General features: G+C 42.2%; 71 protein-coding genes and 1 riboswitch (2 of these 72 cut by a window edge). Of the genes, 20 read left to right on the top strand and 51 right to left on the bottom strand.

Annotated elements, in window-relative coordinates:
* Positions 1–285, top strand: the 3' portion of a protein-coding gene (locus AC0L13_RS06105; RefSeq protein ID WP_473645003.1) for a protein-tyrosine phosphatase family protein. Its footprint begins 141 nt before the window's first position; 285 of the gene's 426 nt are visible here — the last part of the coding sequence; its start codon lies beyond the left edge, outside the window; the stop codon is at positions 283–285.
* A gap of 37 nt (positions 286–322) precedes the next feature.
* Here AC0L13_RS06105 and AC0L13_RS06100 read toward each other — a convergent pair whose 3' ends face one another.
* From AC0L13_RS06100 to AC0L13_RS06085, 4 genes are all read right to left on the bottom strand, one after another.
* Positions 323–1,894, bottom strand: a complete 1,572-nt coding sequence (locus tag AC0L13_RS06100) for a BCCT family transporter (RefSeq protein WP_473645001.1) — start codon at positions 1,892–1,894, stop codon at positions 323–325.
* A 96-nt stretch (positions 1,895–1,990) separates the two neighbouring features.
* Entirely contained in the window at positions 1,991–3,154 is a 1,164-nt protein-coding gene (locus tag AC0L13_RS06095) for an MFS transporter (protein ID WP_473644998.1), read from the bottom strand.
* A 19-nt stretch (positions 3,155–3,173) separates the two neighbouring features.
* Positions 3,174–3,566 (bottom strand): MarR family winged helix-turn-helix transcriptional regulator, encoded by a 393-nt coding sequence (locus tag AC0L13_RS06090; protein WP_473644996.1) that lies wholly within the window; start codon positions 3,564–3,566, stop codon positions 3,174–3,176.
* A 152-nt stretch (positions 3,567–3,718) separates the two neighbouring features.
* Positions 3,719–4,888 (bottom strand): MFS transporter, encoded by a 1,170-nt coding sequence (locus AC0L13_RS06085; protein WP_473646867.1) that lies wholly within the window; start codon positions 4,886–4,888, stop codon positions 3,719–3,721.
* Between the two features lie 224 nt (positions 4,889–5,112).
* Between AC0L13_RS06085 and AC0L13_RS06080 the strand changes: the two genes are divergently transcribed.
* Positions 5,113–5,496 carry a hypothetical protein gene (locus tag AC0L13_RS06080; protein WP_473644994.1) on the top strand — a complete coding sequence of 128 codons (384 nt, stop codon included), beginning with the start codon at positions 5,113–5,115 and terminating at the stop codon, positions 5,494–5,496.
* 119 nt (positions 5,497–5,615) lie between these two features.
* Complete coding sequence (locus AC0L13_RS06075) at positions 5,616–5,849, top strand: YkuS family protein (protein ID WP_473644992.1); 234 nt, start codon at positions 5,616–5,618, stop codon at positions 5,847–5,849.
* Between the two features lie 40 nt (positions 5,850–5,889).
* On the opposite strand, the gene AC0L13_RS06070 is transcribed toward AC0L13_RS06075, so the two are convergent.
* From AC0L13_RS06070 to AC0L13_RS06045, 6 genes are all read right to left on the bottom strand, one after another.
* On the bottom strand, positions 5,890–7,095 hold the full coding sequence (locus tag AC0L13_RS06070; protein ID WP_473646865.1) for a dicarboxylate/amino acid:cation symporter: 1,206 nt from the start codon (positions 7,093–7,095) through the stop codon (positions 5,890–5,892).
* Positions 7,096–7,229: 134 nt separating this feature from the next.
* Complete coding sequence (locus AC0L13_RS06065; RefSeq protein WP_473644990.1) at positions 7,230–7,535, bottom strand: magnetosome magnetite crystal formation protein family; 306 nt, start codon at positions 7,533–7,535, stop codon at positions 7,230–7,232.
* A 65-nt stretch (positions 7,536–7,600) separates the two neighbouring features.
* Positions 7,601–8,809 carry a beta-N-acetylhexosaminidase gene (nagZ, locus tag AC0L13_RS06060; protein WP_473644988.1) on the bottom strand — a complete coding sequence of 403 codons (1,209 nt, stop codon included), beginning with the start codon at positions 8,807–8,809 and terminating at the stop codon, positions 7,601–7,603.
* 32 nt (positions 8,810–8,841) lie between these two features.
* Complete coding sequence (locus AC0L13_RS06055; RefSeq protein WP_473644986.1) at positions 8,842–9,228, bottom strand: DnaJ family domain-containing protein; 387 nt, start codon at positions 9,226–9,228, stop codon at positions 8,842–8,844.
* A gap of 2 nt (positions 9,229–9,230) precedes the next feature.
* Positions 9,231–9,479 (bottom strand): hypothetical protein, encoded by a 249-nt coding sequence (locus AC0L13_RS06050; RefSeq protein WP_473644984.1) that lies wholly within the window; start codon positions 9,477–9,479, stop codon positions 9,231–9,233.
* 78 nt (positions 9,480–9,557) lie between these two features.
* Positions 9,558–10,037: a PaaI family thioesterase gene (locus AC0L13_RS06045; protein WP_473644982.1), complete on the bottom strand. Its 480-nt coding sequence runs from the start codon at positions 10,035–10,037 to the stop codon at positions 9,558–9,560.
* A gap of 194 nt (positions 10,038–10,231) precedes the next feature.
* On the opposite strand from AC0L13_RS06045, the gene AC0L13_RS06040 reads away from it, so the two are divergent.
* Complete coding sequence (locus AC0L13_RS06040; protein WP_473644980.1) at positions 10,232–10,675, top strand: hypothetical protein; 444 nt, start codon at positions 10,232–10,234, stop codon at positions 10,673–10,675.
* Positions 10,676–10,857: 182 nt separating this feature from the next.
* Here the strand turns inward: AC0L13_RS06040 and AC0L13_RS06035 are convergent, their stop codons facing one another.
* The 3 genes from AC0L13_RS06035 to AC0L13_RS06025 are packed head-to-tail and all read right to left on the bottom strand — an operon-like array spanning position 10,858 to position 12,551.
* Positions 10,858–11,310 carry an NUDIX hydrolase gene (locus AC0L13_RS06035; RefSeq protein ID WP_473644977.1) on the bottom strand — a complete coding sequence of 151 codons (453 nt, stop codon included), beginning with the start codon at positions 11,308–11,310 and terminating at the stop codon, positions 10,858–10,860.
* A 27-nt stretch (positions 11,311–11,337) separates the two neighbouring features.
* Positions 11,338–12,135, bottom strand: coding sequence for a class I SAM-dependent methyltransferase (locus AC0L13_RS06030; protein WP_473644975.1), 798 nt, complete (start codon positions 12,133–12,135; stop codon positions 11,338–11,340).
* The gene (locus AC0L13_RS06025) at positions 12,135–12,551 is read right to left on the bottom strand and encodes an NUDIX hydrolase (protein ID WP_473644973.1); all 417 of its coding nucleotides are present in this window, start codon (positions 12,549–12,551) and stop codon (positions 12,135–12,137) included. Before AC0L13_RS06025 ends, AC0L13_RS06030 begins: the two co-directional genes overlap by 1 nt.
* A 62-nt stretch (positions 12,552–12,613) precedes the next feature.
* Here AC0L13_RS06025 and AC0L13_RS06020 point away from each other — a divergent pair, with 62 nt between their 5' ends.
* From AC0L13_RS06020 to AC0L13_RS06005, 4 genes are all read left to right on the top strand, one after another.
* Positions 12,614–12,913, top strand: a complete 300-nt coding sequence (locus AC0L13_RS06020) for a hypothetical protein (RefSeq protein ID WP_473644970.1) — start codon at positions 12,614–12,616, stop codon at positions 12,911–12,913.
* A 111-nt stretch (positions 12,914–13,024) separates the two neighbouring features.
* Positions 13,025–14,845 (top strand): oligoendopeptidase F, encoded by a 1,821-nt coding sequence (gene pepF, locus AC0L13_RS06015; RefSeq protein ID WP_473644968.1) that lies wholly within the window; start codon positions 13,025–13,027, stop codon positions 14,843–14,845.
* Positions 14,846–14,977: 132 nt separating this feature from the next.
* Complete coding sequence (locus AC0L13_RS06010; protein WP_473644966.1) at positions 14,978–15,712, top strand: hypothetical protein; 735 nt, start codon at positions 14,978–14,980, stop codon at positions 15,710–15,712.
* Between the two features lie 150 nt (positions 15,713–15,862).
* On the top strand, positions 15,863–17,041 hold the full coding sequence (locus AC0L13_RS06005) for an aminotransferase class I/II-fold pyridoxal phosphate-dependent enzyme (RefSeq protein ID WP_473644964.1): 1,179 nt from the start codon (positions 15,863–15,865) through the stop codon (positions 17,039–17,041).
* A gap of 96 nt (positions 17,042–17,137) precedes the next feature.
* On the opposite strand, the gene AC0L13_RS06000 is transcribed toward AC0L13_RS06005, so the two are convergent.
* The gene (locus AC0L13_RS06000; protein ID WP_473644962.1) at positions 17,138–17,617 is read right to left on the bottom strand and encodes a DUF5412 family protein; all 480 of its coding nucleotides are present in this window, start codon (positions 17,615–17,617) and stop codon (positions 17,138–17,140) included.
* Positions 17,618–17,837: 220 nt separating this feature from the next.
* Between AC0L13_RS06000 and AC0L13_RS05995 the strand changes: the two genes are divergently transcribed.
* Entirely contained in the window at positions 17,838–18,038 is a 201-nt protein-coding gene (locus tag AC0L13_RS05995) for a hypothetical protein (protein ID WP_473644960.1), read from the top strand.
* Positions 18,039–18,066: 28 nt separating this feature from the next.
* On the opposite strand, the gene AC0L13_RS05990 is transcribed toward AC0L13_RS05995, so the two are convergent.
* The 4 genes from AC0L13_RS05990 to AC0L13_RS05975 all read right to left on the bottom strand — a co-directional run bounded on the left by AC0L13_RS05990 (position 18,067) and on the right by AC0L13_RS05975 (position 20,721).
* Complete coding sequence (locus AC0L13_RS05990) at positions 18,067–18,915, bottom strand: GNAT family N-acetyltransferase (RefSeq protein WP_473644958.1); 849 nt, start codon at positions 18,913–18,915, stop codon at positions 18,067–18,069.
* A gap of 132 nt (positions 18,916–19,047) precedes the next feature.
* On the bottom strand, positions 19,048–19,488 hold the full coding sequence (locus AC0L13_RS05985; protein WP_473644956.1) for a hypothetical protein: 441 nt from the start codon (positions 19,486–19,488) through the stop codon (positions 19,048–19,050).
* Positions 19,489–19,494: 6 nt separating this feature from the next.
* The gene (locus tag AC0L13_RS05980) at positions 19,495–19,827 is read right to left on the bottom strand and encodes an ASCH domain-containing protein (protein ID WP_473644954.1); all 333 of its coding nucleotides are present in this window, start codon (positions 19,825–19,827) and stop codon (positions 19,495–19,497) included.
* 144 nt (positions 19,828–19,971) lie between these two features.
* Positions 19,972–20,721 (bottom strand): FixH family protein, encoded by a 750-nt coding sequence (locus AC0L13_RS05975; RefSeq protein WP_473644952.1) that lies wholly within the window; start codon positions 20,719–20,721, stop codon positions 19,972–19,974.
* Positions 20,722–20,882: 161 nt separating this feature from the next.
* Between AC0L13_RS05975 and AC0L13_RS05970 the strand changes: the two genes are divergently transcribed.
* From AC0L13_RS05970 to AC0L13_RS05940, 7 genes are all read left to right on the top strand, one after another.
* The gene (locus AC0L13_RS05970; RefSeq protein ID WP_473644950.1) at positions 20,883–21,560 is read left to right on the top strand and encodes a response regulator transcription factor; all 678 of its coding nucleotides are present in this window, start codon (positions 20,883–20,885) and stop codon (positions 21,558–21,560) included.
* Positions 21,560–22,972 carry a sensor histidine kinase gene (locus AC0L13_RS05965; RefSeq protein WP_473644948.1) on the top strand — a complete coding sequence of 471 codons (1,413 nt, stop codon included), beginning with the start codon at positions 21,560–21,562 and terminating at the stop codon, positions 22,970–22,972. The genes AC0L13_RS05970 and AC0L13_RS05965 overlap by 1 nt, the downstream gene beginning before the upstream one ends.
* Entirely contained in the window at positions 22,969–23,538 is a 570-nt protein-coding gene (locus AC0L13_RS05960; RefSeq protein WP_473644946.1) for an SCO family protein, read from the top strand. Before AC0L13_RS05965 ends, AC0L13_RS05960 begins: the two co-directional genes overlap by 4 nt.
* A 71-nt stretch (positions 23,539–23,609) precedes the next feature.
* A complete protein-coding gene (locus AC0L13_RS05955) occupies positions 23,610–23,909 on the top strand; it encodes a hypothetical protein (protein ID WP_473644944.1) in 300 nt (99 codons plus the stop codon).
* Between the two features lie 83 nt (positions 23,910–23,992).
* Positions 23,993–24,313, top strand: a complete 321-nt coding sequence (locus tag AC0L13_RS05950) for a YflT domain-containing protein (protein ID WP_473644942.1) — start codon at positions 23,993–23,995, stop codon at positions 24,311–24,313.
* Between the two features lie 138 nt (positions 24,314–24,451).
* A complete protein-coding gene (locus AC0L13_RS05945; protein ID WP_440499676.1) occupies positions 24,452–24,823 on the top strand; it encodes a hypothetical protein in 372 nt (123 codons plus the stop codon).
* Positions 24,824–24,955: 132 nt separating this feature from the next.
* On the top strand, positions 24,956–26,377 hold the full coding sequence (locus AC0L13_RS05940) for a tyrosine phenol-lyase (protein ID WP_473644940.1): 1,422 nt from the start codon (positions 24,956–24,958) through the stop codon (positions 26,375–26,377).
* A gap of 59 nt (positions 26,378–26,436) precedes the next feature.
* Here the strand turns inward: AC0L13_RS05940 and rlmN are convergent, their stop codons facing one another.
* From rlmN to AC0L13_RS05890, 10 genes are all read right to left on the bottom strand, one after another.
* Entirely contained in the window at positions 26,437–27,504 is a 1,068-nt protein-coding gene (rlmN, locus tag AC0L13_RS05935; protein WP_473644938.1) for a dual-specificity RNA methyltransferase RlmN, read from the bottom strand.
* A gap of 96 nt (positions 27,505–27,600) precedes the next feature.
* Positions 27,601–27,783 carry a hypothetical protein gene (locus AC0L13_RS05930; RefSeq protein WP_473644936.1) on the bottom strand — a complete coding sequence of 61 codons (183 nt, stop codon included), beginning with the start codon at positions 27,781–27,783 and terminating at the stop codon, positions 27,601–27,603.
* Positions 27,784–27,863: 80 nt separating this feature from the next.
* Entirely contained in the window at positions 27,864–28,928 is a 1,065-nt protein-coding gene (gene hisC, locus AC0L13_RS05925; RefSeq protein ID WP_473644934.1) for a histidinol-phosphate transaminase, read from the bottom strand.
* Positions 28,921–29,562 carry a bifunctional phosphoribosyl-AMP cyclohydrolase/phosphoribosyl-ATP diphosphatase HisIE gene (gene hisIE, locus AC0L13_RS05920; RefSeq protein WP_473644932.1) on the bottom strand — a complete coding sequence of 214 codons (642 nt, stop codon included), beginning with the start codon at positions 29,560–29,562 and terminating at the stop codon, positions 28,921–28,923. Before hisIE ends, hisC begins: the two co-directional genes overlap by 8 nt.
* Positions 29,559–30,320, bottom strand: coding sequence for an imidazole glycerol phosphate synthase subunit HisF (gene hisF / locus AC0L13_RS05915; protein ID WP_473644931.1), 762 nt, complete (start codon positions 30,318–30,320; stop codon positions 29,559–29,561). The genes hisIE and hisF overlap by 4 nt, the downstream gene beginning before the upstream one ends.
* Positions 30,317–31,033, bottom strand: coding sequence for a 1-(5-phosphoribosyl)-5-[(5-phosphoribosylamino)methylideneamino]imidazole-4-carboxamide isomerase (gene hisA, locus AC0L13_RS05910; RefSeq protein ID WP_473644929.1), 717 nt, complete (start codon positions 31,031–31,033; stop codon positions 30,317–30,319). Before hisA ends, hisF begins: the two co-directional genes overlap by 4 nt.
* A 13-nt stretch (positions 31,034–31,046) precedes the next feature.
* A complete protein-coding gene (gene hisB, locus AC0L13_RS05905; RefSeq protein WP_473644927.1) occupies positions 31,047–31,631 on the bottom strand; it encodes an imidazoleglycerol-phosphate dehydratase HisB in 585 nt (194 codons plus the stop codon).
* On the bottom strand, positions 31,628–32,908 hold the full coding sequence (gene hisD / locus AC0L13_RS05900) for a histidinol dehydrogenase (protein WP_473644924.1): 1,281 nt from the start codon (positions 32,906–32,908) through the stop codon (positions 31,628–31,630). The genes hisB and hisD overlap by 4 nt, the downstream gene beginning before the upstream one ends.
* On the bottom strand, positions 32,905–33,540 hold the full coding sequence (gene hisG / locus AC0L13_RS05895) for an ATP phosphoribosyltransferase (RefSeq protein WP_473644922.1): 636 nt from the start codon (positions 33,538–33,540) through the stop codon (positions 32,905–32,907). The genes hisD and hisG overlap by 4 nt, the downstream gene beginning before the upstream one ends.
* A gap of 14 nt (positions 33,541–33,554) precedes the next feature.
* The gene (locus AC0L13_RS05890; protein WP_473644920.1) at positions 33,555–34,517 is read right to left on the bottom strand and encodes an ATP phosphoribosyltransferase regulatory subunit; all 963 of its coding nucleotides are present in this window, start codon (positions 34,515–34,517) and stop codon (positions 33,555–33,557) included.
* A 106-nt stretch (positions 34,518–34,623) separates the two neighbouring features.
* Between AC0L13_RS05890 and AC0L13_RS05885 the strand changes: the two genes are divergently transcribed.
* Positions 34,624–35,418: a histidinol-phosphatase HisJ family protein gene (locus AC0L13_RS05885; protein ID WP_473644917.1), complete on the top strand. Its 795-nt coding sequence runs from the start codon at positions 34,624–34,626 to the stop codon at positions 35,416–35,418.
* 126 nt (positions 35,419–35,544) lie between these two features.
* Here the strand turns inward: AC0L13_RS05885 and AC0L13_RS05880 are convergent, their stop codons facing one another.
* From AC0L13_RS05880 to gdhA, 7 genes are all read right to left on the bottom strand, one after another.
* Positions 35,545–36,126, bottom strand: a complete 582-nt coding sequence (locus tag AC0L13_RS05880; protein ID WP_473644915.1) for a YdcF family protein — start codon at positions 36,124–36,126, stop codon at positions 35,545–35,547.
* A gap of 63 nt (positions 36,127–36,189) precedes the next feature.
* On the bottom strand, positions 36,190–36,855 hold the full coding sequence (locus tag AC0L13_RS05875) for an ABC transporter ATP-binding protein (protein ID WP_473646863.1): 666 nt from the start codon (positions 36,853–36,855) through the stop codon (positions 36,190–36,192).
* Between the two features lies 1 nt (position 36,856).
* Positions 36,857–37,987 (bottom strand): ABC transporter permease, encoded by a 1,131-nt coding sequence (locus AC0L13_RS05870; RefSeq protein WP_473644913.1) that lies wholly within the window; start codon positions 37,985–37,987, stop codon positions 36,857–36,859.
* Entirely contained in the window at positions 37,984–39,207 is a 1,224-nt protein-coding gene (locus AC0L13_RS05865) for an ABC transporter permease (RefSeq protein ID WP_473644911.1), read from the bottom strand. Before AC0L13_RS05865 ends, AC0L13_RS05870 begins: the two co-directional genes overlap by 4 nt.
* An 18-nt stretch (positions 39,208–39,225) precedes the next feature.
* Positions 39,226–40,815 carry a hypothetical protein gene (locus AC0L13_RS05860; RefSeq protein ID WP_473644909.1) on the bottom strand — a complete coding sequence of 530 codons (1,590 nt, stop codon included), beginning with the start codon at positions 40,813–40,815 and terminating at the stop codon, positions 39,226–39,228.
* Positions 40,816–41,007: 192 nt separating this feature from the next.
* Positions 41,008–42,213: an argininosuccinate synthase gene (locus AC0L13_RS05855; RefSeq protein WP_473644907.1), complete on the bottom strand. Its 1,206-nt coding sequence runs from the start codon at positions 42,211–42,213 to the stop codon at positions 41,008–41,010.
* A 326-nt stretch (positions 42,214–42,539) separates the two neighbouring features.
* Positions 42,540–43,919: an NADP-specific glutamate dehydrogenase gene (gene gdhA / locus AC0L13_RS05850; protein ID WP_473644905.1), complete on the bottom strand. Its 1,380-nt coding sequence runs from the start codon at positions 43,917–43,919 to the stop codon at positions 42,540–42,542.
* Between the two features lie 305 nt (positions 43,920–44,224).
* On the opposite strand from gdhA, the gene AC0L13_RS05845 reads away from it, so the two are divergent.
* Positions 44,225–44,368 (top strand): hypothetical protein, encoded by a 144-nt coding sequence (locus tag AC0L13_RS05845; protein WP_440499695.1) that lies wholly within the window; start codon positions 44,225–44,227, stop codon positions 44,366–44,368.
* A 51-nt stretch (positions 44,369–44,419) separates the two neighbouring features.
* Here AC0L13_RS05845 and AC0L13_RS05840 read toward each other — a convergent pair whose 3' ends face one another.
* Positions 44,420–45,703: a glycoside hydrolase family 18 protein gene (locus tag AC0L13_RS05840; protein WP_473646860.1), complete on the bottom strand. Its 1,284-nt coding sequence runs from the start codon at positions 45,701–45,703 to the stop codon at positions 44,420–44,422.
* A 159-nt stretch (positions 45,704–45,862) separates the two neighbouring features.
* Between AC0L13_RS05840 and AC0L13_RS05835 the strand changes: the two genes are divergently transcribed.
* Entirely contained in the window at positions 45,863–46,504 is a 642-nt protein-coding gene (locus AC0L13_RS05835; protein WP_473644902.1) for a spore coat protein, read from the top strand.
* 39 nt (positions 46,505–46,543) lie between these two features.
* Here the strand turns inward: AC0L13_RS05835 and AC0L13_RS05830 are convergent, their stop codons facing one another.
* A complete protein-coding gene (locus tag AC0L13_RS05830) occupies positions 46,544–47,443 on the bottom strand; it encodes an RluA family pseudouridine synthase (RefSeq protein WP_473644899.1) in 900 nt (299 codons plus the stop codon).
* Positions 47,444–47,551: 108 nt separating this feature from the next.
* Between AC0L13_RS05830 and AC0L13_RS05825 the strand changes: the two genes are divergently transcribed.
* On the top strand, positions 47,552–48,214 hold the full coding sequence (locus tag AC0L13_RS05825) for an HAD family hydrolase (protein WP_473644897.1): 663 nt from the start codon (positions 47,552–47,554) through the stop codon (positions 48,212–48,214).
* A 48-nt stretch (positions 48,215–48,262) separates the two neighbouring features.
* On the opposite strand, the gene AC0L13_RS05820 is transcribed toward AC0L13_RS05825, so the two are convergent.
* The 14 genes from AC0L13_RS05820 to AC0L13_RS05755 form a co-directional block, all read right to left on the bottom strand.
* Positions 48,263–48,712: a hypothetical protein gene (locus AC0L13_RS05820; RefSeq protein ID WP_473644895.1), complete on the bottom strand. Its 450-nt coding sequence runs from the start codon at positions 48,710–48,712 to the stop codon at positions 48,263–48,265.
* 39 nt (positions 48,713–48,751) lie between these two features.
* The gene (locus AC0L13_RS05815) at positions 48,752–49,051 is read right to left on the bottom strand and encodes a hypothetical protein (protein ID WP_473644893.1); all 300 of its coding nucleotides are present in this window, start codon (positions 49,049–49,051) and stop codon (positions 48,752–48,754) included.
* A 136-nt stretch (positions 49,052–49,187) separates the two neighbouring features.
* Positions 49,188–49,670, bottom strand: a complete 483-nt coding sequence (locus tag AC0L13_RS05810) for a hypothetical protein (RefSeq protein ID WP_473644891.1) — start codon at positions 49,668–49,670, stop codon at positions 49,188–49,190.
* Positions 49,639–49,884 carry a hypothetical protein gene (locus AC0L13_RS05805; RefSeq protein WP_473644889.1) on the bottom strand — a complete coding sequence of 82 codons (246 nt, stop codon included), beginning with the start codon at positions 49,882–49,884 and terminating at the stop codon, positions 49,639–49,641. The genes AC0L13_RS05810 and AC0L13_RS05805 overlap by 32 nt, the downstream gene beginning before the upstream one ends.
* 443 nt (positions 49,885–50,327) lie before the next feature.
* A complete protein-coding gene (locus AC0L13_RS05800) occupies positions 50,328–50,564 on the bottom strand; it encodes a DUF3977 family protein (protein WP_473644887.1) in 237 nt (78 codons plus the stop codon).
* A gap of 257 nt (positions 50,565–50,821) precedes the next feature.
* Complete coding sequence (locus tag AC0L13_RS05795; RefSeq protein WP_473644885.1) at positions 50,822–51,460, bottom strand: hypothetical protein; 639 nt, start codon at positions 51,458–51,460, stop codon at positions 50,822–50,824.
* Positions 51,461–51,528: 68 nt separating this feature from the next.
* On the bottom strand, positions 51,529–51,906 hold the full coding sequence (locus tag AC0L13_RS05790; protein ID WP_473644883.1) for a hypothetical protein: 378 nt from the start codon (positions 51,904–51,906) through the stop codon (positions 51,529–51,531).
* Positions 51,907–51,966: 60 nt separating this feature from the next.
* A complete protein-coding gene (locus tag AC0L13_RS05785; protein WP_473644881.1) occupies positions 51,967–52,410 on the bottom strand; it encodes an NUDIX hydrolase in 444 nt (147 codons plus the stop codon).
* 176 nt (positions 52,411–52,586) lie between these two features.
* Positions 52,587–52,901 (bottom strand): DMT family transporter, encoded by a 315-nt coding sequence (locus tag AC0L13_RS05780; protein ID WP_473644878.1) that lies wholly within the window; start codon positions 52,899–52,901, stop codon positions 52,587–52,589.
* Complete coding sequence (locus tag AC0L13_RS05775; protein ID WP_473644875.1) at positions 52,901–53,242, bottom strand: DMT family transporter; 342 nt, start codon at positions 53,240–53,242, stop codon at positions 52,901–52,903. Before AC0L13_RS05775 ends, AC0L13_RS05780 begins: the two co-directional genes overlap by 1 nt.
* Before the next feature lie 89 nt (positions 53,243–53,331).
* Positions 53,332–53,904, bottom strand: coding sequence for a TetR/AcrR family transcriptional regulator (locus AC0L13_RS05770; RefSeq protein WP_473644873.1), 573 nt, complete (start codon positions 53,902–53,904; stop codon positions 53,332–53,334).
* 120 nt (positions 53,905–54,024) lie between these two features.
* The gene (locus AC0L13_RS05765; RefSeq protein WP_473644871.1) at positions 54,025–54,738 is read right to left on the bottom strand and encodes a YetF domain-containing protein; all 714 of its coding nucleotides are present in this window, start codon (positions 54,736–54,738) and stop codon (positions 54,025–54,027) included.
* Between the two features lie 105 nt (positions 54,739–54,843).
* Entirely contained in the window at positions 54,844–55,752 is a 909-nt protein-coding gene (metA, locus tag AC0L13_RS05760) for a homoserine O-acetyltransferase MetA (protein ID WP_473644869.1), read from the bottom strand.
* Positions 55,753–55,947: 195 nt separating this feature from the next.
* Positions 55,948–56,055, bottom strand: a riboswitch (SAM riboswitch).
* Positions 56,056–56,110: 55 nt separating this feature from the next.
* Positions 56,111–56,593, bottom strand: partial view of a YitT family protein gene (locus tag AC0L13_RS05755; RefSeq protein WP_473644866.1) — the 3' portion only. The gene runs 375 nt beyond the window's last position; 483 of the gene's 858 nt are visible here — the last part of the coding sequence; its start codon lies off the right edge, out of view; its stop codon occupies positions 56,111–56,113.

Raw genomic sequence — 56,593 nt, 5'->3', positions numbered from 1 at the left:
GACATAAGCATCCATCAACCATTGTTGGATGATGCTGCTGAACAGGACAACTCCATCCGAGAAGCTGTGAACAAAGTGATGGAAGCTTACAAAGAAGGGAAAAATGTATATTTCCATTGCAATACTGGAAGAGGGCGTGGAGGCACACTGGCGGCAGCCACACTGCTTGAATTAGGCAAAGCAGAGAATGTTGAGGAAGCAGAGCTAATGACAGAAGCGATCCGTCCTGAAACAAACATCAAACCGGCCTTTAAAGAAGCACTGAATCGACTATACGGAAAATGAAAAAGCGGAGGCAGGGATTCCCCCACCTCCACTTTTTTCATTTCCGCTCCTTGCGCTTCGCCTTCTTTTTCACTTCCCTCTCAATCTTCTCAAAGCGTCTAATATCAGTCGGCCTCACCGTAATCGGCTCCTTCCTCAACAACTTACCTAAAGAAAAAATGAGTAAAATGAGAAATAGAGTAAACGGCAGTGCAGAAACAAGAGATGCTGATTGCAAAGCCTCCAGCCCGCCCGCGTAAAGTAATACTGCCGCAATCGCAGACATGAGAAAGCCCCAAATCATCTTGACGATAAGAGGAGGAAACAAGCTCCCTTTCGTCGTCATACTTGCCAATATATAAGTCGCAGAATCTGCAGATGTTATTAAGAATGTAAAAATGAGTACAATGGATAAAAATGAAACAACACCAGTAAACGGCAAATGGTTGAGTGTTTCAAATATAGCGGAAGTGACGTCCGCATCTACCGCCTCGGCGATCTGCGTCCCATTATTCAAATCGCTATATAATGCTGTCCCGCCCAATGTCGCAATCCACATACAAGCGAAAACAGGAGGAATAATCATCACTCCGGCAATAAACTCCCGGATCGTACGGCCTCTCGATACTCTCGCAACAAATGCTCCAACGAATGGCGACCATGCTATCGTCCATGCCCAGTAGAAGATCGTCCATTCCCTAACCCAGGTTCCGCCTTGATAAGGTTGCAGCCGCAAACTGTATCGAATGAAGTTATTTATGTAATCCCCTATTGCCAATGTGAAGCCTTCCAAAATAAAAACTTTCGGGCCGACGAAAAAGAAAAAGATAAGTAATGCGATGGCCATCGCTAAATTGAAGTTTCCTAAATACGCAATTCCTTTATTCAAACCGCTTGAGGCTGAAAGCATATAGGCGACAAATACGATTAAAATAATGATCAACTGGATCCAAAACGTATTCTTTGTATGAATATGAAATACGTACTCCAGACCGCCACTCATCTGCAACACACCCATGCCAAGCGATGTTGCAATTCCCATAACCGTAGCAATGACGGCGAATGAATCGATGCCTGTCTTTAAATGCCGATTCGTACCGACCAATGGTTCCAGCGCTGTAGAAATTAAACCATCCTTCCTTTTTCGAAATTGAAGGAACCCGATAACAAGCCCTACAATACCAAAAATGCTCCATTGCGAAATTCCCCAATGGAAGAACGAATAGCCCATTGCAATGCGTGCTGCCTCCTCAGATTGTGGCTCGACACCTGTAAGAGGAGAAGTGAAATAATGGCTCATCGGTTCCGCGACTCCCCAGAAAACGAGTCCGACTCCAAATCCAGCTGAGAATAGCATGCCAATCCAAGTGAAAAATGGATAGTCGGGCCTTTCCTCGTCCCCTCCTAAACGTATCGCACCGAATTTACTAATTGCTAATCCAATTAAAAATACAACGATAATGAAAACTGTTAATAAATAAAACCAACCGAACTTCGCAGTCGTAAAACCGTATAATTGCCCTGCAACCTCCCCAAACGGAACTGGAACGACAGCTCCTAGGATGACAAGCACTAATATAGCGACTGCCGATATCGAAAACACCGGATTCTTCCAAAACTTTCTGTCCAAAACAAAATCGACTCCCATAAACATAGTTACAGAGTCTATACCCTAAATTGTATTATCGTAACGTACAATTCAAAAAATGAAAAACGGCGATGTTTTTCAACTTCGCCGTTTTCGGATAATCAAACCATATAAAGCTAAAACTGCAAGCACAAGAAGGGCAGATATCAAATATACATTCCTGTATCCCATTTGAACTGCGATAAATCCTAACACATACGATCCGACAGCGAGCCCTGAGTCGAATAAAGTAAAGAATGTCGCAGTCGCATACCCGCTTCTTTGATGGGACGTCGACTGGATTGCGAGCGTCTGCATACTCGGTACAAGCGCTCCATAGCCGAGCCCGACAAACGCTCCAGCAATTAAAAATAATACCGCGGAATCCATGAAAGATAAGATGAACAAACCGAAGAAGAAGCATAGGAATCCAGGTATCAAAATATATGCCGGTCCTTTTTCATCAAAAATTCTACCAGTGAATGGTCGAGTAATGAGCATAACTGCTGCAAAGACGACAAAAAAGAAACTCGCGAGCGGCAATAAGCCTTTCTCTTGCGCATAGATCGACAAATAGGAAAGGACACTGGCATAGGAAAATGCAATTACACTCGCCAAAAATGCAATCGGCAACGCTTTTTTCTCGAACAAGTCGTTCCATGTAAAACCTTTTGTCTTCGTTTCAACTGGCGCTTTATCCATTTTCGGAATAAGAAGAGCCACGACCGCCCCGATAATCATAAGGATACTCATTAAGATGAACAATGCATCGTAGGAATATGTTTGGATAACGAAAAGGGCAATGAATGGTCCAATAACGACCGCCAAATTCGTCGACATAACAAAGTAGCCAAGCCCTGCCCCTCTCCTCGTTGGCGGGACGATATCCGCGGCGAGTGAACCTGCCGCCGTTGTTACAATGCTGAACCAAACACCTTGGAAGAAACGTAAGGCAAGCAAGCCTCCGAATGGTGTAATGAAATAATAGAGGATCGTGCAAATGAGGTAGAAGAATAAGCTGACTAACAGCATTTTTCGTTTCCCGACTATATCGAGCAGTTTTCCAGTAAACGGACGCACGATAATAGCGGAAATTAAAAAGATTGTCATTAACAGGCCTGCTTCTTCGTCCGTCCTGCTCAGCGCATCTTTTGCGTAAAGCGGTAAAGTCGAGACTAAGCCATAAAACACAATAAAAACAGATAAATTTGTCAAGAACAAACTAATAAACGGCTTCGTCCAAATAGGTTCTTTATTATTCAAAGAATCATTCTCCTTTAACTTATATTTTTTTCAATAATTCCATGAGAAGCTTTTCCTCTTCCTTCGAAAGACCTTTCAAACTTTGCTCCTCAAACCGAATGATTGTCTTTTTAATATCGGAAAGCTGCAAAATCGCATTCTCTGTCAAGCTGACATTTTTTTCGCGCCTATCCTTCCCTTCACGCGTCACAAGCCAGCCCATTTCCTCTAATCGATTGACAGTCCGTGTAATAGTTGGTGCCTCTACATTTAAGTATTTCCATATTTGCGTTAATGTCATCTCACCATGTTGATAAACAGAGTAAATAACTGTCCATTGCGCGGCAAACAGACCATGTTCTTTCAGTGCTTGGTTCAGCTCCTTGCTCAATAAACGTGATCGCTGAAACAACTCATGAATTAATGGATTCATTTTCAACACCTCATTGTTTACTTAGGTAACTAATAAAGTATACGCCTATTTGACTTTCCTGTAAAGTCATCAAAAAAGACCGCCAACTGATCGGCAGCCTTAAGCATTAGTATTTCTATGTCAATCCATTCAAACGGTAAAACTTTTTTCTATTATTGAGCGGTAGGCGACGTAATTTTTCGATCTTTTGGCAGAGCAAGTCCTACAAGTCCTATGAATGGAAGGAAAGAGGCGATGACCATCGTTGGGAAGATGCCGATCGAATCCATCAAATTCCCGATTACAACAGCACCAATCGCTCCCATTCCAAACGCCAAGCCAACCGTCAAACCGGCCATCGTCCCAATTTTGGTCGGTACAAGCTCTTGCGCATAAATAACTGTAACAGTGAAGCTAAGCATGATAAAGAACCCAATCGCTACGAGCAATACCCCAACCGCCCAAAGCGGAGCGTGCGGGAGCAAAAGACAGAGAGGCAATGGGACTAATAACGACAATACAATTATATTTTTCCTTCCAAACCGGTCTGCCCACGGTCCACCGAAAAATGTGCCAGCAGCACCAAGTGCCATGAAAATGAATATGTATAGCTGGCCTTGCTCAATCTTCAATCCATAGCCATCCATCAAGTAAAAAATGTAAAAACTAGTGACATTCGTAACGTAAAAGGAACGGGCAAAAATAATTGTCAACAATAAAGCGAGCGCAATCCTGATTTGTTTTTTTGTCAAATCGCCAATTGAAGAAAGCAACACTTTTTTACGATTGTTCTTTTTATCTAATTCCAGCTGGCGTTTGTACCAAGCTGAAATCTTGGACAAGATGAAAATCCCGAGAGCCGCCACTGCAATGAAAACAGCTGCCCCCTTTTGCCCAAGCGGCACTAAAACGAATGCGCTGATCAGCGGTGCCAATGCTTGTCCTGAGTTTCCCCCGACTTGGTAAATCGACTGGGAAAGCCCCCTTTTCGTCCCCGCTGCAAGGAAGGACACCCTCGAGCCTTCCGGATGGAATACCGCGGAGCCAAGCCCCAATATGATGACCGACAGGAGAATGAGCCAATAGCTTGGCGCGATTGCCAAACCCGCCATTCCAATGAGCGAGAATGTCATACCAATAGGAAGTGCATAGGGCATCGGCTTCCTATCGCTGAAATAGCCGACGACAGGCTGCAGGACAGATGCAACCATATTCAACGCAAAAAAGATGTATCCGAGCTGTGTAAAACTTAAACCTCTTTCCTTTTCCAACACCGGAAACATCGCCGGTATGACCGCTTGAAGCGTATCATTCAGCAAATGGCATGCCCCGATCGCAAACATGATCGGATAAACCGGGTTGGCTGGATTTTGTGTCTGTTTACTAGATGTCAACGAAATCCCCACTCTTTATTAATTAATTTGAACAATATGTCCAGTATACAGCAATCGAAAGTGCGAATGTTAAGAATCTGCCAAAATCATATTTCCACGCAGCCGACCGTTTTAAAACGCGCGATTTCCGGGTAGATTACACAGTACTAGCATTTGAAAGGATTGAAGTTGAAATGACAGCCTTCGGCAATGTTTCACTGATGACTTTGTTTCCAGTAACACTACTGTTGCTCACGATGGAAATCGTTCTGGCCTCTTACAAATCATTATCCCCCAATTGGACAAGAAGGCTGGCTTACGGCAATCTCATCATTAATGTCGCTTGGACAATCCTTATTATTTTCCTTCTTCTCAATCCATCGATCATCTTGCCTCATATTGCCGATGTCCTGGCGGAGGTGTTTCAAAGATCACCTGATGATATTATCCCTCAAGTCCATTTGATCATTATGGGAGTGGGTCTTGCATCAATCATCACAACAGTTATCGATGCTTTCGTAGGCTTTAGGAAACCGAGGAATGAAAATAGCGGAGTGAACGAAGCTTCGCGAGAGTGAAATAATGAAAGCCCCTGTGGAAGGTAGAAGAGCTCTTGTATATTAATCTACGTGTTTAGTAGAGACAATTCCGGGAAAACAAAGAACGGAATCACTTTACTAAAGCGGAGGTGTCTAAAATGGCGAAAATTGCAGTAGAAAACCCATTTGACGATGTGAAAGTAGCATTGGAGGAAAAAGGGCATGATGTGAAAATGTTTGAAAGTGATGAAAATCTGAACGGCTATGACATCGGCGTCGTACGTGCGATTGGCGATGTGAACGTCGATCAATTCGATTTTCCAGTCGTCAGCATTCACGGAATGTCCGTTCAAGATGTCGTAATTGAAGTTGAACAACGCCTCCAACGCTAATAAAGACCGGAGTCCTTTACGGATTCCGGTCTTTCACTTTTTATTCACTATCCAATACTTTTTCCGTTCCCGCAACGACGACGGCAGCTGATGCATCGCCGACAATATTCACTGATGTCCTCATCATATCAAGCACCCTATCGATGCCGGCAATTAATGCGATTCCTTCAAGCGGCATATTTACAGATGTCAACACCATCGCTAGCATGATCATACCAGCTCCAGGGACGCCGGCTGTCCCTATCGATGCCAAAATGGTTATGAGGACGACCGTCAGCAATTGAAGGAACGACAATTCCAAATTGAAAAATTGAGCGATGAAAACAACGGCAACTCCTTGGTAGATAGCCGTACCGTCCATATTGACAGTAGCACCGAGCGGAAGGACAAAGCTTGATATTTTATTTGGGACACCGAGATTTTCGTTCGTGTTTTTAATTGTCACAGGCAATGTCCCCGAGCTGCTGCAAGTACTGAAAGCGACAAGTGCTGCTGGAGAAATCCCTTTGAAAAACCTTTTCGGACTCATACCTGCAAATGTTTTAACCGCTGTCGAATAAACGATGACGGCATGTAAAATACAAGCGATGTAAACTGCTAATATCACTTTGACGAGCGGTAAAAGAACCGATAGACCATATTGTCCGATAACTGGGGCAAGTAAACCTAAAATGCCGATTGGCGCAACTTTCATGACAATCCCTGTAATTTTGTACATAACTTCGGCGAACCCTTCAAAAAACGTATAGACGGGACGCGCTTTTTCTCCGACTAACGTGATGGCTAGCCCGATAAATAAGGCAAAGAAGATGATTTGCAAAATGTTTCCTGTCGCCAAGGCGGTAAATGGATTATCCGGAACGATATTCAATATTGTCGTGATGGCACTTTGTGGCTCTTGCGTAGCGGATTCTGGAGCGACCAAGCCGTCCGATGAAATCGATAAGCCTTTACCCGGCGAAATTAGGAAAGCGATGGCAAGACCGATAATGATGGCGATGGCAGTAGTCGCTAAATAATAGATGACTGTCTTGATACCGATTCTTCCAAGCTGCTTTGGATCGGACGTGCCGGCAACACCGACGACCAATGTGGATAAAATGAGCGGAGCGATGATGAATTTAATTAACCTTAAAAATAAATCCCCAAATGGCTTAAGAAAATCAATGGAACTGCCGAACATACTGCCTAAAATAATGGCTAACACAAAGGCGATAAAAATTTGCGTAACAAGATTAAATTTGATCTTCATGTTTCTCCCCTTTCTTGAAATTTGTACGTACAATTGCTACTACCAACATATACAAACTCCACTCATAACATGAATGAAAAAGGGAATAAAAAAAGCCCCCAGACCGCTTTCGCGAAAAGGGGGGTAGATCAGAACCATCTGCCGACGATTGGATAATTGTATGTTTCACCTTGCAACGATTTCACAATTCCTAATATCGGTACGATGATCGTCATCAGTCCGAAAACGATTATCATCGGTATGCCGATCAAGAATATGATCAAAATAGCTGAAATGAAAATTAAAGCGCCCATAACTAATTGAAACAACAACGCTTGAATGGATATTCTCTTTACCTCTGTATCATCCACAACCAAATAAATAATGAACGGAACAAGGAATGGTGCGAAAAATGCGCTAGCATGTACCAACACTTTCAATCCTGTATTTTCCATATTGTGTACCTCCTTGTTTTCTACTATATTATACTTTACGGATAACGAAGGAGGAAGTTTCACTTTCATCCTAATAATTCATTGAATTTCCGTTCGATCATTTTTACATCAATTTCTTCAATCAGAGCGTCTTTCAGCTTATACCGTTCCTTTAGCCTCAATATCCGCTTCACACTTTCATCGATCCGCTCCTCAGATATTTTCCCTTCTTGCACCGCAGCCATCAATGCATTGAGTGTACCTACCTGGTTTTCATAATCGCCTGCAATCAAAAGCAGATCACTTCCAGCAAGAAAAGACTGTACTGCAGCTTCAGGAACCGTATAATCATTCACGATTGCTCCCATCGTCATATCGTCTGTAATGACGACACCTTCAAAATTCATTTCCTCACGAAGTAAATCTGTAATTATTTTTTTCGATAAAGAGGAAGGATACATGTCATCTAGTTCTGGAAACATAATATGTGCCACCATGATCACATCTGCATTTTCCTCAATTGCCCGCTGAAAAGGTATTAATTCGGTTTCATGCAATTCCGCTAATGACTTATCAATGACTGGTAATGAAAGATGGGAATCCACATGTGTATCCCCATGCCCAGGGAAATGTTTCACGACAGAAATAATACCATTATCCGTCATCCCTTGCATGACTGCCATGCCTAAATCTGCGACCTCCTCGGGATTGGACGAAAATGAACGGTCACCGATGACAGGATTTTTCGGGTTGCTATGGACATCTAACACAGGTGCATAGTTCATGTTATAACCGAAGGCATGCAACAGTTCTGCGAGATATGTGCCCGTTTCATAAGCAAGCGTTTCATCACCCGTACGACCAAAATATTCTGCTGCGGGCAATTTTTTCATGCTGGATGGCAAGCGGGATACACGTCCTCCTTCTTCATCGACCGAAATGAACAAAGGAATTTTATAATCGGCATTTGCCTGTTTGCTATCATTCAATAATTTCAGCATTCCTGCAGGATACGATATATTTTTTCCTAATAAAATGATCCCCCCGACATGATGTTGACGAATCAGACGGTCCAACTCATCACCGTACGTCTTCCCTTTCATACCGACGATAAGCAATTGGCCGATCTTCTCTTCCAATGTCATGTCTTCCATCAACGCATCTACCTGTGAGAGAACGATTTCCGGTTGATCTGAAATTTGTGGCCTCTCGCTGAACTGCGGAGGTTCTTTACTCGATTCTTGCGACGCCGGACTGCATCCCGCCAATAAAAAGAGGAAGCAAAAAACGAACAATCCTAAGCCTCGACGCATCGGATGACTCGGGGCTAACTCCAAATTTCTTTCGCCCTATCTAAGGAATCAAGTGATATACGGCCTTTCAACATTGGAGGAGGACAATGTCTGTTATGTTCAGCAATCTTTTCATTTATTTCATTGACGCGTTTTTGAAGTGTGCCCTGTTCGCCGCTCGATGAAAGTACTGCCAACTCATTGATCATGCCGCTAATTTCGTGCTGCAATTTCAACCAATGCGGTTTATATCCAGCGTCTTTAGCTATCTTTTGAAAGTGCTGGAATGTGTCGCCAGAAAAATACTCTTTCGACAACGGTTTTCCGAAACCTTTCAAATTCTCCATGCCGTTTTCATTTTCACGTTTTTTTAACATATCGCCGATCAGATCATTGTATGGAGGCATCGAATTATCAGACATTCTTATCCCACTCTTTCGTCGATTTTTATCAAATCATTTTTGCCAGACGTATATTCAAGTTTCATTTGCTCCAACTCAAGTTTCATCTTTTCGGTTTCAATGATGAAATTTTGTTGCTTCATTTTTTCGAGTTCGATTTCTTCCCGAACCATTTCCGCTTTAAATTTCATCGTCTTCCGTTTGTAATCGGTGATGATGGCCGTTATCGGCACACACATGACGATTGCAACTATTCCCATAACATATAGCATCTTTTCTCACTTCTCCTTTCTTGTACATTGTTTCTACTGCTACGAAAGAAATGCAATAAAAGTTTCGCTTTTTGCTGCTTATTTTCCTGTAAACGTTGCAGGCGCGACAACTCCGACAAGTTGCCCAGTTGCGCACATAACATCATCCGCATACACTTCGACGTCAACTTTCCATTTTTTCGGGTGGATTTCTTCAACCGTTCCGACCGCCTTCAAAACTTTCCCTTGTGGAGTCGGCTTCAAATAATTCACGTTCAAAGAAGCAGTGACAAATCGAGGAACTTCCGCGTCGTCACCAGGTTCATGTCCATTCTTTCGATACAATGCGAGCGCGCAAGACCCCGTTCCATGGCAATCAACGAACGAAGCAATTAATCCGCCGTAAACAAATCCCGGAATCGCCATATGTTTTTCCAATGGTTCATAATATGTAACCGTTTTCTCGCCGTCCCAGCCTGTACGAAAATGATACCCATCCTCATTCAGCCGCCCGCACCCGAAGCACCAAGCAAAATCATCTGCATAGAAATCTTGTATCGCATTTTCAACTTTCGTCATTTTTCACCCTCCATATATTCTTTATTATTCGAATACTATTATAACACTAATCTTTCCTTCGCCTGATAGGCAAAACTATTTTATAAACTATCGCATTCGTATTAATGAATCTTCCTCCAGAATCATAGCATGAGTACTATTCCATATAAGCAACCGTTGCGTATACTATACAAACGAAGACTGGAGGAATTGATATGAAAATGCGCGCTTTCTTGCTCATCGCACTCCTAATCGGAGGAATGTATGCAATGATCGAGACTATCAATGATTTTAATGAAAAAAGTTTCAATGAGTTTTTTGAAACATTGGATGCCGATTTCAGTTCGCTCACTTTCACGAAGCCTACGATGCACGGTTCCCCAGCTGAGACGTGGAGCATCCATGATGAACATAAAGTAGACGAATTGCTTCAGTTCCTGCAAAGCTACCATGTAAAGAAATTGAAGCCCGAAGAGATCAATCTAGATGATAATATTGACGAATTCACTATCAGCTTAGAGGATTCGGACGGAAAAACAGTTACAATCATCGTTGCGGAGAATTTGATCGTTGAAAATTCATTGCTCTATTATGAAATAGTCGACGGCCCACTCGATGTCGACTGGATTGTCCACTTTTTCGTCACAAATAAATCATAAACCTGTATCGGCGGTGAGTAGAAGCAAGTATTCACGCATAAATTGCTATAATTACGCATAAACCGTTAGAAAGACTCATAACTCGAATGAAACGCGCATAACACCTCAGAAAAACGCATAAAACTAGAAATCCACGCATAATCTGCTATATTCACGCATAAAGGTTCTAATTAATGCATCTCTCATTTTCGTTTCGCAGCATATTGATGAATCATCGCCCGTATCATCGGGTTTAAGTTTTCCGGCAGCTCCTGCAAATTAAAGAACCCGACTTCTGATGTCTCAACACCGTCAGCTTTCAGTTCACCGCCACGAATATCATCCGTTGCATACACAATTGTCACCGAATAATATTCGTGGCCATTGTTCAATACGGTATGTGTTTGTGCGCCTGAAACGACGGTTACAAGTTCCATCTGTCCCGTTTGTATCCCCGTCTCTTCAAGAACTTCCCTTCGCCCAGCCTCTTCCGCAGATTCCCCGAGCTCCATGAATCCACCTGGAATTCCCCAGCGACCATCCAAATTTTTCTGCAGAAGAATTTCCCCTTTTTCATTGAACACGCCCACGCCTACACCCGTCAGCAATAAGGGCCGGTTTCCGACCGTTTCTCTAAGTTCCTCAATATACCCCATGACCCATTCCCCTTTTACGTAATAAACTTATGCGATTGACGCAATAATTGTAAATGTCCCAGGAAGCCTCTCGCTAATCCCTTCTGGTGAACCTGCTGGAAATGCCCAATACACGCCTTTGTCCTCTTTCATTTTTCTTATCTTTAAATCAGAAAGAACAAGAGCATTGACCACTTCAGATAGCATCCACTGCCTAATTACATTTTTCTCTAATTTGTTTTGCGCTTTTTCTGGCAAAAGAGCCGAATAGGCTACATCAACCTCCACATATCCCTCACTAAAATAGTCACCTTCCAGTACAGTTTCTCCATTTATAACGCGCAGCGTTTTTGAAACGAAAGGATGATAATCTCTTACGATAAAAATTCCCGATTCGTTCATCAGCTTGGAAACCTTCCGAAATAACGGGTGTAGGTCAACAAAATAATGAAGTACTCCCATTTCAAGAATGACGATATCGAAAGGTGACATTTCCTCTTCGGCTAATTCAAGAACATCTTTGACAATATAAGTTAGCGAAACCCCTGCCGCTTCTGCGAGCTCCATAGCGTATCGTTGGTTTTCAGAGGATAGATCTACTACTGTGACGTCTGCACCAAGAAGCGCAAAGCAGACTGCTTTATTTCCTTTTGAGCCAAGTAAATTAAGGACTCTTTTTCCTTCTACATCCCCAATTCCGTTCAAATAGTAGCTGACCTTTTTGGACGGGTCTTCCTTTAATACATCTGCGTAGTCTTTAGGTGAACCATGCCGTGCTACCCATGCATCATAAGCGTTTTGATTCCACCCTATTTTATTTCTTTCGCTCATTTCCTGCTGGTTCATCAAACCTGCACTCCTTGATAATGATAGGAGATCGACGCTTCAAGCAGTCCTTCAATCCCGCCTTCATAATAAGGCATGGCTTCATTCGCAAATGAAAGATCTTTCCATTCCACATCTAAAATACCGCCCGAATCTTGAATGGCTACTTCCCCTTCCATTGCTTCCGCCAGAAATGTGAAAAACAATACATGATTGTTTTCCTTCTGTCTGAACGCCTCATTCACCTTCAGCAATCTACCAATCGTCACATTTAGCCCGGTTTCCTCCCATACTTCACGCTTTGCCGCCTGTTCCAATGTCTCCCCTTTTTCCACTCCCCCGCCGGGCAATGTCCAATTATCATATTTCCTATTCTTCACCATTAGTACTTTTCCCTTTTTTAGGATGACAGAATATACAACATCTACTCGATTCATTATTGAATTCCCCCCTGCTCGTATATACTAAGAATCATAGCTTATCACCGGAGGGATGGACAATGGAATTCAGAAATATCGATGAACAAATCATCCAAAAATATAAGGAAGATGAAACGCTCATGATTCGTCTATTTGTGCAATGGTGCTCGAACAATGAATTAGATCCACATACACTCTATAAAAAAGCATATCCATACCAAATGGAAAATGCCGCTTTACAGGAAGTTATCGAAAGCGACGATGGATTCGACGATATCTATATCGACAACGAAACAATGCTCGACGTTCTCCAACTTTTCGGTAATGAAGATCTTGCCTTCGTAATCGCAGATGAAATCGAACGACTGAAAAGCAAGTGAAGAAATAAGATGACAGAAATACCGATTCATTTTTACTTTTCTATTAGTTTGCTATATACTATCATTAGTTCGACATCCGTAATAATTACGAGCTAAAAGGGAGAGATAGGAATGGTGAAAAGTTTACCGCCACGTTCAGAAGTGAACATTGAAGAAACATGGAATTTGGAAGACCTTTTCAAAACGGAAGAGGATTATAATGCAGCGATTGACCAGCTTGTAAACGAAGTTGCTTCCTTTGAAGAACGCTTCAAAGGGAAAATTACTGATGAGAAAGCTATCATCGAAGCTTTAGATGGATATGCTTCCATCATGGGCAAAATGACACCAATCGGAGCCTACCAAAGCTTGGCGCATAGCGTCGATCAAACAAATGATGAAGCACAAATGCGTGCAAGTAAATACGGCTCGACTGCATCCAAGCTCGGAAGCCAGCTTTCATTCTTTACGAGTGAACTATCCGAAGTATCAAGTGAGCTATTGGAAAAAGCGATGAATCAATCCGAGGAGTATAAAAACTATCTTGAAGAATTGATTCGTCAAAAGCCATATAAGCTTCATCCGGAAGTGGAAAAGACATTGGCAGCATTCTCTTCTGTATTGAACGCGCCATACGGATTGTATAATACGACTAAATTAGTCGACATGAACTTCGAAGATTTTGAAGTCGACGGCGAAAAATATCCGTTAAGCTATACGACATTCGAAGGCGGATGGGAATCGGAAACGGATACAGAGAAGAGAAGAACCGCATATGATGCATTCCATGCGAAATTGAGAGAGTACCAGCATACGACTGCTAAAACTTACGATATGCATTTACAAAAGGAGAAAACAACTTCCGATTTGAGAGGATATGAAAATGTTTTCGAATATCTTCTATTCAACCAAGAAGTTGACCGCTCCATGTATGACCGTCAAATCGATTTGATCATGACGCATCTTGCGCCGCATATGCGTAAATACGCAAAACTTCTTCAAAAGGTCCATGGACTCGACGAGATGACTTTCTCAGACTTGAAGATTCCATTGGATCCTAACTATGAACCGAAAATCACAATTGAAGAATCGAAGAAATATATCGATGACGCGCTTGCTATTATGGGTGATGATTATATGAATATGATCGATCGTTCCTATAAAGAGCGCTGGACTGATTTTGCACAAAATGCCGGCAAATCGACTGGAGCATTCTGTTCAAGCCCTTATGGAGTCCATCCTTATATTTTGATTTCCTGGACAGGCAGCATGGAAGATGTCTTTGTACTGGCGCATGAGCTTGGACACGCAGGGCATTTCTACAATGCTCACCAACACCAGAACATTTTCAATTCACGTCCATCTATGTACTTCATTGAAGCTCCTTCGACGATGAACGAAATGTTGATGGCGAACCATTTGCTATCTAACTCGGATGATCCGAAATTTAAACGTTGGGTTATTTCTTCTATCGTAGCGCGTACGTACTACCATAACTTCGTCACACACTTATTGGAAGCAGCGTACCAACGAAAAGTGTATGAACGCATCGATGCTGGCGGCAGTGTGAATGCGAATGTACTGAACAGCCTGAAGCGTGGAGTTCTCGAGGAATTCTGGGGAGACGACGTAAAAATCAACGAAGGTGCTGAATTGACATGGATGCGCCAGCCGCATTACTACATGGGCTTGTATCCGTACACATACAGTGCAGGATTGACGATTTCCACACAAGTGTCTAAACGTATTTTGGAGGAAGGTCAACCTGCAGTTGAAGATTGGCTGAAAGTTCTTCAAGCAGGAGGCACGAAATCCCCTGCCGAGCTTTCCAAAATGGCAGGCGTCGATATTACGACTGAACAACCATTGCTTGATACGATTGCGTATATCGGTGAATTGATTGATCAGCTAGTAGAATTGACAGAAGAGATTGAAACTGCACAAGTGAACTGATTTTGGCTGAGCTGTCCTTTCCATGGAGGGGACAGCTTTTTAATTGAAGTTGTTATTCGCTTTTCCATCCGATATGATAAATACAAATCTATTCGTGCTGCTAGTTTATCATTTTTGAAATGAGGGGTTTACTTGTCTTCCACACAATCCAATTGGTATGTCCGGTTCGGCTGTCTTGCACCAATCATCGGGACTGCTGCAATGTTTTATTTCATAAAGCGGGACGCCTTCCTTCCCGGTTTCCTATTTTTCGCGGCGTTCTTTGGCTTTGCTGCACTCTTTTTATTCCTTTCCACACGGGCGGAAGAAAAGTTGAAAGCAAAGCAGAGAGATTATTTGAACACGTTCCAACCGAAAGCAACGAACTATATTGAATCACATGCATTCATCGCGGATGATCTTCTTTCAAAAATCGTTGTTGATGAAAAAAATCGTCGAATTTATTTTTGGGAGCCTGTCCCTATAGATGGGAAGCCCGTCAAAAAAGCATTTGTCAAAATGCCTTACATACTTTCAGATTATCCATATTCCGCAATACTGGCCGTGGAAGTGTATGAAAACGGCACCCGGCAGAAAACGGTCGTGAAGGAAGTCGAAGGTACGATGGATCGGATCGAAGCGCTCGGACAATCTATCACACCAATCGTTGATAAGAAGATGTCGCTAGCGAAGAAAGCGATCCACCGTAAAATTGCCACCGTTGAAATGAAAATCATCATCGATGATGAAACAAAGCCGGTTCGAATCATCCGTTTCTTTGCAAATCTTGATAAGAGGCTGAAGAAGGAATCTACTGACCATATTGCTATGGGACGACAAGTCGATCATTGGATGTCCCTTCTTACGTTCATCATGAATAATAAATAATAGTGTTAAAGCTGCCACCCCATTTTTTCGAGGGTGGCGGCTTTTTCCTTTTCGATGAAAAATCATGTTGAGTTTCCTTCGTCACATATAGTAGAATGAAAGCACATCTTAGTCAGACGAGTCAAAAAACTAAGAAAACGAGGTTTTTACATGCTGATTTCTAATCGTGTACAAAACATGCCACCCCATTTCTTTTCATCATTAGTTCAAAAAGTGGATGCCGCCAAAGCAGCTGGGTTGGACATTATTAATTTAGGGAGAGGCAATCCTGATCAACCGACGCCTTCTCATATTATTAAGGCGTTGCAGCAAGCCGCGGAGAAGCCTGAAACGCATGGATACTCGCCATTCAACGGAATTCCTGAATTGCGAAAAGCAGTCTCGGAATTTTATAAGCGAGAATATGGCGTTGATGTTGATCCAGAAACGGAAGTCGCTATTTTAGGCGGATCCAAAATAGGACTTGTCGAAGCACCTTTAGCGATGATGAATGAAGGCGATCTACTTTTGCTTCCAGATCCTGGATATCCCGATTATTTATCCGGTGTCAGTCTTGCCAACATCACGTATGAAACGATGCCTCTGCTGAAAGAAAATGGATTCATGCCGGATTTTGAGGCATTATCTGATGACGTAAAACAGAAAGCAAAAATTATGTATTTGAACTACCCGAACAATCCGACGAGCGCAGTGGCGACAGTCCCCTTCTTTGAGGAAGCGGTTGCATTCGCCAAGGAGAATGAGATTTTCATTTTGCATGATATGGCATATGGTGGAATCGGTTTTGACGGTGAGAAGCCGGTCAGCTTCCTGCAAGCGGAGGGTGCAAAAGAGATCGGAATTGAAATGTACACATTATCGAAGACGTACAATATGGCCGGCTGGAGAGTTGCCTTTGCTGTCGGAAATAGCCAGATGATTAAAGCGATCAATAAGTTGCAACACCACTTATTCATCAGCCTTTTCCCTGCTGTCCAACATGCCGCCATCGCTGCTTTGACCGAAGATCAGTCATGCGTGCATGAATTGACTGCATTGTACGAAGGGCGAAGGGATGTCTTAATTTCCGAATGCAAACGAATCGGGTGGGATGTGGAGGCGCCGAAAGCATCGTTCTTCGCCTGGCTCCCTGTTCCACAAGGCTATTCAAGCGAGGTTTTTGCAGATATCCTCCTTCAACAGGCAGGAGTCGTCGTTGCCCCAGGCCACGGCTTCGGTACCCACGGAGAAGGTTATGTACGTGTCGGCCTCCTAGCAAGCGAAGAGCGTATTGCTGAAGCTGTTCGTAGAATTGAGAAGCTGGGGATTTTTTCTGCGAGTGAGGTGTAACATTCCTCCAACATTGAATTAATAATAAAAACGCTCAGATTGAGCGTTTTTTTTACTATCTTTATTTTAATAAAGAGCCAGTAAGTTTAATAACAACTACTCTTGATAACAAGTTTCATACTCGTCTTTCATTAGCCAACTCCGACACGCCAACCCTCTATCATGATAAATCTCTTGCTCCACATTTAATTTTATACTGTTGTTATAAGGTCCTGCATTTGTTATGAATAACGTTTTTTCATCTACCCAGTCTATAAGGATATTATCATTTGCATCGCTATAATAAATGATCTTCTTATTATCATTTTCACGGTGCTTTGTTATTTCTACCCACATATTAACTCCTCCTGCTGCACCGCCATACGGTTCGTAATAAGCACTAGCCGTATATTCCCCATTCGGCGATAAAACAGGACCAGGTCCGTTTTGTATAAATTCTTTATCAATATCATCAAATGTAAATAAATACACCTTATATATATAGATTGCTAATACCGAAACAATTCCAAATAACGTTGCAATCAATAATTTCTTAGGGAATGGCTTCTTTTTAATGAATGAAATTATTATCCGCACCGATAAAATCAAAAATATAATTATCGTAATAAAAGAAATTAATAAGCCAAACCAAATTAAAATGATAATCCCCTCTTCCCCCAACTACCGAATCGGTTATTCGGATGAGGTGGTCTTATTTTGTGTTGTGACTCGGGTGGATTATAGTGATTATCGTCTTTAGACGCTAGACCTGCTGCTTTGGACGAAGGAGCCTCCACTTTGGACGCAACCTGCCACTTTGGACGTGCGACCAGCTCCTTTGGACGCGCAACCAGCTCCTTTGGACGCGCGACCTGCTGCTTTGGACGCGCGACCTGCCACTTTGGACGTGCGACCTGCCACTTTGGACGTGCGACCTGCCACTTTGGACGTGCGACCAGCTCCTTTGGATGCGCAAGCAGCTCCTTTGGACGCGCAAGCAGCTCCTTTGGACGCGTAACCGCTTTATTTATGCGCCAACCGCTTCCTTACTTCTCAAATCCAATATGAATAGAATCGGCAATATGTTTGTATCCGATTTCCTTATAAATTTTATTCGATGTCGGGTTCATCATATCCGTATAAAGCACGCAGAATTCATACTCCTTTAAAAGCTCCTTCGAACCTTGTGCGACCATCGTTCGAGCATACCCTTTTTTCCTCTCCTCCTTCGGTGTAAAGACAAGAGAAACAGTGACACTGTTTGCAGTTGGTCTTGATTTCTTCATCATCGAGACGACTTTCCCTTCGACTTCCCAGAGGAAAACTTCTCGAGCATCTAAAAATGCAGACACCTTTTCACGAATGATATCCGGTGACGTTCTATCCAAATTCGTATCTTCCTCGAACAACGCAAACCATTTTTCAATGAGTGGAGCATCTGCAACTGTCGCGAATCTCCAGCTTCCGGGACTCATTTCGAGTGTCTCTTCAACCTCATCCAACCGATAAAGTCCTTGGTCCATAAGCAGTTTTTGCGTTTCCCCTGTTTCATTCTCCCACGCATTTGCAAAAGATTTCGCCCATTGTTTCAAACTGATGACAGATGGAACGGCAATCGAATTTCCACGTAATTCCCGGACAATAAAATCAATCACTTCATCCTTCCTGCTCTCATCCACTAAAACAAGATTCAATGGATGTGGCGGTGTCATCTGCAATAGCGCAATGACTTCTTTCCCTTCCGTTACGGCGGCCATGTAAGGATTTGCATACTTCCCCGCTTTAATCGCTTGCAACACGCCGAAGAAAAGGCTGAACACATCCTCATTTTTCGCTATGATTGGCTCTGCCACTTCCGCAAATTGGATTGCCTCTTCATATTGAACAATATTCATCCAAATCTCCCCATTTCTTTTTGAGAATTATATACGTAAAAAATTGAATTGTCACGATTCTTTTAAAAGAATTAAAAAAGGACATGCATGCAAACGCTGCTTGTCCTCATTTTATGTAATCTTTTATTCATTTCACCAGAGCATCGGTTTTTGCACCATGAGCCAAAGCATGATGAGCATCAATCCGATGTAAATCCAAGACGTCTTCGTCAGGACGGTCAGAATTTCCCCTTTATTGCTATCGGGGAGATGGTATCTTCTAAGCACCTTTGTAAATCCGCTTGAAAGGAATACACCAGATATGAGCAAGATGGCAAGTGTTGCAATTACCCAAGAAGTGTACCAAGGCCATGGCCCCATCAGCAACAGCAATGCGCCTGATACGACGAGCACATGACCGGCATGCATGACTAACCTGATAATGACTTTGATGATCGTCAAGTATGCATTCTCAGTTGGTAGATCGACGTTCCGCAGTCTTTTGATCGTCGGCATTAGTAAAAATAATGGACCGATGGCAAGGACTGCGGAGACGACGTGGACAAATACCATTGTCCCATACATGAACTTCATGACATCTTACTTAGCGACTGGGCTGAATTCGTGTACCCACACGCTCATTGTCGGAATCCACGGCATTTTCGGATGCAAGGCAAGAATAGATTGCTTATATTCTTCCAAATTTGCGAACCCTTCTTGTTTCGCATGCTCATCCGTCATTTCACCGAGTGTCTGCTTGTATAGCTTATCGACTTTGAACTCTTTTCCGTCCAACACCATGATTTCATCCGGATACGCGTAGACACCATTTCTTCTCGTCGCTGTTTTTTCACCCTTCAATACTTTTTCGACATCTGCAGGGATTGTAACGAGTCGTTCAACTGAGCAAGTTTTTTCCGGTAATTCATTCATACTTCATCGCTCCTCTTCTGAATCTACCTCTATCATATCGATTCCCAATCGGTAATTCCATAAGTAACGGTCGCAAACTTTGTGTCCTTAAATAAGAATTCACGATACAGTCACAAACAATACAGTTGGATGATCGGGACATTCTTATTTCACTTCAAATGTAAATTCCTCATGCTCATGCAAGCCTTCACTATTTTTCACATGAATTTTCGCAGTGTACATGCCTTTTTCTTCGAAAGAGTACTCCGCAATATATTCGCCTTTTTCTGTTTCATCTGCGTCAATCCAAAGATGTTTTTCGCCGAGGACGTCGCTTGAAACTTCATAACGAACATTCGCTTTTTCAAGGGGCTCTCCATCGATCTGCAAATGAGTCATCAATTCCGTCTCTTCACCAGCAACTGCATTTTCCGGTTTCACAAAATGGAGTGCAAATCCATCCGCATGTCCATGATCATGTCCATGGCCATGCTCCTCATCTTCCGCTTGTGCTTCTGCTCCTGCACCAATTGTCACTTGCTTCACAGGCATCGTGTGTAAATTTTTCGCATCTACATGTACTTGAATATTGAATAAGCCGTCATGGTCAAATGTTGTTTCCGCTGTATACGTGCCATCCTTTTCATTAACCGAGTCGATCATGACCGAGTCATCTTTCTTTCCTTCTTCCCAGACTTCATAGACGACTTTATCGGCATCATCCACTTTTTCGTCTCCGTACGTAACGAGCGCTTCCATATTTACTGTATCACCGACTTCTGCCTGTTCTGTCACTGTCAGCTCCACTTCCAACGGGAGCACTTCCACCGCCGATCCGTCATCAGCTTCTTTTCCGCAGGCAGCCAACATGGTTAATCCGATAAGCAGGCCAAGCAATTTGTATCTTTTTCTCATCAATGAATACCTCCGCCATTTCTACTTTTGAAAAATATATGTAACCTAGTATGATATTATCAAGTAAATACGAAGTAATTATGAAGCGGACCTATTCATAAGTATTTCACAACTGACAAGTATATTATAATTGATTATATGTGCGAAATGAGGATATTCTGATGAATCCATATACGATTTTAATAATAGATGATGAACAGCAAATGAGAAATTTAGTACGCACTTTCCTTGCCCCGGAAGGCTATATTGTTGAAGAAGCGACAGACGGCATGGACGCTTTGTCAAAAGTGTACAAGCTGCAGCCCCATTTATGCATTGTCGATGTCATGATGCCGTATATGAATGGATTTGAGTTTGCGAAAGAATTGAAGCGGACGACGAATATCCCTATCATCTTTTTATCCGCCAGAGGAGAAGAATGGGACAAGGTAGAAGGTCTTAAGATTGGCGGGGATGATTATATCGTCAAGCCGTTCATGCCGGGCGAACTCATTGCAAGAGTTGAATCGGTTTTAAGAAGATCGTATCAGCACCAGCTTTTGTCACGGGTATTAACAGTCGGTCCGATCGTTATCGATCACCTTGCGCATAAGGTCACTTTGGACAATGAACCGGTTTCATTGACTGTGAAAGAGTTCGGCATCCTTGAAACTCTTGCAAAGAAACCGGGCCGCGTTTATACGAGAGAACAGATCTTAAGCATCGTTTGGGGAGATCATCACCAAAGCACCGACCGGACGATCGATACGCATATTAAAACTTTACGATTGAAACTTGGTGAAGCGGGCAACATGATTGAAACGGTATGGGGCATCGGTTATAAGCTTGAGGTGAAATGATGAAAAAGCTCACATTGAGCAAGAAGATTTTAATTATCCTTGTCGCAAGCCTTGCATTCACGATTCTTTTTTCTTTTTTCTTCATTCACTTCCTTTATTCTCAGCTTTACCTATCAAGTATTGAGGAATCGATCGTATATCAAGGTAAGCGCACTGCATCCCATTACCATTATGGCGAATTGAGCGATGAAATTATTGAAAAAATCCAATGGTACAACATCGTCTCCGAATATGAAGTAATTGTCGTCGATAATTTGGATGATCTCTCATCATACTTTCCGTATAAGATCAATTATGAAAATCTTATCGATAATAAAGATCGCCAAAGTTTGAATAAAGGCGCCTACATTATGAAAAAGGGATATGTCGAGGAACTGGACCGTGAAATTCTTGGAGCCATTTTTCCGATAAAGGGCGAAACAGGGCTAATCGGTTTCATCTATATATACGTTCCGCTTGCAGCGATTCAAGACGTGTTTCGGGAGAGCATTCCCCTTCTTGTCATCGTCGGGACATTGTTCTTTTTCCTCCTGTTTCTCGGTCTCAATCGGACGTGGCAATCTCTGTTCAGACCGTTGCAGGAGCTTCAGCGTCTTTCAACGGAAGTATCGAAAGGAAACTATAGCAGCAGGATCGAAACGGACCGCGAGGATGAAATCGGACAATTGGCGAAAGCATTCAACTCGATGAGTCTTTCATTAGAAGAGCAGGAAAAACGAAAAAAAGAATTCACGTCAAACCTTGTCCATGAATTGCGGACGCCTTTAACGTATATTGGTGGCTACACGCATGTGCTGAAGGAGAAGATTTATTCATCGCCCGAAGAAGCAGAAAGCTATTTAACAACGATTGAAAAAGAGACTGTCCGTTTGAATAAACTGATCAATGACCTCATTGAGCTGAATCATCTTCAGGAAGAGTTATACGTACTCGCGGAAGAGCCGATCGTCATCGCGCAAATTATTTTGGACACGCTTGATTTATTCAACATCCTGATCACTGAAAAAAGATTGGAACTGCAAGTTGATATTGAAGAAGACCTTATTTTGGTTGGAGATCCGAAAAGAATTCAACAAGTCTTTTACAATATTATAGACAATGCAGTCAAATATTCCTTCGATCGTGGAAAGCTTGGCATTCAGTTGAAAAGCGAAGGAGAAATTGTCGCTTTCAAAGTGACTAATGAAGGAATTGTCATTCCTGAAGAAGATATTAACAGGATCGGAGAACGTTTTTTCCGTACTGACAAAGCAAGGAACCGAACGACTGGAGGGTCGGGACTTGGGCTCTCGATTGTGAAGGAGATCATCCGGCTCCATGGTGGAACTTTTTCCATTCATAGCGACAATGCCACTGGAACTACTGTTACTGTCCGTTTTGTGAATAAAATGGAAGATGGGGATGAACAATGAAAACAAGTAAAATGCTGTCCGTTCTTTTCATTGCAATACTTCTTTTGTCCGCATGCAGCGAGACTAACAAAACGGGCAGGAAAGTTGCCTCTTTCTCATTTACCGATCAAAATGGAAAGCCATTCGGTACTGATCAACTCGCCGAAAAAGTGTGGATTGCGGATTTCATTTTCACGAATTGCAAAACTGTTTGTGTACCAATGACACGCAAAATGTCCGAACTACAAACAACATTCAAGGAAGAAGACGTTGAAGTGGAATTCGTAACGTTCACGGTCGATCCGGACATCGATACTCCGCAAGTTTTGAAGGAGTACATCGGACAGTTCTCAGAAGACGAATCGAACTGGCATTTATTGACGGGCTATTCTCAGGAAGCGATTGAAAAGATTGCGTTGAATCAATTTCAAACGATTGTACAAAAGCCGGATGCGTCCGGACAGTTCATCCACGGATCGAATTTTTATATCATTGATCAAAAAGGATATATTGTGAATGAATACAGTTATATGCAAGAGTCATTTGAAGAACAGATTCTCGATGAAGTGAAACGCCTCGTCAAATGATACCGGATTGATTGGCGGCAAAGCGTAAAACTGGTAGCATAGATGCATATCATTTCTTGGGAGGAATCCGCTTGAAAGAATCCATCTCATCTTTAAACTATTTCATCATCGAGCGTTCAATCGATTGGTTTGAGCAAAAGCATCGGCAGATGGATCGAAAACTTTTCTTATATGAAGAATCGATCACTTCTTCTGACAATACTTTTTCGCTGGAGCATGTCCATGACGTCTCGTATCGTCCATTTTCGAATGGTACAGGACTTTTCTATCTCCATACGAATCGCGGAGTTTTCACATTTGGTGTGAATGAAAATCCTAATGAATTCATCAAATCATATAAGCGTCTTAAAGGAGATCCTTTCGCTTATTGAAATACCGCAACACTCTTCCCTTTGTTTTAATTTGTCCTATTTGAGGTATAGATAGAACAAATACAATTGGGAGGTAATTTCTTATGGTAGTAAAAAAAATTGTCGAGAATGCAGTACAGGCTAAAAAAGAAATCGAGGAATTGGAGACGCAAGGATATACACATGATGATATTTATATCTTCGCTCATGATAAAAAAAGAACTGCAAACATTACAGATGCCCTTGATACAGAATCTGTTGGTGTGAAGGAACAAGGATTCCTCGACAGCATGAAAAACATGTTCACATCCCGTGGAGATGAGCTCCGCAGTAAGATGGAAGCAGCTGGATTGACAGCAGAGGACGCAGCTGATGCGGAGAAAGAGCTCGATCACGGAAAACTCGTATTGATTGCGAAGAAATAATCATCGGTACACTATTATTGTAGACTAAGCGGCTGTTCCCTTCCCTTTCGAGAAGGAGCAGCCGCTTTTTCCGCATCTATACTCTACACTTTGCTCCCTTTTTCCGTTATGATATGTACTGAAAGCGGGTGCACTTCATTGGATAAAAAGTTATGGAAAATAGGTTTTTTCACAGGTCTGACTTCCTTCGTTCTTCTGATCTTAGGAATTCGAACGATTTTAGGGACAGAATTGGTCGTAAAGAATTACTTGACGTTCGGGGTATTCAGTTTAATTGTCGGTATTCTAGCATCGACCTTGCTTTTCTATAAATTGAAGATTGCCTTCAGGATTTTCATGGCTGCCCTTCTTCTAGGATTTGCCGAGTTTTTCAGGAGCTTCCTTATGGATAAAAGCGGGTTTGGCGATTTAATCGGCGTCCTTTCCTTATTCATCATTACGACGTTCGGATTTGGGCTTGGCATCATTGTGCAATTCATCGTTATAGGAATCAGAAAATTAAAGGAATAGGATTTATCGAATGGCCGCCACATATATATAAATGGCGGCTTTTTATTGTAATTCACTGGTAATTGATTGAATAGTAGAATTATAAGGGATATAGTGAAGTGGGGAGAAAATTTTCAAAAGGGGATGTTTTTATTGAAAAGAAGAACTGCTGAACCTTATAAGATTAAAAGTGTGGAGACGCTTTCCATGCTCTCTTACGAGGAACGAAAACAGTCTCTCGAACGCGCCGGATACAATACGTTTTTAATTGACTCTGACGATGTGTACATCGATTTGTTGACGGACAGCGGGACGACGGCGATGAGTGATGCGCAATGGGGAGCGCTCATGACAGGCGACGAGGCCTATGCTGGAAGCAAGAGCTGGAAGCGATTGGAGCAAGCTGTCAGGGATGTTTACGGCTATCGATACGTATTGCCGACACATCAAGGACGAGGCGCAGAAAATATTTTGTCGCAGCTGAAAATCAAAGAAGGCGATTACGTACCAGGCAATATGTATTTCACAACGACGCGTGCCCACCAGGAGATGAACGGTGCTACATTTGTCGACATCATCATTGATGAAGCGCATGATCCTTCCATTGACCTGCCTTTCAAAGGAAATGTCGATTTGGAAAAACTGCGCAATTTGATTCAACAAGTTGGTGCCGAAAAGATCCCTTACGTCTGTCTTGCGGTTACGGTGAATCTTGCGGGCGGCCAGCCTGTCAGCATGCAAAATATGAAAGAAGTATATGAGCTGTGCAAGTCACACAATATCGATGTCATGCTCGATGCGACGCGCTGTGTTGAAAACGCTTACTTTATTAAAGAGCGCGAGGATGGGTACGCAGACCACACTGTTGCGGATATATTGAAGGAAATGATGTCATATTCCGACGGTTGTACGATGAGCGGCAAAAAGGATTGCCTTGTAAATATAGGCGGATTTCTTGCGATGAATGATGAGGATTTGTATATCCGATCACGCGAGCTCGTCGTTGTCTATGAAGGGATGCCTTCCTACGGCGGAATGGCGGGCCGTGATATGGAAGCGATGGCGATTGGGATCCGCGAGGCAGTCGATGATCATTATATCGAGCATCGGATTGGCCAAGTGAGATATCTTGGACAACAGCTATTGGATGCAAGCATTCCGATCGTGAAACCGATTGGCGGCCATGCGGTATTTTTGGATGCACGCGCTTTCCTTCCTCATTTGAAACAGGAAGAATTCCCTGCACAAGCGCTTGCCGCTGCCCTTTATTTGGATTCCGGAGTTCGCAGCATGGAACGCGGCATTGTTTCAGCAGGACGTGATAGCAAGACGGGCGAGCACAATCGGCCGAACCTTGAGTTGGTGAGGCTAACGATTCCACGAAGAGTGTATACGAATAATCATATGGATGTTGTTGTCGATTCCATATTGGCGTTATATGAGAAAAGAGAGGCAATTTGCGGATTGAGAATGGTTTACGAGCCACCGACGCTCCGCTTCTTCAATGCACGTTTTGCTCCGTTAGCGGAAAATGGAGAGTTGATTAGTGAGGAAAATAAAAAAATCAATGTGTGAATGAAGGCCTTGTGCAAAACAAAAACGCATGCCATTTTGAAGCATGCGTTTTTGTGTATTTATTTCGCCACTTTTTCTTTCTTAATTTGCTTGCTTCGCAATTGTCCGCAAGCTGCGTCGATGTCCGAACCTTGTTCCCAGCGAACTCCGCAATTGATGCCGCGTTTTTTCAACGTATCGTGGAATGATTTGATCGCTTCAGATTTGCTTCGTTGGTATTGTCCGTGCTCATCGACCGGGTTGTACGGGATGAGGTTGACGTACGACAAATGACGTTTGTTATAAAGCAATTTTGCTAATTGCTCAGCTTCTGTTACATGATCGTTTACGTCATCCAATAGGATGTATTCGAAAGTGATCCGACGGTTTGTCGTTTCCAAATAATAATCGATTGCGTCCATCAGCTTTTCGATCGGGTATGCTTTGTTGATTTTCATAATACTCGTCCGTAGATCATTGTTCGGTGCATGAAGAGAAACAGCCAAGTTGATTTGAATATTTTCTTCTGCGAACTCACGGATTTTCGGTGTCAAACCGCTCGTTGAAACAGTGATGTGTCGAGCACCAATCGATAACCCTTTTTGGTCATTGATGACACGTAAGAAGTTCATCAAGTTCACATAGTTATCGAACGGTTCGCCGATTCCCATAACGACGATGTGGCTGACACGTTCTCCATTGCCTACGTCGTCAAGATGCTGTTGAACTTTCATAATTTGCCCGACGATTTCCCCGGCATCCAAATCCCTGTTTTTACGCAATAAACCACTCGCGCAGAAACTGCAGCCGATATTGCATCCGACTTGTGTCGTAACACATACTGAGAACCCATATGGAAATTTCATCAGAACGGTCTCTATCAAGTTCCCGTCTTGCATTTTGAAAAGGAATTTAATCGTTCCATCGCTTGAAACTTGCTTCACCGACTGTTCAAGCGTCTCTATTACAAAATTATCTTCCATTAATTGAACGCATTCTTTATTTATATTCGACATATCTGCAAAGTTGGTGACGCGCTTTTTGTAAAGCCAGTCCCATACTTGTGCAGCACGGAATTTCTTTTGTCCATTTTCGACTAGCCAATTTGTCAATTGATCCAACGTCAAGCCGTAAATTGATTTTTTCATGTCAATTCCTCACTTCTCAGATTTGCATTCAGTCATTATACCATAATAGTTACAAAAACAGAAGAAAAAAGCTGCATTATACAATGTCAGCTTTTCTTATTTTGATTCATTCGTTCTATTTTTATCCTGTTTTATTTTCATGACAAGTACAAATACATTCATTACGGCCAAGACCGTGAAGAAGATGGCGATGCCCGTCTGTCCTTTTATGAAACGGTCAATTGCAAAATAACCTAAAAAGATGATGAGTGCAATATCAATAAATTTTGGTGTCGTCAAACTGGAGGCTCCCCCTTTGTGCCAAACATTCCATTTGACTACAGTATAACAGTTCCTTATCCTGCATTGCTATCCTATTATCAAACTAGCGTTAGAATCTCTTCCAGTTTCTCTAGCAGACAATCCATCTGTTCATCCGTTCCGATCGATATGCGCAAATAGTTTTCGATGTGGGGCTGAATGAAATGGCGCACGAGAATTCCTTCTTCTTTCAACTGTACATATAACTCTGACGCTGCCCTTTCCGCGTGGGAGGCAAAAACGAAATTTGCCTGTGACGGGAGAACATGAAAGCCCATTCTCTTCAACGTTGCTGTAAAGCGATCCCGCGTCTCCTTGATTTTTTTAATCGTTGAATCGAAATACTCCTGATCTTTAAATGCAGCCGTCGCCCCGGCGATTGCAAGCCTGTCGACCGTATACGAGTTGATGGAATCCTTGATCCGCACGAGCGCTTCAATCAAATCGGGATGGCCGATCGCATAACCGACGCGCATGCCTGCAAGCGACCGGGATTTTGATGTTGTCTGGATGACGAGTAGATTGTCATATGACTTCACTAACTCCACAGCGGATGCGGTTGCGAAATCGATATACGCCTCATCAATGATGACGACCTTTTCGGGGTTATTCGCTACAATTGATTCAATCGATGAAAGTTCCATATAAAGACTTGTTGGTGCATTCGGGTTCGGAAGGATGACACCGCCTTCCGAGTTGAAGAAAGATTCTTCAGGGATCGTGAAGTCTTCATTTACACGAATGGGCTCATATGGAATGTTGAACAGTTTTGCGTATACAGGATAGAAGCTATACGTGATGTTCGGAAAGCGGATTGGCTTGTCTGGATGGAAAAAGGCCATGAATGAAAAAGCAAGAACTTCATCCGACCCGTTCCCAATAAACACTTCGTCTTTTGAAACGCCGTAAGTTTTTGCAATGGCAAGGCGTAAGCTCTCTGCTGTCGGAGATGGATATAAGCGTAGTTGACCTTCCAATTGTTCCAATATCGCTTCTTTAACAAGCGGACTTGGTGGATAAGGGTTTTCATTCGTATTCAACTTGATGATGTCTGGCTCATTCAATTGTTCTCCTGGCACGTAAGGAGCGGCCCGTTTCGCAATTTCACTCCAAAGCTTATTCATCTTGAGACCCCTTGCCTGTATGTGGCCTTCTGTTTTGTAAAATCGACTTCACATCATCGATTGAAACGTCCAATAGTTCCATCAGGACAAGTGTGTGATACGTCAAATCTGCTAGTTCGTTCGTCAATTCATCCTTATCCCGATTTTTCGCGCCGATGACGACTTCCGTCGATTCTTCCCCAATCTTTTTCAACACTTTGTCTACCCCTTCCCGGAACAGATACGAAGTGTAAGAGCCTTCAATCGGGTTTGCGCGACGTTCCTTGATTTCGTCTACGATTTCATGGACGACTGTACGCACTGAACGATCTTCTTCAAATCCGTTTGTATAGAAGCATGTCATTTCACCCGTATGGCAAGCGGGTCCTAGCGGCTCCACATGCAAGAGGATTGCATCTTGATCGCAGTCGACTAATAGCCGTTTAACAATTTGGCGATTGCCGGAAGTCACTCCTTTATTCCAAAGCTCCTGTCTGGAACGGCTGTAAAACCAAGTCTCTTTCGTTTCGAGTGTCTTTTGGATGGATTCCCGATTCATATATGCGAGCATAAGCACTTCGCCTGTCGTCTCGTCCTGAATGATAGCTGGAATCAAACCGTTATCATCGAATGTGAGTTCATCGAAATTCATCATGATTCATTCCTAACAACTTGTTTTTGTTCTTCCAAGTACGTCTTCAATTCACCGATATTAATTTCATCGAAGTGGAATACGGAAGCTGCAAGGGCTGCACTCACCTTTCCTTCCGTCAATACTTCTGTAAAATCTTCCAGCTTGCCCGCCCCGCCGCTTGCAACAATCGGTATATTAACAGCATCAGCCAACGCTTTGTAAAGCTCGATATCATACCCTTCTTTGACGCCATCACCGTCAATGCTGTTAACGACGAGTTCACCGGCGCCCAATTGCTCCCCTTTTATCGCCCATTCGATTGCATCGATTTCCGTTTCTTCCATGCCTCCCTTTGCAAAGACGGACCAATTTCCAGGAGCGGTCTTCTTTACGTCCATCGAAAGCATAACTCGTTCGGAACCGAATTTCCTAGCAGCTTCTCGAATCAACTCAGGGTTCAGTAACGCAGCGCTATTAATGGAAACTTTATCCCCGCCGATGCTGAAGACTTTTTCAATATCTTCGATTGTCCGAATCCCACCACCGACGATGAATGGAATCGGGACCTCTTTTGCAATTTCTTCGATCAAATCAAGGAACATTCCCCGGTTTTTCGTAGAGGCGGATATATCATAAAAAACGAGTTCATCCGCGCCATCCGCGACATATTTTTGTGCGAGTTCAAGCGGGTCAGCCACCTCTTGAACATCTAAGAATTTTTTTCCTTTCACGACTTTACGGTTATCGACGTCCATGCATGGAATAATTCGTTTTTTCATTTCCCCACCGCCTCCAATGCTTTTTCTAAGGATAGATTCCCTTCATACAATGCTTTTCCGATAATAGCGCCATATAGATCCATCATGTTCAATTTCACGATGTCAAGATTGGTTGATACCCCACCTGAAGCAATGACGTTTATGTCTGATGCTTTGTTCATCACATATAGCTCGTCGAAATTGGGACCTTGCAGCATACCGTCTTTCATGATGTCGGTATAAACGACCGTTTTGACGCCAATTTCCTCAAGCCATCGCAACAACTTGACCGCTTTGACATCAGTCGTTTCCATCCAGCCGTTTGTTGCGACAAATCCATTTCGCGCATCAATCGACACTGCGATTTTTTCGGCATATTTGGCGACCGCTTCTTCGACAAACCCCGGATTCTGAATGGCTGCCGTCCCGATAATGACCCTGCTGACGCCGTTTGCAATATGTGAATCGATCGTTTCCATCGTCCGTATCCCTCCGCCGACTTGTACAGGGATTTTTACAGCCTTCGCAATTTGCGCGATCGCTTCCTTATTCAATGAAGTACCGGTCTTTGCACCGTCCAAATCGACGACATGTATGTACTCGGCCCCTTGCTTTTCCCATTCTTTCGCTACTTCCGAAGGTGTTTCATGGTAGACGGTTTCCTGTGCGTAATCGCCTTGTATGAGACGAACGCATTTGCCACCTCTAATATCGATTGCCGGAAATAAAATCAATGACGACTCCCCCTTATAAGATGCCTTTTGTCGATGGAACCCCTTCTATTTCAGGATTTATTGAACTCGCAATACGCAAAGCCCTTCCAAAACTTTTAAAAACCGATTCTATAATGTGATGGGTGTTCTTTCCGTATTGCAAATTGATATGCAAAGTCACATTTGCGTGTCTCGTGAACGCGAGGAAAAATTCCTCCACCAATTCGGTATCAAAGTCCCCCACTTTGTCTTTCAGTCCTTCGACATTATAGACGAGAAAAGAGCGCCCGCTTATGTCGAGTGAGACGGTTGAAAGTGCCTCATCCATCGGAGTCGACACCATCGAATACCGTTCGATCCCTTCCTTTCTTCCAATACAACGGTTGAACGCCTGCCCAAGCACAATACCGATATCTTCGACCGTATGGTGCTGATCGACGGCGAGATCACCATTGCATTCGACTATCAAATCAAATCTGCCATGCTTCACGAACAATGTCAGCATATGGTCGAGAAAGCCGACTCCCGTCCGTATATCGGTTTTACCTGTTCCATCGATTGCAAACTCAAGATCAATTGCAGTTTCCGTAGTGTTCCTCGAAATTTCACAGCTTCTCATTCCGCTTCCTCCTTCCGCAGTCGGATCGATTCGGCGTGTCCCGTCAACCGCTCCGCTTCCGCCATAACAATGATGTCATCCGCCACTTCATTGAACGCTTCCTCCGTGTATTGAATAATGCTCGATTTTTTAAGAAAATCGTAAACGCCTAACGGAGACGAAAATGCGGCAGTTCCGCTAGTCGGCAATGTATGATTCGGTCCCGCCATATAATCCCCCAATGCTTCCGGGGAAAATGGTCCGAGGAAAATAGCGCCAGCATTCCTGATAAACGGCAGTTGTTCCATCGGATTTTCCACCATGATTTGCAAATGCTCCGGTGCAATTTCATTCACAACGCCAATCGCTTCCTCCAGCGAATCAACAACGATGATTCTGCCAAAATCGTTTATGGATCGACTTGCAATATCCACCCGTTCCAGTTTAGACAACTGGATTTCGACTTCCGCCACAAGCTTGCCTGCAAACTGTTCGCTAGTCGTCACACAAATGGCCGCTGCCCTTTCGTCATGCTCCGCCTGTGACAGCAGATCTGCCGCCACGAACACAGAATTAGCCGTTTCATCCGCCAAAACACAAATCTCACTCGGACCTGCGATCATATCGATCGCAACGTCACCGAATACCCATTTCTTCGCCCTAGCTACATATGCGTTGCCGGGACCAGTTATTTTCATCACTCTCCCGATCGATTCCGTTCCGTAGGCCAATGCGGCGATCGCCTGAGCTCCGCCCACTTTATAGACAATATCGATACCGCACTCTTTCGCCGCCACAAGCACATGTGGATTCACTTTCCCGTCCCGCTGCGGCGGTGTCGTGATGGCAATATGGTCGACCCCAGCAATTGTTGCGGGGATAGCATTCATCAGAACAGTTGACGGATAGGCTGCCTTCCCACCGGGCACGTAGATGCCGACCTTTTCAATCGGGGACACTTGCTGACCGAGTAAAATTCCTTTTTCTTGTCGGATGAACCATGAACGTTCCCGCTGTTCTTCATGAAAGTCAGTGATTCTTTGTTTCGCTTTCAGTAGAGATGCAATAAAGCTTTGGGAGACGAGCGTGTATGCCTCATTGAATTCGTCATTCGTAACAATTAGGCTTTCTTGTTTCACACCGTCAAACCGCTCCGTGTACGTATGTATTGCCGCGTCTCCATTCAAGCGGACGTCGTTTATAATCGCCAGCACTTTCCTATCGAATTCCAAATCAGTAGTTTGTTTGTTCCGCTTTTTTATTTCCACCGTATAGTCGGTCCCAGTGACAATTTTCATGAATACACCTCCAAACCTTTCTTTACGTCGGCTATGAATTGTTGTATCCGTTCTGTCTTCATCGCATAGCTTGCTTTATTCACAATCAATCTTGCGCTCACTTCTGCAATTGTTTCGAGAACAACTAATCCATTCTCTTTCAACGTTGCCCCAGTTTCGACGATATCGATGATGTAATCTGCTAAACCTATAAGCGGCGCTAATTCTACCGATCCGTTCAACTTGATGATTTCGGTACGGAGGCCTTTTTGTTCGAAATGTATTTTTGCCAGATTCGGATATTTCGATGCTACAGTGAGCTTAGGTTTGTCTATCATTTTTTCGCCTGGGAAGCCCGCAACCGCTAGTTTGCATTTTCCGATGCCAAGATCCAATAGTTCATATACATCTTTCGGGTCTTCCAATACGACATCCTTACCAATCACCCCGATATCCGCCGCTCCGAGCTCAACATACGTCGGAACATCGACTGCTTTTACGAAGATCAGCTTGATGCTCTGCTCGTCATCTGTGAAGATGAGTTTCCTGCTTTTTTCATCAAAGTCCGAAAATAGGATTCCGGAATTCTCCAATAAGGAAAGCGCTTGGTTTGCGATCCTCCCTTTTGCCATTGCAATCGTTATCGTATCCATCCTTCATTCTCCTCCTATCCTTTCAACAATTTCTGATTATCGGAAGCCTTTAACAATGATTCGATTTCACAAGCGAATCCTATTGCCGGCAAATCGGCTCCAAATTCATGGCCTAAACGATCGTATCGTCCGCCCATCAGCACCGGCTTTCCAAAATGTCCAACATACCCTTGGAATAGGATGCCTGAGTAATAGTCCATTCGGTTGATCAACCCAAAGTCGATGACAATTTGCTCTTCAAAGCCTTGTGCAGATAACCTCCTGCAAACTTCCCCGACATATGAAAGGGTTTCTTCCATTCGAAAAGCTGTAGATATTTCCTTTGCACGACGGAGGACATCTCCCGGCTTTCCGTAGAGGTGTGGAATTTGCATGATGGCATATTTCATATCTGGATCTGCATCTACATTTTTCAGTAACGGTGCAATTTCAACACTGTTCTTTGCTTGAATCAATGCTTTCAACTGATCTATCTGCAATTCGGTCAACGGTAGCTTTGCGATCATTTCTTGAAAAAAAGCGGTATGACCAATTTCAACCTTAATATCTTGGAACTTCAAATCCTTCATCGTTTGCAAGGCCAAGACAATCGTTTCTGCATCGACTTCTGGTGACCTTTCACAAAAATATTCAATACCGGATTGTGTCCTTTCAATTTTTTCAGTCGGATCAGATGACCGCCGAAACACTTCCTGTATATAATAAAAGCGGCGTTCGCTTGTCAGTTTGGTTTCAGAGTGAGACAATTCCTGTGTAATCGGAATCGTCACATCCGGTCTGAGGACAAGTACATCCCCAGCAGGATCGACTATTTTCACCATCTCTTTCCGGTTCACCGAGCTCGTCACTTTGGAATAAAGGTCATAACGTTCAAATGCCGGTGTCCTGACTCGATGGAACCCGTGAGTGGAAAAACGTTTGCTCAATACGCTCGTGACTTGTTCAAACTTTTCATCTTCAGTCAAATTCGGGATCATTTGCATACCACCTTTTACTTTCGCTTTATCACTTTACCTCATTAAAGTTATAACGTACTATAAATCTATATTTCTTATTTGTCAACTGATAGGGGGAATTTTTTAAATGTTTGATTACCATATGCATAGTTCATTTTCAAGAGATTGTAATGTAGACATGGGAGAAATGGTGAAGGGAGCGATTTCAAAAGGACTTGCGGAAATCTGCTTCACGGAACATATCGATTATGATTATCCCGATGATTCAATTGAATTTGATTTCGATAAAAGGAAATACGGTGAGCGGATCGATGAATTGCGGAGGCGGTATGACGGGCAGATTCGCATTATGAAAGGTGTCGAAATTGGTGTGCAGCCGCATTTATTGGGACGTTATGACGAAATGCTAAATGCTGAGTCATTTGATTTCATTATTTGCTCGATGCATACGGTTGCTCGGAAAGGGTTGCATTATGGGGATCTCTTCAAGGGGATTACAGTAGAGGAAGCATCTTTGAAGTATTACACCGAATTGCTGCATTGCGTGAAAAACTTTACGAACTATTCCATTTTAGGACATGTTGATTTGATTAAACGGTATGCCCCTAAGGTAGTCGAAAATGACTTCCATGATGTGTTGCGTGAAATATTTAACGTGATCATTCCTGCTGGAAAAGGGATTGAGTTGAATACATCCGGAGTGCGATATGGATTGCCGAACGGATTGCCGAGTGACGATGTTTTGAGGCTCTATAAGGAATGCGGCGGGGAGATCATCACACTTGGATCGGATGCACATAAGCCTGAGGATATCGCTTTCGATTTCAAGGAGTCACTCGAGCTGTTGCGATCGATCGGTTTCCGATATATTTCAACGTTTGATGGATTGAAGCCGACTTTCCATTCGATTGAAGTACTTTGATGTAGGAAGGAACTCACTTTGAGCGCGGGACCTCTCGCTTTGGACGCGCGACCTCTACCTTTGGACGCGCGATCTCTCCCTTTGAACGCAAAACAGCCCGCTTTGGACGCGGGCTGTTTGCTTTTTTTATTTTCCAACAACAACCGTCTTAATAAGTGCGAGTCTTTCCCTAACATTGTGCTTCGCTTCTACGGATTGTGGTGTTTTGGCTGGCAAAGCATCTGTCTTGAGGCCGAAACTGTCAGCAATCATCCTTGCTCTCGCAAGATGGAAGTCACTTGTGATAATCGTTATTTCATTTACTTCTTCTGGCAGTAGCTTCTTTGAATAAAGGATATTTTCGTACGTCGATGTCGACTCGGTTTCGAGCTGCAGCCGTTCTTCCTGCACGCCATTCTCTGTCAAATACCGCCGCATCGCTTCTCCTTCGGCAATGTCCTCGTCCGGCCCTTGCCCTCCTGATAAAATGAATTTCACATCAGGATATGATTCTGCATAGGCTAACGCCTCTTCCAACCGATAGCGCAAAGTAAGCGAAGGTGTCTCCCCGTTCACTTTAGCACCAAGAATGATTGCATATTCATTTGATCCATCCGCCAACGGTTTCTGTCCATCTGTCATCCATTTACCTAACCAGAACCAAGTTCCTAACCCGAGTAAAACCGCTGCAATTCCTATCGTCATCCCCAACTTCTTTGTTTTCTTCACTTGATCACCTATTCAAGTCAATTTTAGTATATGAGGGATCCGCTGAAAAAATGGCAAGTTCCTTCAGGATAACCTTTCGACGCCAATGCCGCGTTCCTTAAGCAAGGATGGATAAAAGGGATCGTCTCCGATTGAATAGACACGGTCGCATACATTCGTAATTTCGTCCATGTCGTGGGACGTGTAAAGAATCATTTTTCCGTCTTTCCTAGCTAAGTTCAGCAAATAACTTCCAATCTCCGTTTTTGACTTTAAATCAATCCCGACTGTCGGTTCGTCCAATAAAAGTAGAATCGGGTCATGCAGCAGGCTGATGGCCAAGTTGAGCTTGCGCTTCATTCCCCCGGACAGTGAATGGACCGGTTCCTTCCACTGTGTCAACTGCATGTCGAGACAGAGATTCCTGCATTCTTCGGGCGTTCTCCTTTTCCATGAGAGCTTCTCGAAAAAACGCATATTCTCTTCGACTGTATACTCTTCCCAAACCGAAATATCTTGGGGCACATAGCCGATTATTTGCCGTAACTGCTTAAAATCATCCTCATATCGCTTACCATCTAAACGCAATTCGCCAACGGAAGGTTCCATTGCCGTCGCTAAAATTTGCAATAATGTCGATTTTCCGGCTCCATTCTCGCCGACTAGGCCGACTATTTCGCCTTCATTCATTTGAAACGAAACATCTTTCAGCACAGTTTTCCTTTTATATCGTTTTTGGACACCTTTCACTTCAAGCAATTCGTTTTCCCCCTTTCACCACCCATGCAACCAACAGCAACATTAACAACACGAGCCAGCCTATCGGAATCGTCGTAGTCATTAATGAGCGTACAGGACTGAGAACCTCCACCCATTCCCATCTTCTCGATAAAGCGTCGAGCGGTACGATAGCTCCTCCCGTGACCGTCAATAAAAGCGCTACGGCAATTCCCGTTATGTAGTACATAAACAATTGACGGTAGACGACCGCAAGCAAAAAGGCGAATAGATTCAACGTCACCCTAAACGCGAGCATCGGAAGAATGATAGACGAAGTGACCATCTCCAGCAATACAAAGTGGAAGACAATCAAGGCAAGCACGTCCGATACAACCGTCAACACTGAATACAAACCTAACATTCGTACTGCATGGCTTTTAAATGAGGTAGACGTGTATAACCATCTCACTTGCATCGAAGGTCTGCTTTCCTTAATCATCCAATCGAAAAGGAAAAAGGCGGCGATAATTGTGAAAAACGCCCAAACTGCTTTGCTGTTTAAAAGCTCCATCGGCTTTTCATTAGGCTGTCCCGTTTGTTTGCCGTATGAAAAACTTGTGTGGAGCAGACTTTCATTCTTCTGTTTCTCTATACTTTTTTGAATGATCTCTTCATAATCCCAATCATCTTCCATGCCATAGTCTTTAAACAGCTGTTGGATGACCCCTGCCGCTTTCGACCTTGAAATATCTTGTTGGGCAAGAGACATAATCGTTTCTGAAATCGCCGGATATGCGAAGGATCGATTGGAAGAATAAGCTTCAATCAATCCATTCCGCCGATTCGCCAATACGGATTCGCCGTACCCTTCCCGGATGACGAAAACACTGTCGAGCTCATGCTGCTTCAACTTATGAAGGGCATCGTCGAGCTCTAAATGTCGAACGGACAACATTTCATTTTTCTCTATTTCTTCAGCCAACTGCGTTGCCAACGGAGAAGAATCTTCAACGATGAGCGCAATCGGAACTTTCGACTCGTCTTGCAATATACCAAATGTCTTCATAACGAACACGGTCAGTAATATTGGAGCAAGCAGCCAGCAGATTACACTTTTCCATTCCTTTTTCAACCTGAAAAATTGAGCGGGTAGTCGATTCATCTGCTCCACCTCTCTTTCCAGCTGAGCGACAGCCATAAGGCGATACATGCAATGAGCGCATAAATTGCTAATGAAGTGAAATCCGCATAATTACGCCCTTCCAGCACAAGATCTATCATCCATCCAAGTGCAATCGGTGAGAACAAATAAGGAAGCAATTCTTGAAAAACTTGCGGAAAATAAAGAGTAGGAATTAATGCACCACTCACTACTACAACGCCGAAAACAAATGCGCATTGTACAAAAAGAACAATCTTCTTTAATGGCAACAATACATCGATCATAGCAATGCCGCAAAGAAGGATAAAAGCATACAACAATGTAAATAAACCAAAACGCATCATATCGACAGCATAAAATTCAACTTGAAGAATATTAATCATGACGTAAAAAGCAAGTCCTGCGAGCAATGAACTTGTAACTAGCGAAATGATCAGCCTTCCTGCAACCCGCTGGCCAACGCTAACGCCGAATAATTTCAGCCTCGTTGCCATCGCTTTTGACTCTTCCTTTTCAAGTACAATGTAAAAGGACAATAGCCATACCGAGAAGACAAGGAACCAGCCTGACAGCACAAAGTAATGCATCGGCGACATTGTTGCCGAATTCTTCAATACTTCTTCATCTAAAAGCTTATCTTTGCCTAATGTAAAGAGCGTAAAATCAACGAATTGATCAAACATCATTTCCATCCGCTCATCACGGGGCATCGAAGTTTCCTTTGCATAGTCGTTGATCACTAAAATATTCGCCTGGGCGGCAGCAATGTAGCGTGCCAAACTATCGACCAGCTGCTTTGCGATGAAGCTATCGATTGGTCTCGATGGATTTCCGACCATCGGGATTGTTACCGATTTCCCTTCATATAGGTCGTCGGTGAAATTTTTTGGCAATGAAAAAGCAGTGCTAATTTCATTTCTTTCAATCAACAGCTCGGCTTCTTCTCCCGATGCCTGAAAGACTTCTATGTACGTCTGCTCGTTAGCCGTTTCCGTCAACAATGTGCTGATCAGCTTCGATTCCTTCGTCTGATCTTCGTCAATTAACGCGACACGGATTGGAGAGTTCTCGGTCGGTATGATCAGACCCGCAGCAAGGCCGACCAACATTCCAATTAATACAATTGGAAATAGAAAAAGAAGAAGAAGGGTCGCCCGCTTCTTCTTCAACTGTTTCAAGTTTTCATTCGTGAAAAATAATATCCTTCGTATCGATTGCAAACAGCTCACTTCCAATCATCAGAAGTTTTCTAGCTCACTTTGGAGATCGCCCATCAGATCCGTTACCCATTTCTCGAATTCTGCAGACAAATCGTTTCCAAGATCATCCAACTCATCACCACTCATATTACCGACATCAACGAGGTTGTCGGAGTCATTTGGCATATCCACTTTCTTCGCAATTTTCGCTTCTTGTTTTAGCCGAAGGTAAATGTCTGATGTGGAAATAGCTCCAGACGGGTCGATGATTGTGAATTCATGATCCGCCTTCATCGAATCTTTTTCATGTTCTGCTGTACCGCTCCAAACGAGTTTAGGAGAAAAGCTTCCGTCAGAAATTGATATCTCACGATTAAATGTACGTTTTTTTCCGTCCAATTCTTCTTTTCCTTTATACGTAGCATCGGCATCTGGCAAAGCTATTGTCATAGTATCGTCCGACTTTCCGTCTTTCCACCTTAAGTCGCCTGTGAATTTGACGGTCTCATCTTCTTGCGTATACGAGTCTGTTCCTGTGAATGAATAATCCCATTTTTGACCAGATTTCTCTAAGAATTGGACACCTGCAATTTTCAATGAGGAAATTTCATCTTCATTTACTCCTAATGACATAGCAAATTCCCGCTTAACGATGCTGTTCGATTTATGCCAGATCGTCGATTCGAGACCATTCGGAATATGCCACCCATTCACTTCATCAACCGCTTCATCAAGTGAATCCTCAAAATCAGTAATCATATCGGTAAGTTGCTGATCAGATACATCGTCAGTCATCGTCGAAAAGGCGATTTGCTCCTTCAAAAGCGCTTTCAGCTTTTCATCATCGCGTGCTTTCTTAAATAGATCTACTAGCAAAGTTTTCACTTGTTCTTCTGAAAGCTTCATTGCCACTTTTTCTGTTTTCATCTTCTCGCCGAACACTTCAATTTCTTCTTTTTCGCTTGTAAATGCCTCTTCAGGCAACTCGTGATAAAGGTATTCCATATATTCCTCATTCACGTACTTTTGGAATTCTCCATTCATAGAAAATTGTTCTTCAAAAATACGGGATAAGCCAAGCTTTTCCGGACCTTCGTAAAAAGCGTCCGCTTCCTTCATCATTTTACCGAAGTCTTCATCCATGAAAAAGAGTATTTTATCGGTGAATGGCATCGCTGCCATCATCTTTTCAGGAGTAAAATAAAACGTCACGAAATCTGAAGAAACGGAGCCAAATTTCCCGCTGAAATCCATTTCCCATTCTTTCTTCACGGAATCTTTTGTTTGTTTCATTGTAAATGTTGTGTTGTTAAGAATTCTTTGCAGTTCGACCATATTATAATCTGCGTTTGGATCATTCCATTCAAAGGAAAGATCTTGGGTCGTTTCTACCGGCTTTTTCTTCTGGACATCCATCCAGTCAAACTCATTTTGATAGCGTTCTTGGAAAAGGTCTCCCATTTGCGTGAACGTTTTCGTCTCGGCTAGCAAGTATTTCACTTTTGGTGACTTGTTTAAAAGAAAGAATGCGGAAACCGATCCGACACCTATTAAAAGCACGGCTGTCAGCACTGCAATCAAAAGTGCGGGCGACTTCCTCTGCACTTTCGTTTCTTGTACATCCTCCACCTAAACTTCCTCCCTGTCGTAAATAACTTTCAAAGATTGGTAATCTAATGCATCATAGAAATTCTACTACAAAAAAAGGATAAATGTTCCTTAATTCGTAAATTGATTATTATTAGCTAGTTAGCAAGATTAGGAATTATATCCTACGCACAAAAAGCCTCCCGCTCATTCCTGCAGGAGGCAACAACTTAGTTAGTTTTTCACTTTTTGCTTTTTATTCACCGTACTATGAACTTCCGTCGGCAGGCCCCAAAGCTGGATAAAGCCGACAGCTGCGGACTGATCAAATTCATCATCTGACGTATATGTCGCCAATTTTTCATCGTAAAGTGAATTGGATGATTTTCTTCCTTCAACGATCGCATGCCCTTTGAACAATTTCACACGTACAACTCCGTTGACATATTGCTGCGTCTCTTTCACGAAGGCTTCCAACGCATTTCGAAGCGGCGAGTACCATAATCCGTTATAGATTAGTTCGCTTAGCTTCTGAGAAACGAGCGGCTTAAAGTGAGCGACATCTTTTACGAGCGTGATATCCTCCAATTCCTTATGCGCCTTCAGCAAAGTAACGGCACCCGGACACTCATACACTTCACGTGATTTAATGCCGACGAGTCTATTTTCGACGTGGTCAATTCTTCCTACCCCATGTTTACCGGCAACCTCGTTCAATTTCAAAATCAGTTCGCTTAATGGATATTTCTTTCCGTCAATGCTGACAGGCACACCTTTTACAAATTCGATTTCAATAACATCCGGCTTATCCGGAGCCTCTTCGATCGATACTGTTAAACCGAATGCATCTTCAGGCGGTGCTGCCCACGGGTCTTCAAGAATTCCGCATTCATTGCTGCGTCCCCATAAGTTTTGGTCAATCGAATACGGACTGTCTAGATCGATCGGAATCGGAATGTTCTTCTCCTTCGCATACGCGATTTCCTCTTCCCGCGACCAGCTCCATTCACGTACTGGTGCAATGACCTCAAGTGAAGGGTCAAGCGCTTTGATCGCAACTTCAAAACGAACTTGGTCATTTCCTTTTCCAGTGCAGCCATGCGCTACTGCCATCGCATTTTCCTTATGCGCGACTTCAACAAGTTTTTTGGAAATCAAAGGACGTGATAACGCTGAAACGAGAGGATATTTATCTTCATAATATGTGCGCGCCTGCAAGGCGAGCAATGCATAATCCTGAGCGAACTCTTCTTTCGCATCGATGACGTAGCTGTTCACCGCACCGACTTGCAATGCTTTTTGTTGAATGAAGTGCAAATCTTTTCCTTCACCGACATCCAAGCAGCAAGCGACTACGTCATACCCTTTATCCGTTAACCATTGAACCACTGAAGTGTCAAGACCACCAGAATATGCTAATACGACTTTTTTATTTCCCATTTATTCGTCCTCCTTTATTCAATCGAGTGTATCTTTATTCATCTTTATGTATTTTTATAATAACATACATTTTTTGAATAGCAATAGATTTGTATGAGGAATTTGAAAAATTATTGATGAATCGGATAATTAGTTTTATGAGCGGGTATGGAGATTTATGAGCGGTTGTTGTGGTTTATGCGCGAATATACGGATTTATGAGTGGTTACGGAGATTTATGGGTAGTTATGAAGATTTATGAGCGTTTTCGGAGATTTATGCGTAGTTGCAGAGATTTCAATTCAAAAAAACTACCTTACAAGCAAATGTAAGGTAGTTTCGGTTATTCATCTTATCCCGTGGGCGACCATTGCGTTGGCTACTTTCAGGAATCCTGCGATGTTCGCGCCCATGACGAGATTGCCCGGTTTGCCAAACCGTTCTGCTGCGTCTTTGCAGCTTGCATAAATGTTTTCCATAACTGTTTTTAGGCGCATGTCCACTTCTTCTTCTGTCCATGCGAGCCTCATGCTGTTTTGTGACATTTCCATTGCAGATACTGCTACTCCGCCTGCGTTTGCCGCTTTTGCAGGAGCGAAAAGGATTTTATTCTCAAGGAAAATATCGATTGCTTCAATATTGCAAGGCATATTGGCGCCTTCGCCAAGTGCTTTTAAGCCGTTAGCGATTAGCATATGAGCTGCAATTTCGTCGATTTCGTTTTGTGTTGCGCACGGAAGTGCAATGTCGCAAGGAATGGACCAGATCACCGAGCAATCGTCATGATATTCGGCATCCGGATGTTCTTTCGTATATTCCCAAATTCGCTTGTTCTCGACTTCTTTCAACCTTTTTACAGTGTCGAGGTTAATGCCATTTTTATCATAAATATAGCCGCCCGAATCGCTGCATGCAACGACTTTCGCACCAAGCTGTTGTGCTTTTTCAATAGCATACGTTGATACATTTCCGGATCCTGATACAACGACCGTACTGTCTTTGAAAGAAAGTCCGTTTTCATTCAACATTTCCTCGACGAAATAGACGGTGCCATATCCAGTCGCTTCTTTCCGTCCTAACGAGCCTCCATGATTCGGATCTTTTCCGGTTAGGACGCCTGCCTCATAGCCGCCCTTCAAGCGGTTGTATTGGCCAAACATATAACCGATTTCTCGTTTACCGACGCCGATATCACCCGCAGGAACATCAATATCGGGGCCGATATGCTTGCTTAACTCGGTCATGAAGCTCTGAGTGAAGCGCATGATTTCCCGCTCTGACTTCCCTTTCGGATCAAAATCGGAGCCGCCTTTCCCTGCCCCGATCGGCTGCCCTGTCAATGCATTTTTGAATATCTGTTCAAACGCTAGAAATTTCATGATGCTATTGTTTACGGAAGGATGGAAACGGAGGCCGCCTTTGTAAGGACCAAGATCACTATTGAATTGTACACGGAATCCACGATTGACATGCACCTTCCCTTTGTCATCTTCCCAAGCGACACGGAATGAAATAATTCGTTCTGGTTCGGTAATACGCTCAAGGATGCCGTTTCGAATATATTCTGGATGCTTGGCAAAGACCGGGCGAAGCGAATCGAATATTTCTCTCGTAGCTTGTAAAAATTCCTTTTCATCCGGATTTCTCTTCTTTACCAGTTCATAAACTTCATGAACGTAATCATTCGCCCGATTCCGGTTTTCTCGGTTGTTTTCCATATTTGTCATTTGCCTCATCCTTTCTTGAAAATACCGAAGAAAAATTGACCAGTGTCAAATATTTCAACGGAAATTAATATTTCAAAATCATTATTCGTTTTATTAAGTATTACTGAAAATATGAATATATACAACAACTTTTTCATTTTGCTCATCTTTACTATGGCTATAATATGTCTGTTTCACTAATCCTGTCGAAATTAGTAGAACGAAAATAAAATCATTTTCACATTTCTGAACATAGATTATTATTAGGTATATCCAACGCCATTGCGATTTGGAAAACAACTAAAAAGAGAAAGAGGAGATGCTTTATGAAATTCAGCAAATTGCTGCGCGCCGTACTAGGAGCCAATTTAGTTATTTTAATGGCTTTCGCATTCCTACCTGCTCTGTTGATCAATCCGGATATGGACTTTTTCCAAAACGCAATAAATTACATTTCAAAAGAAAAATAGTCGACTCATCAAATGAACCATATGTGCCGCAGCACATATGGTTCGTTTTAATTATCGCTTTCGGACTGTGAAGTTTTCTGTGAGTAGCAGCCAGTTTTGAGGGAATGCTAATCCTAGCTTCCAATACATTATTCCCCGTAAATTAAATTCTTTAAGCAAATTGAATTTCGCTTGTATACTGCGCGCATCCTCGAACCAAACGTCATGCCGTACGCCGTTATCATCCCAATAGAGAAAAAATGGCGCCTGTGCAACAGCATCATATTGGATATTCGCATTCCGGCTAATCGCCAAATTAATTGCTTGCTGCGGGCTGAGCGCCCTTGCAGCTACTCCGGTCTCCGGTGGATATGGATACATCCAGTCGTATCCATATAAATTTTGCCCAAGAAAGATTTTATCTCGCGGAATCTGGCTCACTGCAAATTCCACAACTCTGCGCACTTGATTGATTGGACTGACAGCTTGAGGGTCGCTGTATGAATAACCCCATTCATACGTCATCAATGTGACGAAATCACATATTTCCCCATGCGCTTTGTAATCAATCCCTCCATACAGTCCTGTCGGATCATCTGCAGTTTTCGGAGCCAATGCAGTGGATAGCGTCAAGCCGGCGGGATGAAAGCGGGCACGTGCATTCCGGAGAAACGTATTATACAATTCCCTGTCCGCAGGTCTTATAAATTCAAAGTCGAAATGAATGTCGCTGAAGCCGAATCTTTTAGCGGTTTGGAGTATATTTTCAAATAACCGGTTTTGCACTGTCTGATCTGTAAAGAGAATGTGGGCCAAATCTGCACTAAACGCGAAGTTCTCTAAATTACTGACAACCATTGCATTTAAAACACCTGCTCTTGCAGCAATTTCAGGAATATCGTCAATCGGTGGTGCCTTTAGCGATCCATCCCGCTGTGCCTCATAGCTGAACATTCCCAAGTAGGTCAAATCTTGAACCCTGTTTCTTACTTCTTGGACGGTTGATTGCATTATTGCCTCTCTCGGCTCTACATAAAGGAAAACATCTATTACCGGCTTCGTTCTTTGAGGTATATACAATCGTTGCCCTATTTGCAAAATGCTGTTTGGTGAAATCCCATTGACTCTGGCAAGTTCCTCCACTGTTGTGCCGTAAAGTCGAGAAATGATATAAAGCGATTGTCCAGGCAGAACCCAATGATAACTGCCAGTAACCGGGATGACGAGCGCTTGCCCAACAACGATACGAGAAGGATCGATTAACTCATTCGCTCTTGCGATATCCTCATATGGGATTCCATATGTTTGACCGATTCCATATAAACTCTGCCCTTGTTGCACAACATGTATTAGCATATTCATCCACTGCCTTTCATTGACAAAATGTCCTTTATCATATGCTATTTTTCATAGTCAGGGATTATGCGTATTTAGAAATTTTTACGCGCATACGCATTGTCTTTGAAGCCATACTATTTCCGATTGAAAAATCATTGTCAAAGGAGGATGTATATATTGACACAAAATCAATTCGGCGGTGAAATGCATCAAAACATGCATACAGGGGCAGTCCCGCCACAAATGAATCATGGGGGACATGAGCTATTCGATGTCCATGAGGTTCTATCAAATACGATCGCGGCATTGAATCAAGCAATGATTTTACGACCGCATGTAAAGGACCCTGAGTTGCTCGACATTTTAGACAGGCAGTACCGTTTTACGTTGGATGAATATAATATTACGGTGGAAGCTTTCAAAACGGGCAAGGACCCATCGCATCCGACTGGCATCTACAAAATGAAGCAAGGTAATGATTTTGTCTATGGTATGAAGCAATCGCAGCCAAAGAAACCGATTCAAAATGCAAGTGAAATTTCAGACGAAATCATTTCAGGTTTCCTTCTAGGATCTGCAAAGACTAGTGCTTCTGGGAAGACGATGGCGGCTCTTGAAACTTGCAATCCGGTCGTAAGGCGTGTATTGCAGGATTCAATTCCGAACTGCATCGAGATGGCTTATGAGTTGTCAATTTATCAAAACAAGCATCATTATTATCAAGTCCCGCAGCTTGCCCAACAAGATATGCAGGCGCTTTTGAATGCATACGCCTCGTCTGTAGGTCAGCCAAGCATGCCAAATCATACGGTGCAATAAGAAAAAGCTGCCTTGACTTATATGTCAGGGCAGCTTTCTTCATACTGATTTATTGATAAAAGATGATGGAATCGGGGATTCGAATTTCATTTCTTCTTTTGTTACTGGATGAACGATCGTTAATGCCGTTGCATGCAGACCGAGTCTTTTGATTGGATTGACTGTCGAGCCGTATTTTTTGTCTCCGACGACGGGATGGCCGATTTCTTCCATATGGACGCGGATTTGGTTTTTCCGACCTGTTTCCAACTTGACCTCAAGCAATGAATATTGGCGGTTTGATCTTAATTTACGGAAGTGAGTGATGGCGAGTTGTCCACCATTGTCCGTTGGGTTCGAATAGACTTTGTATGTCCGCGTCTCCTTCAACCACGATTTGATTGTGCCTGACTCTTTGCGCACATTCCCTTCCACTAATGCCGTATAGATCCTTTCTTTTACGACTTCATCCCAATGATCTTGTAATTCCATTTTCACTTGCTCGCTTTTCGCGAACAGGAGGACACCTGATGTATCCCTGTCCAATCGATGAACGATGAAAACTCTTTGCCTTGAGTCTTGACGTTTAACATAAGCGGAGACTTCGCTAAATGCCGTTCTTTCGTTTTTATCTTTTGCGGCCATCGATAAAAGGCTTGCCTCCTTATCAATGACAATAATTGAGTCATCCTCATAGATAATTGTCAAACCAGTAATTTTGCTTTCGTTCAAAGCAGCTTTATTCGCGAGAATCTCCACTTTATGTCCCGGCAACAGTTGATGATTATGCTTCGTTACTGTCTTGCCGTTTACGAAGACTTGTCCTCTCGTCAACATCGACTTGATGGAATTTCGGCTGTTCTTTTTCATGTTTTCTAATAAAAACGGTAATAACTCCGCTTCTTCATTCACTGTGAAAAGGAAGGTATCTTCCCTTCTTTTCTTTTGATTCTTATGCATGTCCTGTCTCCTCACTCTCTCCATCAATTATCCACAAATTGCCCTTTCATTTCAAACGCTGTATCATCATTACTAAATGTTGTTGATATAAATAGGGGGATTTATTCAATGAAAGTTGCGATATTCGATTTTGACGGTACTCTTTACTCAAAAGAGACTTTTCAATTATTAATGGATCATTTGAAGCACCATCCGACACATAGCTCAAAGTATAAAGCTTTCTTTCGAAGGATTCTTCCACTCTACATAGGCTACAAAATAAAAATCGTTCCGGAAGCGAAGATGAGGGAAGGATCGATGCAAATTTACGCAAACGCCTTATACACTTTATCCAAAGCGGAGTATGAGCAATATTTCGATGAAATGAAGGAAGTCATGCGACAAGCTTTCAATGAAGAAGTCGTGGAAAAGGTCCGACAGCATCAAAGAGAAGGTATGCATGTCATGCTTGTATCCGGTGCGTATAAACAATTATTGGATGCAGTGACGGATGGCATTCAGTTCGATACGATCATCGGAACTGACATACCGTTTACAGCAGATGGCGCGTTTGATAGCGAAACGGAAATTTATCATATCCAAGGCAAACGAAAAACCGAAATGATTATGAAGACATTTGAAGGAAAGCAAGTTGATTGGGAACATAGCTTTGCATACGGAGACAGCTTTTCGGATCTCCCTGTGCTTGAGCTAGTTGGAAACCCGGTTGCTGTTCGACCTGAGGAGCGCTTGCAGCGGATTGCTGAGGAGAGAAATTGGACGATTATATAAACAATAAACAAAAAGGACTTCAAGTTTCTTGAAATCCTTTTTGTTCTTTTATTTCACATTTAATTCAGGGACCTTCTCAAAATGTAGCGGGTCAATTTGCAATGACGTTTTAACTGAATAGCCTGCCTGGATAACATCATCTTTAGTACGTGCCAAATATTGATATTCCACATCTGGTTCATTTTGAAATATCACACCTATATAGTATGGATTTAAATGTTTATAATCAGCTTCACGGTGAGGCACTGTCTTATAACTCCATGTTTCTTCAGGATACTTTTCTTCTAAGTGCATCTGTATATACTCTATTTCTTTCTCAATTTGCATATCAATCCAATAAGGACGTACAAAATAAATGATTGCAAATGACAATAGAGAGAAAATAGCCAATCCCCTAACGAACTTTCTGGCTTTGCCTTTCAGAACAAATGAAACGAATAGAAGAACAATGAAGATGCCACCGACTATCATCCATTCAATGAATTCCGTTGGATGCAAAGAGAACCTCCTATGTTACTAAATTTAGACCAATATTATTTATTCTCTTGTAAATATTATAAACGCACCAACAACAATGACAACTATAAATGTCAATAAAACAAGGCCGAAAATAGACTGTTTCAAGAAGATGCTAAAAATAACGATAGGAGTACCAATCATCGTTGCTATGGAAGCAAATTTTAAATAAAGGACCACATTTGGAGAAACTTCAGGTTCCTCTTCGAACTGCCATCGCTTTCCAAACAAAAAACTATCTTCGGGACAATTATAGGTCCAAATAAAGAACGCATACAGCGGAATCATAAAAATTACCGCCAAGATCATCTCAGCGACCATATTGTTCCCCCTCAGAAGAAATGATGTTGTCTTGCATATTCTTAATTTACTATCTACTCATTTATACGGATAACAATTCAAATCGTTTCACAATATGGCCCTTTAATTGAAAGCATTGGATCGGCAATCGTGTCCGTCATTTAATTAGATGCTCTGGTTCAACAAATGTGACAGAATCGGCTTTATACATTTTTCCGTCCCATCCGTATTTTACTTTGAAAGTGCCTATACTTGCCTCGGGAATTGAAACAAATACAGCAGTATAGCCGTAAAGGACTCCATTTTCAGGTATATACTCCTCGATTGCTCCTATTTGAGGTAAATTGATCGGAGTATAGTAATTGAATTTAGTATAATCCACTTCATATTCCTTTTTACCAATCACGATTGAAATTTCATCCCCTGTTTGCTCCATCTTTACAAGCCGTCTTACGGCATCTGTAACAGATTCGACTGGAACCTCGTTGTATCTTCTGTATGGATCTTGCAGTTGATTTAATACATGAATTTCTTTAGTGGATATTCCAGACCCCGCACCCGAAATCAGCACAACAATAATATCTTTTAATTCATCAGTATTAATATCCTCATAAAATATATTTAGGTTTGAATTTTTCATTACTCCAATTAGGGAAGTTGTAAAATAATTCATCACCTACTTGGACAGTAAAGTTTTTAGTCGTCATTGTATCTGTTTTATCTGCAATAAGAAAAATGTTTTCATACCATACATCGGAGATAATGTATGAGGTAACAACCCTTTGAACTGCAAGCGCTACTTCAGTTTGACAAAATAAAAGCGTGACGAATATGGCTATAAAGAATTTTTTCATTTATTTTCACTCCTTATTGCTTATTATTTCCCTATAAGGAATGAATGATGAGCTTTGTTAAATAGCTAACCATGCTCTTTAAAGATAGACTGCCACTATCTCCTCCCATCGTCTTTTTACTTGCTTTGTCGTGATTCGCCCTGGTTCTTCCAAAACCAAAAATAAAAGCGCAGCCAATTGCCGCCCTTTTTATTAAACGTTTATAAATAACCCTGCGGTGAATTTCGGTCACCTTCTATTGTGTAATTCAAACTTTCTTCTATTTTTGTATCTGGGTTAATGGTTTCCTGATGAATGTTCCTATTTCTTTTGCTTCTCCAATCAACCAGCAGACCAAGAGTTAAAAGCGCTAGAATAGGCATTAGGAATATCCACATTATCAATTTCACTTCCCTCTCAAAACAGACTTCCCAAAGGCAATATCAGTCCAAAACAACATAGTTTTAACTACTGACTACGCCTATAATTAATTTAATGGCTTTTCGCGATTTCTTACTTCTTATAAAACCTTCCTTTGAATCAAAGATAAGAACAGTCCTCCCGATCCAAACTCTAAAATATATAGAATGACATTGGATGGGTCCAACTATTCCTTTTTCCTCATATTCAGTCCCATCTGCTAACTCTATCTCCGTCCTGACAAGCCAAGTATTTCCTATCCCAAACTCAATGAATTTCAAACAATCAACTCTCTTCATTTCTTCTAAACTATGACCGATTGTTCAAGTATGAATTGTATATAAATCTACCCCTCCCCGTATTCTCCTTCAATCAAAGAGTCTAACCGCTTTACTTTGCTTATTAAGACTTCAATCTTACGTGTTTTCATTGTAGTTGAAGCTTACCAATTCTTAATCACCTCAAAATCGAACGATTCAATCAAGAATTTATCATTTTCAATCCATTCATAAGTAACTACTGGCCAACCAATTTAACCTTAATTCAAAGCCCCGAGAGTGACGTAGCACATCAAAATAATAAAAAAGATTAAAATTTCAAGGTTGACTAAAACTATATCAGGCTTCACTTTGGAAAACAGTTTCACCCGCTTCATTAAACTGGCGTCTATCGTGATAAACAAATAATAAAAAATGAACAAACCAAATAAGAGCATGATACTCACCATCAAAATCTCGCCATTTTCCCAGAAGGAAATTGCTAAAAATATGGCCCATAAACATTTTAAAACGCCTATTAAACTTTCAAATGGGTTAGTCAATGTTGCCATCATATATTCTGCATGTTTTTCTGGTATCAAATGTTCCTCGTTGTGCTTATTTATAAATGCAATATGACCCGTTTGAAGTGCCATTGATATAACCAACATAAATAAATAGGCTAAACCAAAGATCGTACCCACTAACAAAGTGTCTGAACCTAATAAAAGATGCAGCGCCAGTGGCAAAGGAAGCCACATTGCATACATAAGTGCCATTAAGAGATGCAAGAAAGCATATTCATTACTTTTTGCCATCTTCTTAAATGTAGAGATAATAATCAAAAATATTAATACTCCTATCCAACCAAGGATTATTGTAGAAGTTAACATGACTCCTCCATTTAAATTCAGTTTCATATAGGTACTTCCATACAATTTCCTTACAACTATATTCAATTATCGCTGCCCATAAGTCGAGCAAATTCTCAATTAAGTTCCGAAAAGAATACTCTAATATCTTCAGGCAATTCTTCCACAGCGAGAACCTTTAACTTTTTAGTTCTGGGAGACGTCATAATTACATATGACTTTGCATTGTACTCGAAGAGTGTAAACTGCCCTACTCTATTAGCCGTATGATCTTGGATATATGTTAAATCATCTTCTGAAATATTTGGTTCATAACCGTCTAAGAATAATTGTTGCACCTCTTCCATACTGTCCGCAGAATTAATATCTTGATATAATTCAAGTGAATTTTTAGGTGTGTAGAAATGGATATAATACAAAAACCCACCGTTGATTAGTAAGACTGCTACTAAGAAAATAATAATATCTTTCAACTTCTTTTTCTCACTGAACATAACACCCCTCCCCCTCGCAACTCTCCTTTTCATTAAGCATTAGTTCGTCTGGTGTATTGCCTACTTCAAGTACTCAATCTTCTCCAATATTTTTTCGGTAGTGTAGTTTAAGTCAGGCAATGTATCTAATGGAAAATAACCGATCTCCAAACCCTCTTCATCTTTTTCTAATGTTCCTGTTACATCGCCAGCTTTGAATATGACAGTTGCATTGTAAATCTCGTCTCCATGAGGAAATTTATAATAAAATTCCTTGCCTGAAGCTACGCCTATTATTTCTAATTGGTTTGCTATAAGCCCGGTTTCTTCATACAATTCTTTTTTAGCTGTCTCTTCAAAGCTATCCCCCAACTCCATACCTCCGCCAGGAATTCCCCAATCGAGTGTGTCTGACCGTAATTGCAGTAATAATTCATTTTCATTATTCATCACAGTTATTGCTGAACCGGGTGCAATAATCGGTTTCGTTCCAATAATACTTCTAAGCTCTTGGATATAGTTCATCGTCTTCTCCTTTGAATACAGATCCGTCATTAATTGTTCGAAAGTAAAAAAAATATACACTTTATCTAATTGTATTATATTGACATATAACTTACTAGTTACTTTGACATAATAAAAGAGGGAAGCAACTTATATTTCAAGTCGCTTCCCCCTTTCTACATTCACATATCAAGAGTTTATGATAAAGCTTTCAATCCGACAACACCGATAATAATGAGAAGCAGGCTCGCGATACGTCCTTTGCTTTTTGATTCACCGAAGAACAGCATATTGATAAGCACAGCGCCAGCTGTTCCGATGCCTATCCATACAGCATATGCTGTGCTTACTTGTAAATAATTAAAAGACATATAAAGAAACACGAACGCTGATCCAAAGCCGCCGCCGAATAGAATCGCGTTCAAGAACGTCTTTTGTTCGCTATATTTATTCAACCCGACAACGCCGACAAACTCGCTTATCGCTGCAACACTTACAAATAACCAACCCATCACTTCACAATTCCTTTCTTTTCATCCGCATTATCAGCAATTTTTAATCCGATAACTCCTATGACTAAGATCACAATGAAAAATAGTTTGCCTACTCCAAGCGTTTCGCCGAATAAGAAAACATCCATCAAAGCTGTTCCTACAGTTCCTACCGCTGCAAATATTGCATATACGGTGCCTGTAGGAAGGTTTTCACAAGCTTTTGCCAGGAATTGAAAATCGAAAACAATGAAAACAATGATCGGAACCCAATGCCACCATTCAGATGCAATGTTAAAACCAAATATCCAAACCAATTCAAAAAAACTAGTTAGCGCTACATAAATCCAAGATTTGTTCATATAAATAACTCCTGACTCAATGACTGACTGTCATTCATTTTAAATGATGACGAGTTGCCTAGTAATAATAACTTCCAGCCGATAACCATTTAGTCAATGGCAAGGGCATGTTTCAAAAAATTCTTCACTTCGTTCTTTTGGATGATCGCTTCGTGTTCTTTGTCTGTATCGTATAAATAAATTTGTTCAGCAGCAGATTCAACTAGGCCGATGACAAGTCTAGCTGTCCTGTCGGGATTAACGGAATTCCGGATTACTCCTTCGTCAATCGCTTGCTGGAGACCATCACTCACCCACTGGTAAAATGGGGCGTAAACCGTTTCCCAATTTTTCAGATGCTCCGTTGATGCCAATCCTGAGTATATGAGTGCTTGAATTTCATGGTATTCTTTACTCACTTCGAAAATTGCGTCGACGAGCTGCTCCATCTGTTTTGGAAATGATGCATCATCCGACACTCTGTCAATCACAATCTCCAATGTTTTTTCGACCATGACTTCAGCGATTGCTGGCATGAGTGACAACTTCGATGGGAAATATAAATAGAACGTTCCTTGCGCAATCCCTGCCACTTTCACGATATCGGATATCTTTGTCTTCTCGATGCCTTGCTCACGAAAAACTTCAATAGCCGCTTTTATGATTCTTTCTTTCTTATCCAATTGCCGTCCACCCTTCCACTGAATGACTGTCAGTCATTATACCATATATATAGAAATACTAACAGTCGGGGGCATGAAGACATTTTAGCCCCCGGTTTTTAAATACGATTATAGCTTGAATTATTTTTCTTCTGTTCGCTGATCGATATGGAGGCTTCCGTCTTTAAGGATTTCCGCATAATACACTTGTTCCACTTTACCGATTCCATTTTTCTTTAGTTGCTCATATACCCATTCTTCTGTTAGGCTCAGCTCGGTCAAGTTTTCTTTGATCAATTTCCCGTCCGAAATGATTTCTGTCGGGATATACTTTGGCTCTTGGCCAGGCGCTTTAACATCTTTGCGGGTAGCGGCTTCCTGGCTCGCTTTTTTCATGACACTTAATTGCCCGTTCGTTTCGAGAATGGCATAGTTCACGTCTGTGACCGTAAAAATACTTTGCTCGCGGAGCATCATATTCAGATCATTCAATGTGAGGCGGGCTTTCTTCATCCCTTGTTCACTTATTTTTCCTCTATGGATTATAATCGTAGGCTGATCATCGAATATGATTCTCGCTTTTTTCGATTTCATCGTTAATAAGTTCACGAATATCGTTAATAAAGCCCACCAAATCATCGCAACTGCCCCATTTAAAAAAGGGGTTTCTGATTGAGCAGATATCTCGGCAGCAATGGATCCTATTGTAATACCTGTAACGTAATGGAAAAATGTTAGCTGGGAAATCTGTTTTTTCCCCATCAATCTGGCGAGTATCATAAGAATGATAAAAGCAAAAGTTGTTCTAAAAAGCATTTCCCAAAAATCCATATTTTCAATTGCGTCTGAAATCATCTGTTCACACCTCCACTAGAGCTAGTGTGTGATTGAACTATTAAAATATACAGCATTAAAAAAGCAAAGCAGGAATCGCTAAAATCCCTGCTTTGCTTATAAATATTATTCCCATTCAAACGGTGTCGCTTGATACACGTAATAATTCAACCAGTTTGAGAAAAGAAGATGTGTATGGGAGCGCCATGTATTCAATGGCTGCTTTTTTGGATTGTCATCTGGGAAATAGTTTTCAGGAATTTCAATTTCGATCCCTTTTTTTAGATCCCTCTCATATTCTTCGCCGAGCGTGCATGCGTCATATTCCAAATGTCCCGTAATCATGATCTGTTTGCCGTCCTTTGAAAGGATGATGAATGCGCCGGCTTCTTCTGAAACTGCCAATAATTGAAGGTCTTGCTCTTGCTCGATCTCCTCGATTGACACTGACGTATACCGCGAATGGGGTGCATAGAACAGATCGTTAAAGCCACGTGCCAATTCGACAGTCGGATCGGTCAATTGATGACTATAAATGCCCGATAGCTTTTTTGGCAATTCAAATTTATCGATACCGTAATGATGATAAAGGGCAGCTTGTGCGCCCCAGCAAATATGTAGTGTCGAAGTGATATTTGTTTTGGACCAATCCATAATTTGTTTTAATTCATCCCAGTAAACGACATCCTCGAACGCAAGATGTTCAATCGGCGCTCCAGTTATGATCAATCCATCATAACGTCTATTTTTGATGTGTTCGAATGTTGTATAGAAAGAGTCCAAATGATTTTTGCTTACATTTTTTGATTCATACGTTGCGGTATTTAAAAACATAACATTCACTTGCAGCGGCGTATTGCCGAGCAGTCGAAGCAGCTGAAGCTCTGTTTTTTCTTTTTCTGGCATTAAATTCAAAATAAGAATATTTAACGGGCGGATATCCTGTGTTGTCGCCCGCCCTTCATCCATTACGAAAATCCTCTCTTCTTTCAACAACTCGCGTGCCGGTAAATGTTCAGGTATATTGATTGGCATTTCGTCTCCCCCTTATTATTCAAAAGCGCAGGGCGCCTGCCAATAGGCGACAGGCATAAGGCGAAGATGCGGCGTGGCGCTTTTTGCCACAAAGCAGCTTTGACTTATGACCCAAGCCTACGGCGCCCGAAGTCTAGACGTTAAAAAAACCCCGTTCCATAAGATAGGAACGAGGATTCGCTTAAAACTTCTCCGTTCTTATCTCTCAAGATTTAACATCTTGTTGGAGGTAGCACCTTCCTGCGGACGCAGAGGTTGCTGAAGCTTCATCGGGCCAAATCCCTCAGCTTCTCTTGATAAGAAATATTCAATTGAAACTATTATATCATCATTATCCGAATTGTATACTGATTTTTTATCATCGATGAATTTTCGCTTTTGAAAAACCAAGTCCTAATATTTCTGAAGCGTTCAAGAAAATGACAAATGACGACGGTTCCGCGGTTTGAAGCAATTTTTTCAAGTAGACGGCTTCTGACTGTTCCACGACGCAAAAGATCATTGTTTTCTCGTCATTCGAATATCCTCCCGTCGACTTCACTTTCGTCAAACCCCGGTCAATTTCATTTTGAATGACCGATTGGATTTTCTCTTCATTTTCCGTAATGATGAGAACGAGCTTTGTCGGTGAAGTTTGCAGTTGGACGAAATCGATTACTTTGCTCGTTACGTAAATCGACATAAGCGCGTATAATGCAAGTTCAAAATTGAATACGAAAGCGGATGTGACAACGACAATCCCATCAACAATCAATTGGGAAAACCCGCTTGAAATGCCCGTATACTTTTTCAGTAGTTGGGCAATTAAGGCAGTGCCTCCTGTCGATCCATTCCCCCTATA

The organism is Sporosarcina sp. QA0331, from assembly GCF_055808055.1.
This window is presented reverse-complemented; position numbering and strand designations above follow the sequence as displayed.

Bases quoted from the DNA above. Each gene is read 5' to 3' on its own strand.
- AC0L13_RS05775 (WP_473644875.1), bottom strand. From the start codon at position 53,242: ATGAACAAATCTTGGATTTATGTAGCGCTAACTAGTTTTTTTGAATTG.
- AC0L13_RS05790 (WP_473644883.1), bottom strand. From the start codon at position 51,906: ATGTTCAGTGAGAAAAAGAAGTTGAAAGATATTATTATTTTCTTAGTA.
- AC0L13_RS06035 (WP_473644977.1), bottom strand. From the start codon at position 11,310: ATGGGGTATATTGAGGAACTTAGAGAAACGGTCGGAAACCGGCCCTTA.
- gdhA (WP_473644905.1), bottom strand. From the start codon at position 43,919: ATGACAAATATGGAAAACAACCGAGAAAACCGGAATCGGGCGAATGAT.
- AC0L13_RS05845 (WP_440499695.1), top strand. From the start codon at position 44,225: ATGAAATTCAGCAAATTGCTGCGCGCCGTACTAGGAGCCAATTTAGTT.
- AC0L13_RS06020 (WP_473644970.1), top strand. From the start codon at position 12,614: ATGGAATTCAGAAATATCGATGAACAAATCATCCAAAAATATAAGGAA.
- AC0L13_RS05985 (WP_473644956.1), bottom strand. From the start codon at position 19,488: ATGAAGTTCATGTATGGGACAATGGTATTTGTCCACGTCGTCTCCGCA.
- hisD (WP_473644924.1), bottom strand. From the start codon at position 32,908: ATGAAAATTGTCACTGGGACCGACTATACGGTGGAAATAAAAAAGCGG.
- metA (WP_473644869.1), bottom strand. From the start codon at position 55,752: ATGCCAATCAATATACCTGAACATTTACCGGCACGCGAGTTGTTGAAA.
- AC0L13_RS06055 (WP_473644986.1), bottom strand. From the start codon at position 9,228: ATGTCTGATAATTCGATGCCTCCATACAATGATCTGATCGGCGATATG.
- AC0L13_RS06040 (WP_473644980.1), top strand. From the start codon at position 10,232: ATGAAAATGCGCGCTTTCTTGCTCATCGCACTCCTAATCGGAGGAATG.
- AC0L13_RS05795 (WP_473644885.1), bottom strand. From the start codon at position 51,460: ATGAAACTGAATTTAAATGGAGGAGTCATGTTAACTTCTACAATAATC.
- AC0L13_RS06075 (WP_473644992.1), top strand. From the start codon at position 5,616: ATGGCGAAAATTGCAGTAGAAAACCCATTTGACGATGTGAAAGTAGCA.
- hisG (WP_473644922.1), bottom strand. From the start codon at position 33,540: ATGGATACGATAACGATTGCAATGGCAAAAGGGAGGATCGCAAACCAA.
- hisB (WP_473644927.1), bottom strand. From the start codon at position 31,631: ATGAGAAGCTGTGAAATTTCGAGGAACACTACGGAAACTGCAATTGAT.
- rlmN (WP_473644938.1), bottom strand. From the start codon at position 27,504: ATGAAAAAATCAATTTACGGCTTGACGTTGGATCAATTGACAAATTGG.
- AC0L13_RS05840 (WP_473646860.1), bottom strand. From the start codon at position 45,703: ATGCTAATACATGTTGTGCAACAAGGGCAGAGTTTATATGGAATCGGT.
- AC0L13_RS06080 (WP_473644994.1), top strand. From the start codon at position 5,113: ATGACAGCCTTCGGCAATGTTTCACTGATGACTTTGTTTCCAGTAACA.
- AC0L13_RS05810 (WP_473644891.1), bottom strand. From the start codon at position 49,670: ATGAAAAATTCAAACCTAAATATATTTTATGAGGATATTAATACTGAT.
- AC0L13_RS05970 (WP_473644950.1), top strand. From the start codon at position 20,883: ATGAATCCATATACGATTTTAATAATAGATGATGAACAGCAAATGAGA.
- hisC (WP_473644934.1), bottom strand. From the start codon at position 28,928: ATGAATAAGCTTTGGAGTGAAATTGCGAAACGGGCCGCTCCTTACGTG.
- AC0L13_RS06065 (WP_473644990.1), bottom strand. From the start codon at position 7,535: ATGGAAAATACAGGATTGAAAGTGTTGGTACATGCTAGCGCATTTTTC.
- AC0L13_RS05830 (WP_473644899.1), bottom strand. From the start codon at position 47,443: ATGCATAAGAATCAAAAGAAAAGAAGGGAAGATACCTTCCTTTTCACA.
- AC0L13_RS05765 (WP_473644871.1), bottom strand. From the start codon at position 54,738: ATGATTTCAGACGCAATTGAAAATATGGATTTTTGGGAAATGCTTTTT.
- AC0L13_RS05965 (WP_473644948.1), top strand. From the start codon at position 21,560: ATGAAAAAGCTCACATTGAGCAAGAAGATTTTAATTATCCTTGTCGCA.
- AC0L13_RS05815 (WP_473644893.1), bottom strand. From the start codon at position 49,051: ATGGTCGCTGAGATGATCTTGGCGGTAATTTTTATGATTCCGCTGTAT.
- AC0L13_RS05890 (WP_473644920.1), bottom strand. From the start codon at position 34,517: ATGATCCCGAATTTGACTGAAGATGAAAAGTTTGAACAAGTCACGAGC.
- AC0L13_RS05785 (WP_473644881.1), bottom strand. From the start codon at position 52,410: ATGAACTATATCCAAGAGCTTAGAAGTATTATTGGAACGAAACCGATT.
- AC0L13_RS05780 (WP_473644878.1), bottom strand. From the start codon at position 52,901: ATGGGTTGGTTATTTGTAAGTGTTGCAGCGATAAGCGAGTTTGTCGGC.
- AC0L13_RS05975 (WP_473644952.1), bottom strand. From the start codon at position 20,721: ATGAGAAAAAGATACAAATTGCTTGGCCTGCTTATCGGATTAACCATG.
- AC0L13_RS05990 (WP_473644958.1), bottom strand. From the start codon at position 18,915: ATGAATATTGTTCAATATGAAGAGGCAATCCAATTTGCGGAAGTGGCA.
- AC0L13_RS05805 (WP_473644889.1), bottom strand. From the start codon at position 49,884: ATGAAAAAATTCTTTATAGCCATATTCGTCACGCTTTTATTTTGTCAA.
- AC0L13_RS06085 (WP_473646867.1), bottom strand. From the start codon at position 4,888: ATGTTTGCGATCGGGGCATGCCATTTGCTGAATGATACGCTTCAAGCG.
- AC0L13_RS06025 (WP_473644973.1), bottom strand. From the start codon at position 12,551: ATGAATCGAGTAGATGTTGTATATTCTGTCATCCTAAAAAAGGGAAAA.
- AC0L13_RS05980 (WP_473644954.1), bottom strand. From the start codon at position 19,827: ATGAATGAATTACCGGAAAAAACTTGCTCAGTTGAACGACTCGTTACA.
- AC0L13_RS06090 (WP_473644996.1), bottom strand. From the start codon at position 3,566: ATGAATCCATTAATTCATGAGTTGTTTCAGCGATCACGTTTATTGAGC.
- AC0L13_RS06005 (WP_473644964.1), top strand. From the start codon at position 15,863: ATGCTGATTTCTAATCGTGTACAAAACATGCCACCCCATTTCTTTTCA.
- AC0L13_RS05855 (WP_473644907.1), bottom strand. From the start codon at position 42,213: ATGGGAAATAAAAAAGTCGTATTAGCATATTCTGGTGGTCTTGACACT.
- AC0L13_RS06045 (WP_473644982.1), bottom strand. From the start codon at position 10,037: ATGACGAAAGTTGAAAATGCGATACAAGATTTCTATGCAGATGATTTT.
- AC0L13_RS05960 (WP_473644946.1), top strand. From the start codon at position 22,969: ATGAAAACAAGTAAAATGCTGTCCGTTCTTTTCATTGCAATACTTCTT.
- AC0L13_RS05825 (WP_473644897.1), top strand. From the start codon at position 47,552: ATGAAAGTTGCGATATTCGATTTTGACGGTACTCTTTACTCAAAAGAG.
- hisIE (WP_473644932.1), bottom strand. From the start codon at position 29,562: ATGATGAATTTCGATGAACTCACATTCGATGATAACGGTTTGATTCCA.
- AC0L13_RS05885 (WP_473644917.1), top strand. From the start codon at position 34,624: ATGTTTGATTACCATATGCATAGTTCATTTTCAAGAGATTGTAATGTA.
- AC0L13_RS05870 (WP_473644913.1), bottom strand. From the start codon at position 37,987: ATGAATCGACTACCCGCTCAATTTTTCAGGTTGAAAAAGGAATGGAAA.
- pepF (WP_473644968.1), top strand. From the start codon at position 13,025: ATGGTGAAAAGTTTACCGCCACGTTCAGAAGTGAACATTGAAGAAACA.
- AC0L13_RS05950 (WP_473644942.1), top strand. From the start codon at position 23,993: ATGGTAGTAAAAAAAATTGTCGAGAATGCAGTACAGGCTAAAAAAGAA.
- AC0L13_RS06030 (WP_473644975.1), bottom strand. From the start codon at position 12,135: ATGAACCAGCAGGAAATGAGCGAAAGAAATAAAATAGGGTGGAATCAA.
- hisF (WP_473644931.1), bottom strand. From the start codon at position 30,320: ATGAAAAAACGAATTATTCCATGCATGGACGTCGATAACCGTAAAGTC.
- AC0L13_RS06050 (WP_473644984.1), bottom strand. From the start codon at position 9,479: ATGCTATATGTTATGGGAATAGTTGCAATCGTCATGTGTGTGCCGATA.